Source organism: Yersinia canariae, from assembly GCF_009831415.1.
Classification (GTDB): Bacteria; Pseudomonadota; Gammaproteobacteria; order Enterobacterales; family Enterobacteriaceae; genus Yersinia; species Yersinia canariae.
Genome location: NZ_CP043727.1, coordinates 2,014,764 through 2,072,434, shown reverse-complemented (window position 1 = coordinate 2,072,434; position 57,671 = coordinate 2,014,764). Strand labels below are relative to the sequence as shown.

The window sequence follows — 57,671 nt, the reverse complement described above, 5'->3', positions numbered from 1 at the left end:
ATTCTTCAATCGTTGCAATAATAGTACCGTTGAAGATCTTGCCGAGAAATCAATGAGGTCGGACTTTAATTAACTCGCCACGATGAGTCATCAATAAATAAAAAACCCCGGTAATAGCCGGGGTTTATGATGATATTTTTTACTGCTTAGATACCATAAGCAAAGTTCAAGGTTACTGAACCATCAAGATCAATATTTACAGTAATAGGGCCTTTCATCGAGAAGGAAAATTGCCCCATGAATGTCGGATGTATTCTGCTCTGGATTTACTTGATTGGCATTATTGCCTCTACCTGCATCATCTTTCCCCTAACCCGCGACCAGAGTTGGGTCGTAAGGGCATTATCATCACTTCTTATCGGCATAACCTGGCCCTTGAGTCTGCCTGTCGCCTTACTGCTCTCTATGTTTTGATTAAAATACCGGCTAAAATATTTGCCTACGATGATCTGCACCGATAATGTCGGCATTCTCACTCGCGTATTGGGAGTAATAGCTGTCACCTGGCCAGTTTTGATATTCATCGCACAACATTACTGGAGATTAACAGCTATAGTGAATATGGGTCATAAAACAAATAGGAGGATGTATGTATCACTCTATTTTGGTACCTATAGACATCTCAGATCCTGAGTTTACCCAACAACTCATTTCGCATGTTGAAACGCAGGCGAATATAACTGATGTCGCTCACGTTCATTTTCTCACAGTCATTCCGGCGTTCCCCTATTACGCTTCTCTAGGTTTAGCCTACTCCGGTGAAGCTCCTAGCCAAGAGCAGATTAAAAACGAAGCGCTATCAAAATTTTCTGAAATTATTGATAAATTTGATATCCCTGAAGAGAGAATCAAAAAACACATTGTCTCCGGCTCGCCAAAAGACGAGATACTGAGACTAGCCGATTCCATCCGAGCCGACTTAATTGTCATTGCTTCACACCGACCCGATATTATGACTTATTTACTGGGTTCAACTGCAGCAGCAGTAGTCCGTCACGCAAAGTGCTCCGTTCTTGTCGTTCGTTAGGAATTCTGTGAGTAACTCACGTTAACCTGAATGATGGAACATAAATAGAAAGCCACTGGCCCAGTAAGCAAGTGGCTTTATTATGTATTATCTACAGTGCCTCATTAAGTCCCTTTCATGATGATGAGGACAAAGCTCTTAATTCCCCTCCGGTGAAAGAAAGGGGAGATATTTAAAGGCCTTTTGACCTTAAAAGCTCAATATGATTTACATACAGTGCAACGGGATCTATATCGCTACTCACCATCCCAGCAGTTTGATTAATTGCATCTACATGATCTAATTTATAATCCGAACGAATAACTTTACCTAAGTGCATGCTATATCGCCCGACCAGACCATCATTCTGGTCGCGTTCTTTAGTGAATAATAGGGATAATGCAACCAGAGAATGGTGCAATGGATCAAGGTTATTCAACCCTTCAGTGAGTGGGTTATAGCCCAGAACGCCTCCCCACGAATAATAGTAAACCCCATTGTCAAACTCTTTCCCCTCACCACCCCAAACTTCAGGTAATCCCTGAGGATATTGAACATTAAAATTAGCGACATTTTCCGTCGTCAGAGCATTGATAGACTCCATGAAATCCTGTGGCAAGAAAGGCTTACCACTCAGTAGAGAAATAAAGGCTCCAAATGTTGACATGATAATGTTAATAATCTGTTCAGGAAGGCGATCAGGAGTTAGCGCCGAGCGCACCAGATCAGCAATTTCCGAACCATGGTTTACTCCATTAACTGAGGTGACAGAAGCCACAAGCTCTGGGTGAGTTGCAGCAACATAACGGCAGGCCAATGGCCCCTGACTGTGACCAATAAGATTAACTTTTTTCGCGCCCGTTTTTACCATGACTTGTTTGACAAATTTAACTAGCTGCTCGCCACGGACTTCGTTACTGTTCGTCGCAGAAATTGTGGCGACAAATACTTCTGCGCCTGCTTTTTTCAGTGATTCCTCAACACCATAAAAATAAGGATAAATTCCGGCTATTTTATCAAATCCTAATAAGCCATGAACTAACACTACTGGGTATTTCAAAGTTGAATTGATAGTCATAATTAATAAACACCTTTTAATTGAACAAAAAAAAAGCCTAGAAATTAATCATAGGCTTCTGAGGAAGTCACACCGTCAGCGATATTTCGCGACTGTGCATACTTAGGTTTCTGTTTTCTTACGAGGTTACTTCACCAAGTCAATATCAGTGAAATAACCTATGACTTGCTATCTTATTTGCGTGAATACTGACTCCTCTCCACCGGGCAATCAATAATGGGGTTTAGATGCAATATTGCTCATACCGGTATCTCTCATGTTATTCAATGAGATAACGCGCACCGAGAGCTGTGATTAAAATAAAGATGAACACATCGATTCAATAACGAATAAACCCCGCTAAGCGAGGTTTATTTCATTGGATAAGCGCTATTGCAAAACCGACTTTTATCACACTAATCCCTATTTTGCGGCCGCACCAACACTTTTTTATAAAAATTTGATTTTTCTTTTTCTGGATCCATGTCAAGGCGAATATCTATCATGGCAAGATAGCCCTCTGCCATTTGAAAATGTATCCTTATCACCTTTTCATTTTTCTCACGCTATTTACTCACTTAGCTCAGCCAAGGCTGTTTCCAGTGCCAAAATATCGTCAGAACTGATTAATGGTATCAATTTTTCTATTTCATCATCCGGTCGTTTATAAATCTGTAACCTTATAACTCTCGTGATGACTTCTTCAGAGAAACGATATTTTATCACCCGAGCCGGGTTGCCCCCAGCGACGGCATACGGAGGTATATCTTTTGTGACAACACTCCCCGCGGCAATAACTGCCCCCTCGCCGACGGTAATACCGGGCATAATCATACAACGCATACCCAACCAACAACCATCGTTCAGTACAGTATCCCCTCTGGATTGATAAGAGTTTTTCACTCTACTCATAAAAGGATAAAGACTAATAAAATCAATACAATGATTATGATTCCCACCCATTAATATCACAGCTTCTGCCCCAATACAGACATAATCGCCGATAATAAGTTGATCAATATGACCCAGCGGTTCCCATTGCTGGCTAACGTGGTCTCCATGGAGATAACGAACCACCGAATTTTCAAATCCGTCATCCCAACAGTCACTGTAGTAACTATGCTGACCGGTGATCAGAATATTCGGATTCTTCACAGTAAGATGGAGGTACTCCACCTGTGACCAGTGTTTATTTTTCATGACTTTTTCCTTCCAATTAAAGAAAGCCACGGAACGTTTTAATTTCGTGGCAGTGATTACACGTTCAGATAACCACTGCTTTTAGCTATTCGAGGATGGAGCATCAGCATTTTTGTGTTCCGCTTTATTGTTAATTTATACTATCAGAATTACTGTACTGACGAAATGTTCGGCGACTCCTCACTATTTTCGATATAAAGCGTACGGCTGGGGAAAGCAAGATCAGCACCATGCTTATGCACTATATCGATAAATTTCAAATAACAGGCTTGCTGAATAGATAACCATTCAGCCCAGACTTTCGTCTTAGTAAAGCAATAGACCATGATATTAAGGGAAGAATCGCCAAATCCATTGAAATACACCAATAAGGTCTGCTGGTGATCGATATCATCATTATTGGCTAAAAAATTGTGCATCTCATTCACAATAGTTCCGATTTTGTCCGCGTCCTCATAACGCAGCCCAATTGTGGTTTTTATTCTACGGTTTGTCATGCGACCCGGATTTTCAACACTAATATCTGTAAACATGGAGTTGGGAACATACAGTGGGCGGTTTTCAAATGTCATTATTTTTGTCAGCCGCCAACCTATTTCAACAACAACCCCTTCGATGTGGCGATCTGGCAAACGTATCCAGTCTCCGATATTAAAAGGGCGATCAAAATAAAGCATCACACCCGAAAAGAAATTACTCAAAATATCTTTTCCAGCCAGACCGACAGCAAGACCACCAATACCACCAAAAGTAACCAGCCCTGAAAAACTCATGCCAAGATGCTCACCATAAAGCAGAACCACCGCCACCACGAGCATGATTTTTAGCATGCGCGATATAATTTTAGCGCTAGTGATATCACTCCCTTTTGCCACCTGACGTTTTTCCAGCACATCAAATAACCTAAACATCTTCCGTATTAACATTAATAAAATTAATGACATACAGAAAAAGTTAACCGTCTTAGGAGTGACGAAGTTTACCTTTATATCTGCTAAGGTATTATTGATGATTCTCCCCACCACAATCACCATTACAGACCACAGCAGGAAGCTTACAAATTCTAAGATGAAACTGTAACGGGAACGGTGCCGCCTCATTCCCCATATCGAGACAATTAATAACGCAATGACACAGCTGATGACCAAAACCAGTCCGACAATGTTTTCCATAGTAAATTTAGCAACCATGCTTTATGTCCTCAAATATATCTCGTCACATTTGTCACTCTGTCGATTCTATAGTAATTATGTATTAAGACATAGGATGTAGGCAGTTTCCCCTACTAAGTTAGGGTTACGGATATATTGAAAATCGCGTGGTTAGCAATCAACCGCCAACGATGATTCTAAAACAGAGAGGCGTAGCAGATACCTGTTTTATTTCCGTCACGTCACTACAAGATAATTAGCTTAATATTTTTCCTATGCTGTAGGCGAAACCCGCTATGATTAAATTAGCCGCAACTCACTCAGTATCCTGATGTTTAATGTTAAAGCTCTGCCTTCGTTTGAATAGTATATGGAGCCTACATGGATATTGACCCCAAATTCCCACGGAAGATAAAAGCCCCTAGCAGCCTGGATGCCCTTATTCCAGTGGTCTCATTGATTTAAATAGCACAGAGAAGTTGGTGGCAAATAAATCAGAAAAAGCTGCGTTTTAACCCTGAATGGGAGAATGGACAAATTCTTATGTAATTCCTATTACCCTGACTATTGAGGTAATCATAGGTATTCCATACACCAAGCATGTATCATGAATCGATAGCGAACTGGGTCAGTAAAGTCATTTGAACATCTTCACTACCCGTTTATAGATAGCTCAAGGAGAGGGAATGAAGACTTATTTGGTGATCATCATTCTGATTGTTGCAACTATCCTGAGTGCTTTTTATATTGGGATATTAGCTGTGTGGTTTGTGCATTGGTGGAATAATGCAGAGATGTTTTAGCCTTATAAAATCAAGGACAAAGGATAAAAGTATCTCATCCGCACTATATTAATCACCGCGACAGATAAAGGAAGTCAAAAGGCACACTGGCAACATTTCTGCTGGCGATGAGCCACTGTTGGTTGAACCCAGCGTCATTGACATATAATTGTTGCTTGGATCAGTCGCGAGGATTCTTATGACTTTATGCGACATAACAAATTTGATTGCGGGCGCTTCAGAAATACTCTTCTAACAAACTTAGCTTTTTCCATCCATGTTGTCCCATACAGGCCAAAAATACACTGTTTCTACTATTTTCGTTAACATCCATGGTGTAACTTTCAATACCAAAGACTTTCTCGTATTTGTAGCCATTGCTATAGCAATCATCGTCTTTTTTATTACACTTTGAAAATGTTGGTTGTTGAACACTTCTCGTAGCTACCTCATTTCTGACTGGATATTGAGCTAACGCATCCATATGACAAAGTTTCTTTGCTTCTTGGAGAGTTAGCGTTGGATTATTTAATGGCTCCCATTTTGTGGCACAGCCAGATAATACCAATGTAGCAAAAATTGCTAATGAGTGATTTTTCATAAAAATACCTTAGTTGAAACTTGAATAATACAGACTAAATAGCACAGTATATTTCAGGGAGTAAAAGGCTTATTGATAGTTGGCTACACATTTAGCTAATGGGTGCTTTATAGACATCTTCTGCCAATGCAGGTAGATATACTTAAATATTAAAGATGTTGCGAGGCTGATTACTTTCATCATCGATCCTTCGAAGCAATATGTGCGATTCCTAGCTAAATAGTGCCCGATCAAATTTAAACAGCAGCTAAACAATAGTAATTCTCAATAATGAATTAGATTACATCATCATCGGTGATGATGCTTATAATTTCCTCTGCACTAATGCATTATTCTGTTTATCGAGACTGAACTTGTGGCTGTGCTAACCCGCATACTCAAAGACTCTCGGATACAGATTTTAATGATAAATATTAAGAATTAAGTCATCACATTTGAAATAGAATCATATATTGCAACATATTGCCATCACTTAAAGCAACCACAGCCACATAACATTAACACGCAAACAACAACCAGTAATATGCCTTAACTCAACCTTAAATTAATTATAAATAACAATAATTAGCCTGCTAATCTAGTTACAATTACAACAAATATAATCACTATGTAAAGTTAGGTATTCTCTATACCATTATGTATTGACATATTTTCTCTATCTTCTCAAAATTAAAACCGCATATGTAATGCAACTTATTAGGATAATATCATCTAAGTGACAAAGTTATTGTGCCTATTTATATTCTTTCAATCAGGAGCTTATAAATATGTATTCTTTAAGAACCACATATAACTCATTTAAACCATTATTATTATCGTTACTCATTAGTAATATACTCTGGCCCGGATATAGCATCGCTTCCGAGCGAGAAATATTTTATACGCCTACTTCTATGGGGCCGTCATCAATTAACCTCTCAGATGCTTTGGCGGAAGATAGTAATTATAATGCAATAGCCAATGTTAATAACCCAGGCAACCCCCTTGAAGTTTATCTCGGCCAAACAGAAACTAGCCAAAAAACATATGATATCGGGAACTACTCCATCGATATTCATGGGCAAGATACTACTGACGGCTCCAATTCGGCATTTTTTGGTTTAGCTGCCAATAAAGAAAACAACATTTCATTAAATAATTTTAGCTACACCAACAACTTAACAATTGGTGGCGAGAAATATCATCATAACAGTACGGCTCTAATGGTATCTAACGGCTCGAAAGTGGCCATTAATGGCAAGGTTTATATTAATTCACTGGTTGAATTAGATACTAATGGCTCTGGGACTGCATCAATCGCGAATAATGGCTTGTACGCAACCGGAGTCGGCTCACAAATTACTGCGAATGATGGCGATATATATATAAACACTTACGCTAAAAACTTTTTGGAGTTATTAGGAGAGAATACGTCTTATACTGAGGGAGGAGCAAAAAGTGATGCGGTTAGTGGTAAACGTGGCGGACAGGTAACTCTAAACGAAACAGGACGTTATCAAGTTAATATATTGGGTAACCTCGACTTAGGAAGTCAGTTTGGTACTGGGAGTCGTATCACCGCAGTATTAAACGGCAGTGATTCTTACTGGCATGGTACTGAAGCCAATACATATGATGAAGCCAATAATACCTGGGCAGGTACACTGGATGTAACTTTAATGAATAAAGCCCAATGGATACCTGATGCGGTTAATGCTGAAATCAGTGCCTTAACACTACAGGATAGCGGTACAGTAAATCTGCATGGCTTTAATCTGCATACGAATAAAAGCCAGAATGAGAGCATCAAGATTTATGACCTAAAAGGTAATAATGGTATTTTTCTGCTTGATGTGAACACCCGTAAAACAGATGACCAGCGCAAGAATGGCAGTGATTTTATTGAGGTAGTCAGCAGCAGTACCGGCGGCGCTCACTATATTGAAGCTTTAAATGTTAATAAATTTGCTGACCTGAGTGAAGATATTTGGGTGGCCGATGCAGCGAATAATATCAGTTTTAAAGCCTACGATCAGATCGATGCCAACAACGAATATGTTTATGACTATAAACCTATTCTTCGTTCGGATATTAGAGATGGTGACCCAGCCAGCCAGTATGGTACTAACTGGTATATAACCAGTGTTGAAAAAAAATTAAGCGCGGGTGGTGATACCGCCATGGCAAATGCCGGTGTTAATTACGCGACTGCCACTGCGCGTATTGAAATTGATAGCCTCAATAAGCGGTTGGGGGAATTAAGAAATGACCAGCAGGAAAATGGACTTTGGCTGCGTTATAAAGGCGGTGAAATGAAAAGTGATGAGGGGAGTTATTTTAAAAACCGATATAATTTTTATCAGTTAGGTTATGACAATAAAGATGAATATGAGAGTGGAATCTGGACAAAAGGTTTTGCTGCCCATTATCTGAATGGTAAATCAACCTTTGACCAAGGCTCTGGTGAAAATAAAAGCTACGGTGCGAGTATTTATGGCTCATGGAATCGACCAGAGAAGCAAGACTATGTTGATTTAGTATTAAAATATAGCCATTTGAAGAGTAACTTCGATTATCAGAATGTACTCGGCACTGTTGGCCATGGGGCAACAAGTCAGGGAGCCTGGAGTGCGAGTGTGGAATATGGTCGTGAGTTTTCACTCAGCAGTGGCAATTTCATCGAGCCGCAAGGGCAGTTGGTTTACACACATATTAATAAGGCCAATTACGCAACCAACAGTGGGTTGCAGGTAAATCAAGATGATATTAACAGTGTTATTGGTCGCGCTGGGGTGCGCGTCGGCCATCGATTTGAGGAAAATAGCAATAATGATATTTATCTAAAAGCTGATTTGCTGCACGAATTTGCCGGTGATCGTAATGTCACCGTTCGGGGTAAAGATACCGTTTTGGTGAATAACCAAGATGGGAAAGATAGCTGGATAACCTATGGTATTGGTACCAATATTCAGTTAACAGAAAATAAAGACTCTCATTTCTATCTCGATCTGGAAAAATCCTCTGGCGGAGATATCAACACTAACTGGCAGGTAAATGCTGGCTTGCGTTGGGAGTGGTAATTCCTCACAGACAAAACCGGGCAGCTAAGCTCGGTTTTGTCTTTTACGTTTCAGTCAAAACAGCATCATGCGATGCCGTGGAACGCCGCGACATTGATAATCCAAACACCTCCGCGCCGTTAGTCATTATCGTGTCTCGTGGTAAACCGCCTCAATATTGTATCCGTCAGGATCAAGGATAAACGCGGCGTAATATCCGGGGTGATACTGAGGCCTGTATCCCGGCTCACCATCATCTTTTCCACCGGCCCGCAGCGCGATACTGTAGAATTCGTCTACTTCCTCTTTGTTTTTTGCACTGAAGGCAAGATGCATCCGGGGCGTGGAGGGAGTGCCCTGAGTGATCCAAAACGCGCCTCCTGGATCTGCCCCTTCATCGGGTCGGGCAGGACCAAAACCTGCTGCCCTATCCGGGATTTCAAGCCGGACAATATGACCAAAGCTTGCCAGAACTTGCGTGTAAAACAGTTTACTGTCTTCAAGATTGGTGACACAGAATCCGGTGTGATCAATCATTCTTATACTCCTGTCAGCAAAGAAGAGTATGCAGTAAAACATTCAACCACCGGATGATGTTTGATTTGGCATAAGAACAGGTGATTATGTCAGCGCTATTTCTGTGTGACATTATTCACGCGGGTCCACTGCAATAGCTATTATGGGAGATTATGGTGTCAAAGATGATAGTGTCAAAACACTGATTTATATCTGTCTTGCTGGCAATGCCGTTAAAAACACGCTTAAAGAAACAAGTATCATTATTTGTTCGAAAATACCTACTCAGTTGATTAAGAGTATTTCAAGGAAACTATTTTTGCCATCAACAAGAAAGTTGGCTTTAGGTTCCTGACTAAACTCGGGGACAAGGTAGAAATTTAGTCCAAGTATCTGCATCTCAGACAAATTAAAAAGAAACCGAATATGATTTCCCCTTCAGATTTAAAAGAATTTTTACTTTAAAATCAAATAATTAAATCAATATCACGTCCAAAAACATCTTCCATTACCTTACTTCTCTAGCCTTTAAATTCATATAGTTAACAGCTAATTCGGAACCAATCGTAAAAATTTCGATACGTTTAATGCGTTCGGGTTATGTTTTGTAGCAAGGTACGATTAAGCCTGACTGTCAGCTATGAGCGGAGAGCGGAAGATTAGGATTCGGCTATTTTCTTGGCTTCCTTTTTCAGGAAGAATTACTATGTAGCATAACTTCTGTTATCCCAACCCTCCTCCGGATATATTGAGCATATGCGTAAATTACAGAAACTAATTGCAGCCGAATATACCAACCCTTCACCTCAATCCAATCTCCCTTCGACAGCGATACCTCGTATTGCATTAAAATGTCGAAATGATGAAGTTGCAGATGCACATATCCTCATAAAGCAGCTCAAAGCTGAGTTGGACACAGTTCCTGGTTGGGATGGAGATACACAGGATGACATCTGGAGGACCATCGAACTGTTCAGAGCAATCTTGGCGAAGGTAAGATAATAAATGATCTTGGCGACCGCCCCTTGCACGGAGATACCGCAAGGCTGTCAGGAAATTCACAGGACATTTCTGTCTAGAAGTAAGGGCTTTTCTGCTTTGCGTAGACATTGCCGTGCTCGAGGTGCGGGCGTTAGCAGCAGTTCTCATCACGGGTGCAGAATGATTAAAGTCGCAATGAGTTAATCAATGGGGAGAAGGTCACTGTCGTTCTGTCCGGGCAGCTTTTTTTGCCTGCAAATATACCTGATCATTGAAGCTGCTTGATTTCGTATTGTTTGGGGGCATACTCACGACATAAACTTCAGACTTTCGCTTGAACATTTCTATGTATGGCAATGTTCATCAACAAATGGAGGTGTTCATGGGCTGGGAACTTCATATCGTAAGAACAGAAAATTGGTTTGATAGCGCAAGTAATCCAATTAAAAGTGAACAATGGATTCAGCTTATTAATAATGATGAAGAATTATCAATAGATAAAAAGAATGGTGGTTTCTTTGCTATATGGAGTGGACATCCGTCACATGATGAATCCTGGCTTGGTTGGGATGATGGGCGAATTTATACCAAGCAACCCGACGAGGCCTTATATTGTAAGATGTTACAGATAGCGAACAAGCTTGATGCAGTTATTGTCGATGATGATGATCACAAATATTTATTACCGAGTGATCTGAAAAATCCATCTTGGGCTAACTCATCCACCAACACTAAAAAAAATTCATTGTGGCGCAAGTTAATTTCAAAACTATACCCAAGATGATTAAAGCATAAAATAAACAAGAGGACAAAATGAGTAAAATGCTTGCAATCCTAGTTGGTGCTTTGTTTTTCTCTGGAATAGCAAATGCAAATGATAATTACATTCCTATACTATATAACTTATCAACCATATTCGATTTCAATCCCGTAAAAGGTCCAATAAAATCACTAGATGAACATGTTGTAGCTAATGGAAAGGAAATTCAAGAGATCAAGCTTGAATTTGATAATGGTTTTTGCGTTGAGAATTTAACTATTAATAGGCCAACTGAGGGCTACTCTCTTCAGCTGAAATTAAATGGTGGTATTCTTGAGGGGCAAAAAAATGGGAAGCCATTTTTCATAGAATTGTCTAAGGACTGCAACCTTCATACAGTAAATGAAAATGGTGACAAGATGGAATACACACTAAATTCTAATGGGATGATAAAAGATACATTCTATTTAGGAGGTAAAATATCTGAACATTTTTATGATAAAGAATCAAATTTGGTTCGTTCAGTATTTCTATCTGAAGATAAAATACTTTCAAAAAACGAAGTTACCTATGCAGATAGTCATGAGCGGCCTCTAGACTATAAGATAACAAATTTCTCGGGTAACTCAGGTGGATTCATCGCCACAAATTCCTGTAAATACTCAGAACAGCTCGTACCGACGCTGTGCCAACTGACGGTGCAGAAGACCGATTCACCGCCTCCAAGACCAACAAAAATGACGGTGAGCACAAAAGTAGAATTTTATTAAGCGCAACTTTCACTCTTCCGTCGGAATCCACCCTTTTTCCGATGGAAGACAGCAGACCAGATGTGCAAATGATATAATTGCCCTCCAATAATTAATCAAGGGAGAAATTCTCGTTATAGCGTAATCATCACTAGAGTACAGTTTAGTCTGCATTGAAATTGGATATCATAACCGCCCACCGTTCCCGAAACAGGCCAAATATAAACACCATAATATGAGGATGGAATAGCACCATAATAATTAACTGAATTTACTTTCAGTGTACGATTAGCATCCAAATAAGGTTGATTATAAACAAACCCACCAAGCGCCCATTGGCCACTGCTATCCGTTCCAGCGTATCAATGAAAAGAAAGACGGCGAATAAGTGGCTTTACCACGGCTCTTACGTGCTAGGGTTTTGGCAACACCACTTACCGTGAGGTGCATCGTGAATGAATACAACTATCAGCAAATGGTTGAGCAATCGCTGGAACAATATGACAGTTTGCTAATATCGGATCCTGACGAACAAGAGGAGTTAGGCAAGCGGATTGAGTTTCTGCGCCATCATTCGAAAATACTCAATGCCTTTAAATCCGCTGTAAAGAATGGCTGTTTTATTGCAGGTGCAAGTAGCAATTATCTTGCGGCACTTACCGAAACAGCAGACATGGAACTCTACTTGGGTCATGTACAGGAGGAAATATTTCTCCGTGTTGCCAAAGCAGAAAGAGCCATGGAGTTAGATGCAACACAAAGCACCTTCATAGACTAAGAATAATAATCGCGATAATTATTTGATAGCCTTTTCAATAAAAATTGCTCTGCAATTAGCAAGGAATTCATTCTTTGTTGCTATTGGATCTGCTTTAATCTCAGCCCCCATTTCTGGGTTAGCCTTAGCCTGATTCAATATCGATCTTAAATAGTAATAAGCCGATTTATTAAATTCAGCATCAGCAGATTTTCCTATTTTTTTATTGAAATCATCCCAAACGCTAACACCTGCGGCGATAGCAAACTCGTCTGATTTTCCTTCACTGAAATAAGCTTTTAGTGTTTGAAAACCGGCAAGGCAGTTTGTATCTAATATCGTTAGAGTCTTGTACCAAGATGCCTCTGATTCTTTGCCTTCACATCCGGTCAGACGATACGCGATACACAAAAACAAGGGCAGGTCAGTATATCTTGAAGATATATAAAGTTTATTTGAACTGATGAAATTAGTGGTATTCCGGCTTCAGTCAGAAACCTTTTGGCCAATTGCTGAAAAATCATTTTCCAACTAAGTATTGCTAAATTAAGTTAGTAGCAACATAAAGCCTTGCGAATGTTGGGCATATACAGGAAACCCGATAGACAAGCATATAAAAGAGATAAAAACTCCATATTCAGTAGATGAATATTTCGCCACTTACATATTTCTACAACAAATGTCATGAAATAGAACCCAAAGTATCAACAAAGGTATTCACAAGAGTTATTGATTAATCGTTTAAATTAGTTGTGATACTTAAGAATGCCATGACACTCAAGTTTTCTAAGCGGATGTTATCTGATGTGGAGTATTTATGTTTATTAGTTAAGTGATTTTTCTCAGCTTTTAGTTAACGCTTTATCAATAAAATAGTGGTGATTAAATTTAAAACAAGGAGTAGTTTATGATAACAAAAGGTATTCTAGTGGCATTTGGGGTGTTTACCGTAACTTTACCTGCGCTCGCAGATAACAATCTTCATTTGGATTCGAAAAGTATTAAAACCAGCATTGGTTTCGGTCTTTTAGGTGGAGAGTCTAAAGAGTATGTCTACGACACTGATAATGGACAAAAAATAAGTGAATTAAATTGGAAGATTAAAAATACCGCTATCATTAAAGGGGATATATCTTGGGATGCCTTTAATTGGCTAACCTTAAATGCCAGAGGCTGGACATCCTTAGCATCCAGTTCTTCTGGGATGGATGACTATGACTGGTTAACTCCAGGGCAGAATAACTGGTCAGACTGGTCTACCCATCCTAATACACAACTGAATCATGCCAACGAGTTTGATGTAAATGTAAAAGGATGGATTCTTAATACACCTGAATATCGTATCGGAACAATATTCGGCTATCAAGAAACTAGATTTAGCTGGGCAGCATCCGGAGGTAGTTATAATTATAACAATGGCACTAATATTGGGGTATTCCCCCCTAATGCACCGGGTATAGGTTATAATCAACAGTTTAGTATGCCCTACGTAGGACTTGCCGGTATATATCGATATCAGAATTTTGAATTTAATGCATTATTGAAATTCAGTCCTTGGGTTACGGCAAAAGATAACGATGGACATTATATGCGAAATCTTACTTTCCGCGAAAAAACCAACAACTCACGGTATTATTCCGCCACTGTAGATGCAGGCTATTACGTAACACCTAACACTAAATTTTATACGGAATTAAGTCTTAGTAAGTATGAAGAAGGCAAAGGAGGTACCGAAATTATCAATAGGGCCACTGGAGAAAAGGCTTACTTAGGTGGTGATGCTGCCGGGATAGAAAACATGAATTACACTGTATCTGTCGGTATGCAATACCAATTTTAATTTAGAAAGCTAAACCATTCAGCTGGCTTTCTATCAACAAATAGCAGATTAAAACAATCACAATTAAAGAGTTTCTCAAACCTCGCTAGTACGGGGTTTTTTATTACCCATTAGCACGAGAATACCGCAAGTCATTATAATAATGTCCCATTACAGCAAATCAGATGAGCGATGAGACAGGGTATCCAATGGCTCAATAAATTCTGAGTCAGTATCACTAAAGGCTATTTTATTGAAACATTAAAGACAAAACCGGGCTTAATAGCCCGGCTTGTTTACTTCTGTTTTTTAGTCAATATTAGAAGCTGTATTTCACCCCTAACATCACTGCGGTATCGCTGTAGCCTTTGTTGCCCACTTGTTGGCCGACATTACCCCAGAGATTTACATTCTTATTGATCTGGCCTTCCACACCGAGTTTTAGTTCACCAATATTGGCAGCACCGGCTTGTTTCACCGTCATGCCATCCATGGTGGTGCCAAAGTCTTTGGTGTTATGGATCCAGTTGGCTTCCACAAACGGCTGGAATACCCGGTCTTTACCTTTATCCTGATCGGCGTAGCCGTTCATAAAGGCTTTCACTCCGAGGCGGGTCTGGATATTACCCTCACCTTCACCTGAGACACGCGTGCCATTGGCTTCTTTGTGATCATCAGCTTTGACGCCCATCCAGGTGACCTGCGCTTTCGGTTGGATAAAGTAACTGGCATTTTTCGCCGCATTTTCACCGACTTTAAAGGTATAGCCACTTTCAACTGAGGCGGTGACACCCTTGGATTTATACTTTTCAACTGCTAAATCCTGCCCATTGACGGTGTTATTAAACCAGCTATATTGCGCCCAGCTATCGACATACAGGCCAGTTTTATCCGCACTGTTGGCATACCAAGTGCCGTATACACCGGTGCTGTAACCGTCCACCGAGGCGCGGGCGCTGTAGCCCGACAGCCGTGATTCAGTGGTGCTTTTGCTGTTGCCGTAACCGGCCATCACACCCAGATGGAAACGATCTACACCATTGTGGCTCCACTGGGCAATATCACCCCCCAGTTGCATTACATAGCGGTTACTTTGGGTGTGTAATTGATCTTGCGTATCGCGAGAGCGGTTATGACCGCCTTCATTACGTAACCACAAACTGGTGACTTTGCGTTCGCCGGTCAGTGCATCAATATAGTGAGTTTCACCCAGACGGTCGTGCAGGCGGGTGACAAACATATTATTGGCAGCTGCGAGGTTAGCACTGTAACCACTGGCTTCCGGGCGCTCAATCATCACTGGCGAAGGTTCACCCGGAACACCGGGAATACCAGGCTCCGGCACACTTGTCGGGATCGAGCTTTGCAAATACCAGTTAGCTTCATTGCCGCCAATACCGCGCTCTAAGTAATAATCATAAGCCCCGGCGACAATGCGCCCGCTTTGAGTAAATTCACCCGCCGAATTACCGGCTACAGTAATCAGCTCAATGCCATTAAGAGTCTGTGCACCGCTACCGCCCAGATTGTTCACTTGTACATAGGTGTTGCCGGAGGTATTGCCGCCAATAATCAGTTTGTCTGTAACAGAGCCGTCATCTTCCAGTACCGAATTCATATTCAGCAGACCATTGTTACCAATATAATCGCCGATAATAGTTAAGGTGTTACCGCCAATACCGCCAAAATTCACAGCCCCACCATTATTTAGGGATTGGAGCGTCTGGTTGTAACCCTCTAAATCCAACGTACCGCCCGTATAGGTGGTGTAATCCGAAAGGGTACTGAATACATTGTCAGCACCGGCTTTAATACTGCCACCATTAACGATGGTGGCACCGCTATAGCTACTTGCAACAGACAATGTCAGAGCATGCGGGCCATTTTGTATCAGGCTACCGGTACTACCCAGATCGAAATTCAGCGAATAATCGGCACTGCGCTGGAAAATCAGCTCGCCTTCATTTTGCAGTGGCCCAGCACCCATAATGGTAGCCAGATCGTTAATTATTGTCTGACCGGTAATCTTGCCTCCGCTATATATATTTATATAGCCAAAACTATTTACCGTTGTGTTATGGGCTGTGCCACCACTGGAAATGGTTTGATTTCCATTACCATTTATAATGGTGTCATTAGCAACACCGTAGACTGATTGTCGCCCATTGTCATTTATCGTCGTGTTATTGGCCGTGCTATTACCGTAGACTAATTGATACCCACTGTCATTTATCGTGGCGTTGTTCGCTACTCCATCATTGTAGATAACCTGATACCCACTGTCATTTATCGTGGTGTTGTTCGCTATTCCGTTATTGTAGATAACCTGATACCCATCATCATTTATCGTTGTATCATTAGCCACACCATCGCTTCGGATAACTTGATACCCACGAGTATTAATCGTGGTGTTGTTCGCTGTCCCCCCATAGATATACTGATGCCCATCATTATTAACTGTGGTGCCGTTGGCTACCCCACTGACATTCTGAGTCCCACGATTATTAATCATAGTGTCATTGGATATTCCTCCCACGTTGACATTCTGCTCCCCATCATTATTAATCGTGGTGCCATTGGTTGCCCCTCCCTCGTTGACATTTTGCTTCCCAGGAGACGAAAACGTACCGTAAATAGTAGTTTCATTGGCAATACCGCCCATTCCTATATTTTGTACATCACCGATATCAAGAACTTCACCGGTAACTACGTTACCAATAACTTCAGGCGTAAATGCCGCGAATGCAGGGGTATGGCTCAACGCCGCACAAATAAGAATGGCTAATGCTGACACCTTGGTTTGAGGATGCTGATGTCTTGATTCCGCTCTGCGAACAAAAGTCACAGAGCGATTAGTGGGATTTTTGGGATTTATATTCATATCTAAAAGACCTTTTATAATAATGTTTGATTCAGATTTCACTGGTGAATTAAGATGAGTCGGCGGTAACTTCATAGTATTCCGTCGATAAATTAGTTCAGACGTAGTCCTGTGATGATGTTTTAATAAAAAACAAACTTAAAATTAACATATATTAAATAATTAAATTCAAAAACCGACATATATTCACCATCATTACTAACATGTAGGAAATTTATTATTAATGCACATTAAGTTAACCACTTCAGAGTGGATATAAGATGAGGCCATTTATTTGTAGGAAATATCCCAAGTTAAAGATGATTTATTATGAATACATTATTCATCATTGGGTTATGAGGGGCATTGGAAGGTAAATTATCTTTTGCTATACCCATTTAATGGACAATAAATTGCGCCCACCAGTCAGATCCGTAGTTCCACATTAATGAGTCATGAACATCAACAAACTCTAATTCAGAAACTGGAAATCCGAGGTAATTAGCTCGCGTTTTTATCTGTGTAAAACGACCGCACATGTGGCATTGCTACGCCCTTTCCTACTGAAGAAAGACCAATGACCAAACTACTGACATTAGAAGAATGGGCACAAGAAATCTACAAAAGTAAACAGCCAACGCCCCAAACACTCCAGTGCTGGGCAAGAGGCGGCAATATTTACCCTGCCCCTGAAAGCATGGGTGAGAAGTTGGGTTCAACACAGCATGGCACTGGCGCTTATTACTGGCCAGCGTCGGGATGATGTGCGGCAGTTGAGAAAAGGCGATGTACATGATGGGAAACTTTGGGTAATACAGGGTAAGACCGGTAATCAAATTGCTATATCACTCTCCCTGCGGCTGGAAATAATGAATACCACCGTTGGCGAGATTATAGAAAGGTGCATGAATGAAAGTAAAAGTGAATATCTAATAAGTTCGTCCAGTAAAAGTTCTGGCAGAAAACTCGGAGCCTTAAATGCAGACTCGCTCACCAAATCCTTTGTTAAAGCATTGAAGGCTACCGATCTGGTTTATGAAGTATCCCCTCCCAGCTTTCACGAGATCCGCAGTCTGGCATCGCGGCTTTATGAGGCAGAATACAGTAAGGAATTTGCTCAGAAACTACTCGGACATAAGTCAATGAAAATGACTAATGTGTACCTTGATTCACGTAAAAATGAGTGGATTCAGATTTAGGCCGAGTATGGGATTTCGGGGAAATTTCGGGGGATTTCGGGAGGGACAGAAAAAAACCACTAGAATCAATAATTTAAAAAGAGACCGAATACGATTCCTATATTCGGTCTAGGGAAATGGCTCTTGGGAGAGAGCCGTGCGCTAAAAGTTGGCATTAACGTAGGCTTACTCAGCCGTACCCTTTAAGAGTAGTCGAGTACATGTGTTTCGCCAGCTTAGCAACAGAAGTAATTAATAACGGTTGCAAACTAATTTAAATAAAAAAATCAGCCTACATGTCAAGAAAGGTAATTCTCTGTTAAATAGAAACTAATCTCTGCCATGGCAAATTGTCGAACTTACTTTTGGCATAAGGTCATAGCACGCTGTTGGAAAGGTTCCAAACTCATCTTTTGCCCAGTCTTCTCACTGTCATCCAATAATAAAATATCTAGCGGTTTCGCGAGAACGTGGCCTGCTTTCATCTGCTCAGTTGCAACATCATTGAGAGGATATTGCGCTAACGTGCTGGGATTTATCACAAACAAGGCACCACCTGAGCGGCATTCCAACATCACCTCCTCGCGGCTAAATGCCCATTGTTTACCAAATTCAAACTTGCTAACGGTAATTATCTTCCCGGCAGCAAAAGCATTTACAGATAGCATCAGTAACGATAACTTCAGCACAAAACCCTTCATTTTAATTATCCTCAATTAACTGATTGTTTTGATTTTCTCGTATACAAAGGAGTCGATGCAAGCTTTGTGCAATATCTACCAAATATAATTTGGCACTATAGCGGTGCCATCGTTGCAAAAATACTCACCAAAAGTAACACCACTGCGCCAAGAATAATTTCGGCGCAACTGTTTACAACCAACCAATAATGGGCTTTTACCGGTAACTTGCGCAGCATGGGAACAATCAGATAGCGGTTAATCACGGCGATAATAATCATAAACAACACCAATATTACTTTGCTGAGCAATAGCATCTGATAGGCAGACATCAGAGTTAAAGAGGTCTCCCGCAGTATAATAATGCTGTTAATAATGCCTGTGGCCAATACTAAGGCCACTGCCAGATGCCCCCAACTGGAAAACCGAATCAACGTTGTGATGGCTTCTCGTTTAACATCACGACTACGGGTATATGTCAGGCAAATGATCAATGCGGGCAAACATCCAACCCAATAACCTGCACTGAGTAGATGTATGATTTGATTGGTCTGATGAATCCATCCCAGCATGCCACCGTGCATTGCTGCATGCCCAGTAAATGCTAGACTGGCCAGTAATAGTGTTGAGCAACCGACCATTAGCCCATAGTAAAAACGAGTTGTGTTAAGTAATACAATCCACATGCATAAGATGGATAAGCCGAGATGCCATTGCCATATTTGGCCAAAGCGAGTGCTCAATACCGACCACCAGACGCTCAGTCTGTAGGTATCAGCCCAGCCATCGCCCATCATGCCTGCTTGGATAGCCAAAAGTGCGATAGCAGAGGCTAACCCTAGGAAAGTACTGAAAATAAGTAGCGGTGATAAGCGGCTTTTTAGTGTCGCGGAGAAACGATCTGGTGCTAATAAGGCGGTGAAGATACTGATGCCAAACATCAGCATCACCGCCAAAAAATGCAGAAAGCGACACAGAACGAATAGGGTCGCCAGAGACATATTATTTCACTGTGAAGCTGTATGTGCCTTTGGTTTTATGACCATCAACAGACACGACATGCCATGAAACATTATATTTCCCAGCTTTCAGTGCGTGATCGATCGGCAGAATGAGTTGTGTGTTATTTACCGGATCCAATTTTAGCTCGCCGGTTTTAACCACATTATTATCCGGGCCGGTCACTTTAACGCCACTGAAATTCAATTCAATCCCTTCAGAGAAGCCCAACGTCACTGCTTCTGGCGCTGAACCAATTGTGGTATCAGCGGCAGGAGACTCAATTTTCAAGTGAGCATGAGCCAGCGCCTGTTGGCTGGATAACCCGACAAATAACACAATGAGTGCCGAAAGCATGCGGCAAGAAGAACGTACTTTGCGAATAAACATAATATCCCTTAATCGATGGGGGAGAAGAATCAGTCTGCTACCAACCATATCCTATATTGGCAGCGCGAACCCCTATCACTTCCAGTCAATTGCACTACCTGTGAGGTAGGGCACAAAATAAAACGCCAAATTATGAGTGGCGATTGAAATATAACCAATTGTTGAGCGGCAATTAAGCTCACCCTACTCTTCTATCTTTAATCGCAAATGATAACGATTTGAATATGGCAAGTCGAGCAACCATAGCTAAACAATATGCTATTAGCACAAAACAATAAAATTAAGGGAAATAGTACGAATAAGCATGGCAGGGATACAGTAAAAAACCGCAGTTTCTGGCCCCACTAAGTGGTGGATAGAAACTGCGGTGATGATAAATCAAACCAAAAATTAGCCCTGAACGTGGCTTTGCGTTGCCATTGTTTTCAAGTCTTTATCGACGAAGAACAATGAATTGCCGCTGTTACCTACCAGCGCCAGTTTATCCAGAATAGATTTGAACAGTTTTTCTTCTTCATGCTGTTCAGCTACATACCACTGCAAGAAATTGAATGTAGAGTAATCGTGAGTGGTCATTGCAACATGGGCAAGTTCATTAATTTGGGTCGTGATTAATTGCTCGTGCTCATAGGTCAGTTTAAATACATCCGCCAGCGAAGCAAAATCTACCGGCGGCGCACTGATAGTGCCTAATACCGGCATAGAACCTGTGCCACTGAGATATTCAAACAAACGCTGCATATGTTGCATCTCTTCTTGAGAATGCTCTTTTAAAAATGCGGCGGCTCCTTCAAACCCTTTATCGCTGCACCAGGCACTCATCTGCAGATAAAGATTGGCAGAGTAAAATTCCAGATTCAGCTGCTCATTGAGCTTCTGTGCCATTTCTGTTTTCAACATAATAATTCCCTAATTTTTATAATGCAGGTAAGCAACGATTAACTTTGTGTATTATGCCAAGATAAAAACAAAATAAGAACACCCTATTCACATTAATATGTGATAAAAATAATAAATGATTTAATGCATTGATTATTAAAAGATTTATTTAATATTAAAACATTAAGTTAATTATTATAAGAATCATTCACATTACCGCAAGAATACTAAAAGGAATGATTATTATTTGAGGTTTGACCTAATAAATAATAACCATAAATTTACAAGGCTAATATTAACTCACGATAAACGATTTAATTTGACGTTCTTTAACCCCATTAGCTGCTTGCCAATATCTGCCAGCTGCATTACCTTTTGCGGCATAACCGCCCACGCGCCACGAAGGAGAAGACAATGGGATACAACCTGGCTGAGCTTTCTGACGAAGAAACAGCAAAAATGAATGTTGATTTGGCCGCCTCAGGTGTTGCATTTAAAGAGCGCTACAATATGCCAGTCATAGCTGAAATGGTTGCGCGAGAACAACCTGACGAGCTGCGGGAATACTTTTTGCAACGCCTGGCGCACTACCGTAGCGAATCCAATAAATTCTCGCGCTTGCCGTATGAGCCAAAAATGAAGTCATAAATAGATGCTCCCGCAAGAGATCTGCGGGAGTTTGTCAGCGGCAACGGCTAGAGTTTTCGAGCAAATTTGTCAGTTGCAAGAATCAGTTGGTGCAAGATACCCGGTTCGTCAAAAGAATGCCCGGCACCTTCGACAATATGCAATTCAGCTTCCGGCCAAGCGTTGGCTAAATCCCACGCATTCTGTGGCTGACAAGCCATATCATAACGCCCGTGAATAATCACCGCCGGGATATGGCGAATGCGCGTGACGTTGTCCAGCAGTTGGTTATCGCTGTCCAAAAAACCTAAGTGGGTGAAATAGTGATTTTCAATGCGGGCAAATGCCAAAGCGAAGTCATCTTCACCAAATGAGGCCGAACTCTTGGTTGGTAATAAAGTGACGGTTTCACCCTCCCACAGACTCCAAATCTTAGCGGCTTCCAATTGTACTGCCTTGTCAGGTGAGGTCAGCCGCTTTCGGTATGCAGCAGTGACATCGCCCTGCTCCTCTGGCGATAAAATGGATAGCACGCGCTGCCATTTATCTGGGAAGAAACGGGAAGCACCGTCCTGATAATACCAATCCAACTCTTTTTTACGCAGAGTGAATATCCCACGCAAAACCATCTCACTCACCCGTTCAGGGTGGGTTTCGCCATAAGCCAACGCAAGTGTTGAACCCCAAGAACCACCGAATATCAACCACTTATCAACACCTGCCATCTTACGCAGCCGTTCGATATCCTCGACTAAATGCCAAGTCGTATTATTATCCAGACTGGCATGAGGCTTTGAGCGCCCACATCCACGTTGATCAAACAGTAATACTTTGTATTTGGTTGGGTTGAAAAGTTGCCGATGATAAGGCGCGATCCCGCCCCCAGGGCCGCCATGAATAAATACCGCGGGTTTACCCTCAGGATTACCACAAATTTCCCAGTAAATTTGATGACCATCACCCGTGTCTAATAAGCCACTATCGTAAGGTTCATACGCTGGATAAAGCCCACGCAATTGTTCCATTATTTTTCCATGTTTGTTAAGACATTAACGTTATCAAAGCCTATACAGCCCGCAGGGTCAACGATAAAACATTACATTTACGCCAATCAGCTCATTAATTCCATCAACAGGCGATAAATACACCATAACTTAATTAAATTTCAGGTGTTGAACCTCGACATGATCTGCGATAAACAGGAATAAGAGAAGAATATATTTAATAATATTCTTACTAAACAATAGATTAATTATGTCAGTGCTTTCTTCTCTTGCAACTCACCCTGATAAGGTGGTTAATAGGTGGGCGTACCAACCTAACCGAAGGTAAAGAGAGGCAAGCCATGAGTAAGGGAATGGACAGCAAAAAGAACGCGAAGAAAAAGCCACTAAAAACACCAGCTGAGAAAAAAGCTGAGAAACGCGCTAAAAAGTCATCTTCCTCTAGCGCAGAATAACGGATTTTTCGTCTCGTCAGTCAACCCGCCACGATAGGCGGGTTTTTTGTTGCTAATATTTAAGCATTATGGGGGGAATGAGAATGTATTTTCGTGTCATCGATACTGAGACTTGTGGCTTAGAGGGCGGGATAGTCGAAATCGCATCCATCGATGTGGTTGATGGAGTATTGAGCAACCCGATGAGTGACCTGGTTAGCCCTGACCGGCCTATCAGTATTGATGCGATGGTGATTCACCATATCACTGAAGAAATGGTGGAAGGCAAACCGCGAATTGCCGTCGCAGTAAGAAAATATCAGGATAGCCCTTATTATGTTGCTCATAATGCCCCCTTTGACCGCGGTGTGTTACCCGAAATGGGCGGTCAATGGATTTGTACCTTAAAACTCGCCCGTATGCTTTATCCTGATATTAAGCACAGCAATCAATATCTTCGTTACGCTTTACGCCTGAATGTTTCAGTGCCAGAGGGCCTTTATCCGCATCGTGCTTTATATGATTGCTATGTCACCGCTGCTCTGTTGCAACGCATAATACGAGACACAGGTTGGAGTGCTGAACAAATGGCGGAAATAACCCAACAACCATTGCTGTTGCAAACATTTAAGTTCGGAAAATATCGGGGAAAAAGTATTGAACAGATAGCCCGACAAGATCCGGACTATCTGCGTTGGATGTTATCCTCAATCACTGACCTTACGCCAGACATGCGCCATACCCTGACTTATTATCTGGCGTAGCCTGTCTTATTGAATCAAGCCAAAGAAAGAATGAAAGCATATTCTAAGGCGATGTCTTCATAAGCTTTAAAGCGCCCTGATTTGCCACCATGGCCCGAATCCATATCGGTATAAAGCAATAATTGGTGGTCATCAGTCTTCATTTCCCGCAGTTTTGCGACCCATTTTGCAGGTTCCCAATATTGAACCTGCGAATCGTGTAACCCGGTGGTCACCAGCATGTGCGGGTAATCTTGCGCTTTGACTTGATCGTATGGGCTGTATTGCTTGATGTAATCGTAATAGGCTTTATCGTTCGGATTACCCCATTCATCATACTCACCAGTCGTTAGAGGGATGGATTCATCCAGCATTGTGGTGACCACATCAACAAATGGCACCTGCGCCACAACGCCTTTGTATAATTCAGGGGCCTGATTAATAACTGCGCCGACTAATAAGCCGCCTGCGCTCCCGCCCATAGCAAAAACACGATTAGCATCACCATAGCCCCTGGCGACTAATGTTTTAGTAACATCGATAAAATCATTGAATGTATTTAATTTATTGAGCAACTTGCCATCTTCATACCATTGCTGCCCTAATTCTCCCCCGCCGCGAATGTGCGCCAGTGCAAAGACAAAACCACGGTCCAACAGGCTTAAGCGGCTACCACTGAATGCCGGATCCATGCTGCTGCCATAAGAACCGTAGCCGTAGACCAACAGCGGGTTACCTCCTGAGACAAAGTGCTCACGGTGATAAACCAATGAAACCGGTACTTTGACTCCATCCGATGCTGTAACCCAAATCCGCTCACTGCGATACTTTTCTGGCGTGAAATTCTTCACTTCCTGCTGCTTGAGCAACTGACGGGCTCCGGTATCCATATTAAGTTCATACATGGAACTTGGTGTGGTCATGGAAGAATAGCCATAGCGCAACAGTTCAGTTTCCGGCTCAGGGTTATACGCCAGCCAGGTGACATAGGTAGGGTCATCAAAAGTAATCGATTTTTCTTCGCGAGTGGCCCAGTGAATTTGCCGCAAATGCGTCAGCCCTTCACTCCGTTCTTCCACCACCAGCCAATCGCGGAATAAGCTGAAACCTTCCAACATCACATCCGTTCTCGGCGCAATTAATGATACCCACTGAGATTCATCAGCGAAATCAGTTTGCGCTTTACCTGCTTCGGCTATTTTGTACAGGCCGAAATTTTTGCCATCTTTATTTGAGCGCAAGTAAAAATGCTGTTTATAGTGATCCAAACCGTATTCATGGTCTTTGCGGCGTGGCGCAAACATCAATGGGACCGGTTCGAGTTGATCGGCATCCAACAGTAAAATTTCAGATGTTGTGGTGCTGCTCAAATGGATAACAATAAAACGCTCAGACGTGGTTTTTTCCAAGCCGACATAGAAAGTGTCGTCAGTTTCCTGATAAATCAGTTGGTCTGATGCGGGGTCAGTTCCCACTACGTGGCGATAGACCTGATAAGGCAATAACGTTTTTTCATGTTTACGCACGTAATACAGCGTTTTTGAATCATTAGCCCACTCAAAGCTACCCGACGTATTACTGATCACTTCCTGCTGCCAAGTATCACTGTGTAAATGCTTGACGCGGATATCATATTGGCGTCGTGATAAGAAATCCTCAGCAACCGCTAACAGCTGATTATCTGGGCTAACATCCAAGCCCCCCAACGTGTAAAACTCACTGTCCGCAGCGCGTTGATTTCCATCCAGTAATGTTTCCCAACTGCTATCAGCCCAAACGGGCTGACGCACGTAAATGGCATACTCATTGCCCGGTTCAAAACGCGTTTGATAACGGTAGCCATTACGGGTATAGGGGACAGATTCTTCTTGCGGCGGAATGCGGGAAACCATTTCCTGATACAGCGTTTCACGTAGGGGTTGTTGCGGTTTCAAAACCGCCTCGGTGAAATCATTTTCAGCTTGCAGGTAGCTCAGAACATCAGCGTCAGTGCGCTCATCATCACGTAGCCAGTAATAATCATCTGTACGGACGTCGCCGTGCATCGCCATCGGATAAGGGCGTTTATCAGCCTTTGGAGGTATGGTCATTAGTTGAAGTATCCATCTGTGTTCGTTACCGCGAGAGTGACACGATTACTTGTTGATGCCAAGCAGTAGCACATGCCTTTAGTTTAGTCTAAGGGGGCTAATCCAATGATAAACAAGATGATAAACAGGGGCAGGTAATGTTAGCACCCGCACCTGTTTAGGGATGATTAATTTAATTCCAGCGGTACGGCGTCAGGTGCGCAAAGTATAGGTAATAGTGCCGGCTTTACAGTCGAGTACAACCTGGTAAGTTTTATCGCCTTTTCCGCCACGAGCAGTCAAAGGAACCTGCCAGATATCATCTTTGCCTGTAATATCTACTGCGCTAATCCACACCACCGGACTGTCCGTGCCCAACAATTTCTTATCTGCTTCCCAACGCGTTATACGGTTTTGTAGAAAATCCCGTTTAACTTGAGTCGCTACTTGAGACTGATTTAGCCCGGTACAAGTCGGGACTTTTGCTACCCGCGGTTCCTGAGCCTGTACGCTACTGATGACACCAGCCAATGCGGTGAAGACTATCAAGGCGAATCCTATCTTTCTCATTATTCCTCCAGATATTATTATTTCTATCTTAGGCTGGAACAATGATTGAAAGGTAGGTTACAGAGTGAATAGCGCTAAAGTGTTAAAGTATTCACGCTATTTAATTAACACCGAGTAAATTCAATCACGTAGAACTGTTCCAGCCCCGGATAGATATCCTTAATCACTTTTTTCAGTTCATCCAACGACATATTTTCTTGCTCCGCATGGCGTTCCGTCAGTGCATCCAATGTGATCGGAGTGACAGATTTGACCAAAATGTGGCAGAAAAATACGCCGTCTTCATAACGACATACGCGCAGGATTTCTTCTGGGCGAAAATCGGATTCACTGCTATCCCGGATGGTTATCGTTTTACGATCAGCCAGAATATCCGCCTCAAAACGGCGAAAGAAGGTGATTTCACGATTCATTTTAGATCCTTTTTTCACTTTCTGCCGAAACCGGACAGATTAAGCGGCTTGATTTTCTTCAGGTTTGGCTTTTTTCTCTGGCGCAATTTTTTCTACTTTCGCTTTTGGCTGCCCATCGGCGGATGCCGTCGGGTTAGCGCCACGCAGAATTTGCCCTAATGCGTCTTTGTTCTCTGCAAGGAAGAAGCTCAAGGCCTCGCGTTGCTCTTCTTCAAGTGTTAAAGGTGACTGTGACAACCACTCAGACAAATTGTCAGCCAAATCCAGCATTTTATCGTAGGCATCGGCTTCTTTTTTGGTTGTGAAAGTCATTTTTTCCTCACCCTGTCTTACCACGACGAATTTTATTTCAACGGCCATTGATACGCGTCCTCTTCACTTACAGATAACTGTACATAAACACAGTATAGTGTGATGTATTGGGGCGATGCAACTGTCATCGCCTTCCACTGTGATTATTTTAGTAAACGGGCTTTACAGTTTTTGCCTTTGATCTTGCCTTGCTGTAACTGTTGCAGTGCGCGTTTAGCACTCGCTTTGCGAATAGCGACATAAGCATGGACCGGGAACATATCGATTTTACCCACATCCGCGGCAGTCAGGCCGGCATCACCGGTTAAAGCACCCAGAATATCGCCGGGGCGGATTTTAGCTTTGCGCCCACCGTCAATGCACAACGTCACCATTTCGGGTTCTAACAGTGTGTTGGCGCTGCGGCTCACCTGCTCAGTGGGTGTCCATTTCAATTTCATTTGCAGATAATCTTCAATGGCGTGCGCGCGGGTCATTTCCTGCGGCGTGCACAGGCTCACGGCCAGACCGCTCATCCCCGCCCGCCCGGTACGGCCAATGCGGTGCACATGAACTTCAGGATCAAACGCCAATTCGAAATTGACCACCAGTTCCAAGTCTTTAATATCCAAACCACGGGCGGCAACATCCGTCGCGACTAATACCCGGCAACTGCGATTGGCAAAACGCACCAGAACCTGATCACGGTCGCGTTGCTCTAAATCCCCGTGCAAGGCCAACACGCTAATGCCACGGGATTCCAGTGCTTCATAGACACTCTGACAATCTTTTTTGGTGTTACAAAACACCACACAAGATGCGGGTTGATAGTGACTGAGAACCGAGATTAACAGCGGTAACCGTTTTTCGCGGGTGGTTTCGAAAAAGACTTGTTCAATAGCGGGGGCTTCGTCACCATCATCAACTTCAACATTGATGGGCTGGCGCTGAACCCGCGCACTGATTTGCTCAATACCGGCCGGATAAGTGGCCGAGAACAGCAATGTTTGGCGTTGCGGTGGGGTATATGAAATCACATCATCAATAGCATCGGTAAAGCCCATATCCAACATGCGATCGGCTTCGTCCAACACCAGAATTTTGAGATAGTCCAGCACCAACGTTTTCTTACGTAAATGCTCCTGAATACGGCCCGGCGTGCCGACAACAATATGGGGCGCATGCACCAGAGAGTCCAGCTGATGGCCCATTGGTTGGCCGCCGCATAAAGTCAGGATTTTAATGTTTTGAGTAAAACGAGCTAATCGGCGCAACTCTTTGCTTACCTGATCAGCCAGTTCTCGGGTTGGACACAGCACCAAGGCTTGGGTAACAAACTCACCCACAGCAATTTTGTCCAGCAAACCAATGCCGAATGCCGCAGTTTTACCACTGCCGGTTTTGGCTTTTGCCCGAACATCCTGCCCATTGAGGATTGCCGGCAGTGCTGCGGCCTGTACCGGTGTCATCTCGGTATAGCCAAGTTCATTAAGATTGGACAACTGCTCAGCTGGCAGTGTCAGGGAAGAAAAGGAAGTTGTGCTCACGGCAGTAACTCTTATAACTGGATGGAATGGCAGCGATGGCCTGAAGGCGAGCGCAAGATTTTGGCGCGATAATACCAGAGATAGGGCCATTGCCGGAACTATACCGCATCAATACTGAGAAAATGGCGTAATTCTCGGCTGAGGTGTCGATACGCAATCGTTTTCGTCGCCATTTTGCCGTATACTCATGCCCGTAAAATTCATCTCGCGTCAAATGACTGTGTCACTTTCCCACTGATGTAGGTACCTAACTATGCTGACTATTGGAACCGCTCTGCGCCCAAATGCCACCCGTGTCATGTTGCTTGGCTCTGGAGAGCTGGGCAAAGAAGTGGCGATTGAATGCCAAAGACTGGGGTTGGAGGTGATTGCTGTTGATCGCTACGCCGATGCACCCGCGATGCATGTTGCTCATCGTAGTCATGTCATTAACATGCTGGATGGCACCGCGCTCAAACAGTTAGTCGAACAGGAAAAACCACATTATATCGTGCCGGAAATTGAAGCTATCGCCACTGATATGCTGGTTGAGTTAGAAAATATGGGCCAAAAAGTTGTGCCCTGCGCAGAAGCGACTCGCTTGACCATGAACCGCGAAGGTATCCGCCGTTTGGCAGCCGAAACCCTACAATTGCCGACATCCAGCTACCGTTTTGCCGAGACCCATAGCGAATTTTGCCAGGCAGTCGGTGAAATTGGCTACCCGTGCATTGTAAAACCGGTGATGAGTTCTTCGGGCAAAGGCCAGAGCCTAATTCGCAATGAAGAACAACTCCAAACCGCGTGGGATTACGCACAGCAAGGCGGCCGTGCTGGCGGCGGAAAAGTGATTGTCGAAGGTTTGGTGCGCTTTGATTTTGAAATTACCTTGCTGACCATCAGTGCTGTCGATGGGATCCACTTCTGTGCGCCTATTGGTCACCGCCAGGAAGATGGCGATTACCGTGAATCTTGGCAGCCACAGGCGATGAGTGATATTGCAGTTGCGCGCGCCAAAGAAGTGGCTTCTCAAGTGGTAAAAGCACTGGGCGGCTATGGGTTATTTGGTGTGGAATTGTTTGTCTGCGGTGACGAGGTTATTTTCAGCGAAGTTTCACCACGGCCGCACGATACAGGCATGGTGACATTGATTTCGCAGAATATGTCTGAATTTGCCTTGCATGTCCGAGCATTTTTGGGCTTGCCGATTGGCACAATTCGTCAGTATGGTGCGGCCGCATCTGCGGTTATTTTGCCTGAATTGACCAGCCACAATATTGCTTACCATGGGTTGGAAACAGCATTGGTCGGTGACACTCAGATTCGCTTATTTGGTAAGCCCGATATTGCCGGTCAACGGCGGTTGGGCGTTGCGCTGGCGGTCGCGGATGACACTGACACGGCGATTGAGGTTGCAAAACGAGCCGCGAGCGCGGTTGTCGTGACAGGTCAGTAATCCGCACATATGTATAAACCCGCCATTTAGGCGGGTTTATTGGGATGGAATAGCCCGATGCCGGGGCTTACCCCTCGTACGGGTCTTCTATTTCGTCCGCATCCTGCTCATTATCGCGACGATAATCAGACTCATCATGTTCATCAAAGTCAGTATCTTCAAAGATAGCCATGGCTTGTGGATCATTCTCGTGCCGCTCACGAATCTCTGCGGCCACGATGGCAATCGCCTCGCCACTGCTCATGCCTTCCGACATGAATTGATGAATACGTTCAACAGCTTCTTGCTGTTCCTCATGAGAAAGTGAAGGCATACCCGCTAACATTAATTTATCTCCTACATATAATTGATTCAGTATACCTGTTTCTTGTTATTTAAAGTGAATTGCTGTCTACGGTGAATTGACAGCTCTTCACGAATGCCCCAAATGCTGGGTAATTTGTGCTAATCTTCCCGCCTGTTGGTGGCGAAAATATCATTACGCCGTCTAATATGGCCGGACGAAAGAAAAGAATAGTAACTCATGAGTGTGAAACCCCTGACCTTCAAAACCTTACCTTATCAGCCAGATGCCCTGCTCCAGCAATTTGCACCACTTGCTCATCAAGCTTGGGCCATGCTGCTGCATTCCGGATTTGCTGAACACGCCCATAACCGTTTTGATATTCTGGTTGCCGACCCACGAATTACCCTCACCACGCGGGGCGAGCAAACGGAGATTACCTGTGCGCAAGGCCAAGAGTTCTCCCGTGAAGATCCTTTCTCCTTATTACAGCAACAATTGGACAAATTTTCGCCCCCCATATCACCCCACCCTGATCTGCCGTTTTTGGGCGGCGCATTGGGGTTATTTGGCTACGATTTGGGCCGCCGGGTTGAAACATTACCCGTGCTGGCTGAGCAAGATATTACCTTGCCGGATATGGCCGTCGGGCTGTATGACTGGGCTTTGATTAGCGATCATCATTTGCAAAAACTGACATTGGTGTGTCACGGTGATGCTGAACAGCGCTTGCAGTGGTTGCTGCAACAAAGAAACCCCGAAGCCCCTTTGCCATTTAAACTTACTAGTCAGTGGCAAGCCAATATGTCACGAGAGCAATATGGCGAAAAATTCCGTCAAATTCAGGAATACCAGCACAGCGGCGACTGCTATCAAATTAATTTGGCCCAGAGATTCAGTGCTGAATATCAGGGCGATGAATGGCAAGCTTTTCTGTCACTAAGCCGCAGTAATCGCGCGCCTTTTTCCGCCTTTATTCGCTTAGCGCAAAACGCAATCCTGAGTGTCTCACCGGAACGCTTTTTATGGTTAGAAAACCGCCAAATACAAACTCGCCCCATTAAAGGCACTTTGCCGCGACTCGATGACCCTGAGCAGGATAGTCAGCAAGCGGAGCGGTTGGCCAATTCGGCTAAAGATCGTGCTGAAAACCTGATGATAGTTGATCTGCTGCGCAATGATATTGGCCGGGTAGCGCAGCCGGGAAGTGTGCGGGTACCCGAGTTATTTGTCGTCGAGCCATTCCCTGCCGTACATCATCTGGTCAGCACCATTACTGCAACGCTGCCCGTGGAATCGCCGCCAACCGCATTATTGCGCGCTTGTTTCCCCGGGGGTTCTATCACCGGAGCGCCGAAAATTCGGGCCATGGAGATAATTGAACAATTGGAGCCGCAACGCCGCAATGCCTATTGCGGTAACATTGGCTATATTAGTTGCTGCGGCACGATGGACACCAACATTACCATCCGCACCCTGCTGACTGAAAACGGTAAGATATATTGTTCTGCCGGAGGCGGCATTGTGGCTGACAGTCAGGAACAGGCTGAATATCAGGAAACATTTGATAAAATTGCCCGAATATTACCGCTACTGGAAAATAGTTAATTAATGAGTGAGTGGATTCTGTGAGTGATGTGTTTGTGAGTCAATCAAGCCGGACTTTGTCGGAATTTATTAGCCGATTCCAGCTACAACAGCCGCAACCTGGCAGTTTTTCTGCCAATAGTCGCCATGCCGCCGTGTTAATTCCTATTGTTTGTCGGCCTGAACCCACATTGTTATTGACTCGGCGCTCGGATCATTTACGCAAACATGCTGGTCAGGTCGCCTTTCCCGGCGGCAAAGCTGACCCACAGGATTTTTCACTGATTGATACCGCGCTACGTGAGGCGGAGGAAGAAGTGGCAATCCCCACATCTGTTGTGCATGTATTAGGGCAACTGGCCCCACTCGACAGCTCCAGTGGTTATCAGGTCACTCCTATTGTCGGCTTGGTGCCCGCTAATATTGCTTTTCAGGGGAATGAAGAGGAAGTCGCCGGGCTATTTGAAATTCCCTTATACGAGGCGCTCAGACTGTCGCGCTACTACTCGCTAGATATTCATCGTGGCGGAGTCAATCACCGGGTCTATTTGTCATGGTATGAAAGCCAATTTATTTGGGGTCTAACAGCGGCGATTATTCGCCGTCTGGCGCAGCAGGTCAGCGTTTGACCCCAATAGGCATATGAATAGCACGGGTATTGAGTGACAAGTATCACAGCATGACGGCTAAAAAAGCGGAATTACAGCATAAAGCGATCCCTATCACCTCATCACATCGATTTTTACTCTATTTTCTTTGCACAACCATTTTAAAAAAACTGTAAACTGCTCTATCAGCGTTATGAAATATCTGTAAAATATCATTCATCACTATAAACCACTAAAAATGTAAGGTTAAAAGCAGGTAGTGATAGCGATTAATAAGTCGCGAGATGCCATTGTTGCGGTATCACATTGATACAGCCAATACCAGTAAGACCCAAATTAGCAGGGCCCTGTGATAGCAATACTCAATACAAAGTAACCTGCTGCTATCCACAGAGTTCTTATACGTAATACAAGTATTCTCGGCCACATTCATATGCGCGGAGAATAACAAAAAGCTTTGTTAAGGAGTTTCAGTGTGATTAGCGTTTTTGATATGTTTAAGATTGGCATCGGCCCATCCAGCTCCCATACCGTTGGGCCAATGAAAGCTGGCAAAGAATTTGCTGATTTATTGGTCACGCAAGGGTTAATGCCATCTGTTACACGTGTGGCCGTCGATGTTTATGGCTCACTGTCCCTGACCGGAAAAGGTCACCACACCGATATCGCTATTATTATGGGGTTGGCTGGCAATATGCCAGACACCGTGGATATCGATAGCATTCCAGGGTTTATTCGTGATGTAGAATTACGCCAAAAACTGATGCTGGCCAATGGCTTGCATGAAGTGGATTTCCCGCGTGAAGGTGGAATGGTCTTTCGCAGTGATAACCTGCCATTGCATGAAAACGCCATGCAGATTCACGCCTTTGCCAGTGATGAAAAGGTATTGAGCAAAACCTATTACTCAATCGGCGGCGGGTTTATTGTTGATGAAGAGCATTTCGGCAAAGCCGCGGTAAATGCCGTTAGCGTCCCTTATCCATTCCATTCAGCTGAAGAAATCCTGGCAAACTGCGAACAAACTGGTATGTCTATCTCCGGTATGGTGATGCAGAATGAGCTGGCGATGCACAGCAAAGAAGAGATTGAATCCTACTTTACGGCGATTTGGCAAACCATGCGCGCCTGTATTGATCGCGGCCTAAACACTGAAGGCGTCTTGCCCGGCCCACTGCGTGTACCACGCCGTGCCTCAGCGTTGCGCCGTTTGTTAGTTTCTTCGGATAAACTGTCCAGCGATCCAATGAATGTTATTGATTGGGTCAATATGTTCGCGCTGGCAGTTAACGAAGAAAATGCGGCCGGTGGCCGTGTGGTGACCGCCCCCACTAACGGGGCCTGTGGTATCGTCCCGGCGGTACTGGCTTATTACGACCACTTTATCGAACCTGTTACTCCTGAAATCTTTATCCGCTACTTCCTGTCATCAGGGGCGGTCGGGATTCTGTATAAGATGAATGCGTCTATTTCTGGCGCTGAAGTCGGCTGTCAGGGTGAAGTGGGCGTTGCCTGTTCAATGGCCGCGGCGGGTCTGGCTGAATTACTGGGGGCTAGCCCGGTGCAAGTGTGCATCGCCGCAGAAATTGGCATGGAACATAATCTGGGGCTGACATGTGACCCGGTTGCAGGTCAGGTTCAAGTACCGTGCATTGAACGTAATGCTATTGCGTCAGTGAAAGCGATTAACTCAGCACGTATGGCCATGCGCCGCACCAGCGAACCACGCGTTTCACTGGATAAAGTTATCGAAACTATGTTTGAAACCGGTAAAGATATGAATGCCAAATACCGCGAAACCTCACGTGGTGGGTTAGCAATTAAAGTGCAGTGTAATTAATTTATTGTATTGAAAACCATGTGCATCAAAGGGAGCCAGCGCTCCCCTTGATGCAACGTAAAAGATTAATAATGACTTCATATCTGGCAACCATCACACGCGGGGTTGCAACATACATCACAACACCAATAATCATCGCTTTCATAAGATGATGAGCACGCCTTTTTATTGACCTCAGCGGCAATGGCCATTGGTATAAATAATGTTTCATCAGGATGCATTGACGCCGTATTTTGGCCTAATGTACAAAATGAAAACAGCATAAACACAAGAACAAAAAATATCTTTTTCATAGAACCTCCATTACTGGCGGGCAGAATGATACAAAAATATAGGCTGTGCGGTATCCAATATACAGAAAATAAATTTTGACGCTTCAAAACAGATAAAACCCAATATCTGAAACTGCTGTTCAGACCTGCCGAAATTCCGTTTAAATACTGATAAACCGCGACAAACATTAATTTACTTAAGTCAATTTAAGCATAGCCCATATTTATCCAGTTAGAGTCATTATTTAAAATAATTATTTTTCCTTTCATTAAAATATAAATACGTCATAACTTATTGATTTAAAGTAAGTTGTTAGTTTTTATTCTCATAGGGAATCAACTTAATTTCATTATTATTACTTTCTCAACTATATATTACAAATCAATTTAACCATTAATTATAAAAAATTATTTTTTTGCAAAAATTAATATGATAAATAAGAAAAATACAATATTTTTATATATTAGTCATTATGGAATAAAATTGGATGAATTAAAAAGTACTGCAATAGTCATTAAAAAATGCGGGTCACCTTAAGATGACCCGCATTAGCCGAAACTTTGTTAGTTGTTAGAGTGTTACTCTTCCAACTCGTTACTCAACTTAGTGATGCGCACTAACTCAATACGGTAATCTGACACTTCGATAATCTCGAAGCGTAAACTATGCAATTCAATCACATCACCCGCTGTTGGCATATGGCCTGAATGAGAAAGCAGCATACCCGCTAATGAAGCATAGTCTGCCGTCGGGCTGACCAACTCCTGACAATCCAGCGCCTGCTCCAGAGAGTGCAAATCAGCCCCCCCTTTCACCAACCAACCATCACCATCAGTAATAATATCTGGCGTTTCATCTTCATCAGGGAACTCACCGGCGATGGCCTCCAGCACGTCAAGCGGTGTCACCAAGCCTTGCACCACACCAAACTCGTCATTAACCACCACTAAGCGGCCTTTCGCTTTACGCAAGACCCCCAATAGATTAATCACGTCCATGGTATCAGGCACGACTATAGGTGGTGTCGCGGCGGCAAACTCACAGATGGAGTCTCCGCGCTCAATCGCCACTAACAGATCTTTGGCGCGAACCACGCCAATTATCTCATCTAATGAATCACGGCACACCGGGAACAAGCTGTGTGGCGTGTCCAACAGTTGCTCACGAATTTCTTCTTGTGAGCGATGACAATCTACCCAAGAGATTTCCGTGCGAGGAGTCATCACACTGCGCAATGAACGGGATGCCAATGTCAGCACGCCGCTTATCATATAGCGCTCTTCTTCAGCAAAAGCCTCCGGCGGTGATGTCAACTGCGGTGAGCCATTTTGTGACTCCGGCTGCTGGCGACCGCCCATAAGACGAATGATAGCTTCGGCCGTGCGCTGGCGTCGCGGCAAGCGAGATTCATGCTTAATAAAGTTGCGACGGGCAATCTGGTTAAATAGCTCTATCAGGATAGAGAATCCGATGGCGGCATACAGATAGCCTTTCGGAATATGGAAACCAAAACCTTCAGCAATCAAGCTCAAGCCAATCATCAGCAAGAAACTCAAACACAGCACCACAACAGTCGGGTGCGCGTTAACAAAGTTCGTCAATGTTTTCGATGCCAACAGCATCACGCCCATAGCTATCACAACCGCGGTCATCATGATGGCCAAATCATTGACCATCCCCACGGCAGTAATTACTGCATCGAGGGAGAACACGGCATCTAATACCACTATCTGTGCAACCACCGCCCAGAAGCTGGCGTAACCTCGGCTTGCACTGTCATCGTGCTGGTTTCCCTCTAGCCGTTCATGTAACTCTGTGGTGGCTTTAAACAGTAGGAACAGCCCCCCCACCAGCAAAATCAGATCTCGCCCGGAGAAACTAAAGCTGCCGACACTAAACAGAGGTGTTGTCAGCGTGACCATCCAGGAAATCACCGACAGCAGCCCCAAACGCATAATCAATGCCAGAGATAACCCGATGATTCGAGCTTTATCTCTTTGTTTAGGCGGCAGTTTGTCGGCCAGGATGGCGATGAATACCAGGTTATCAATACCCAGAACAATTTCCAGTACTACCAACGTCAATAACCCTGCCCAAATTGAGGGGTCCATTAGAAATTCCATGTCAGACTCCGATAATAAGAACACGATTTAGATGATGAGCGGCCTGCAACAGACATAGCAAAATGCCGTGATACGGCTGTCAGTATAGATACGCAGAAAGATCGGGTGAAATTATACGCAGCAACTGTGCGTGATTGGATAACCAGATGTAAACCCACTGGTGAGGTATTAACACTAGAGAAACAGTAACTTCGGTGACAGTCCATAGGGAGAGCTGAGGCCCTTAACTCCTGACAATTAATAGAGCCGCTAACTTTATCAGGAATTTTTTTACCCGCATAGTCAGATTTATTACCCTGCTTACGATAAGCCGCTATTTCGTCAAAATAAATGCCTCAATAACAGCATGCTTATTTTCATGACTAAAATTTGTTTCCTGCCCAAAGTGGGTCATCAGCCAACTTTCATACAAATAGCACAAATATTAAACACAACAATCATAACGTGATGAGTGAGTTAGGGGGTAAACTCATCAGCACAACTCATATAAGTGTCGATTTATTATCCAAGTAAGCAAAATCATTCATAACTTGTCCCAATAAATGAGCAGCGTCACATAATTTATTTTTTCACTGACTAAAATAAATCACATCCAGCACATTTGGGTATGTACCTGAATCGATTCATTGTCGATACGAATAAATCGTCAGCAGTGCGCTGATATTGTGACTATCATAATAGATTCAATGTGTACTGAAATGTTTTGGGTGATTACTGGTTTTTCTGTTACGTGCGAGAACTCAATTCTGAGTTAACAGAGGGGGTAGCGAGTGAGTATAGCTATTATCATTGGCACACATGGGGCTGCGGCAGAACAACTGCTGAAAACAGCTGAAATGATTTTAGGTGAGCAAAGTAATGTCGCTTATATCGATTTCGTCCCAGGTGAAAATGCCGAAACGTTGATTGAGAAATACAACGGTAAATTGACCGGATTAGATACCAGTAAAGGTGTTTTATTCCTGGTTGATACCTGGGGTGGTAGCCCGTTTAACGCCGCCAGTCGAATTGCTATCGATAAAGAGAACTATGAGGTCGTCACCGGGGTTAACATTCCGATGTTGGCTGAAACCTTTATGGCTCGTGATGATAATCCATCATTTGCTGAACTGGTTGCAGTCGCGGTAGAAACTGGTCGTGAGGGCGTAAAAGCACTGAAAGCGCCTGAAGTTAAGAGTGATAAGCCCGAGACGCAACAAACAATTTCTGCGCCAAAAGCCAAGGCTCCGGCCGTCGCTTTAGGCCCGAATGATCACATGAAGATCGGGCTGGCGCGCATCGATGACCGCTTAATCCATGGTCAGGTCGCAACTCGCTGGACCAAAGAAACTAACGTAAGCCGCATTATTGTTGTCAGCGACGAAGTTGCTGCTGACAAAATGCGTAGCACCTTGCTCAAACAAGTTGCACCTCCGGGTGTCACTGCGCACGTAGTTGATGTTGAGAAAGCTATCCGCGTTTACAACAATCCGAAATATGCCAAAGACAGGGTTATGCTGTTATTTACTAACCCAACTGACGTTGTGCGTATGGTTGAGGGTGGCGTAGATATTAAGTCAGTCAATATCGGTGGTATGGCATTCCGTCAGGGTAAAACCCAAGTGAATAATGCCGTTTCCGTTGATGAAAAAGATATTGAAGCCTTTAATAAATTAAATGCTCGCGGTATTGAACTGGAAGTTCGGAAAGTGTCTTCGGATAGCCGGCTCAAAATGATGGATTTAATTAACAAACTTAATAAATAGCTTTACTAAAAACTACGTAGCAAGGTTATGCCCTGTCCTGTTTTGGGATTCGGTTATTTTTACTCAGCTTTTTTGGTCATAGGAGAAGTACAATGGAGATCACAACTCTTCAGATTGTGCTGATTTTCATAGTTGCATGTATCGCCGGGATGGGCTCCATTCTGGATGAGTTCCAATTTCACCGTCCCCTCGTCGCCTGTACCCTAGTAGGTCTGGTTTTAGGTGATATGAAAACCGGTATTATTATCGGTGGTACCTTGGAAATGATCGCGCTCGGCTGGATGAACATCGGGGCTGCAGTAGCACCTGATGCCGCGCTGGCGTCAATTATTTCGACCATTCTGGTCATTGCTGGTGGTCAAGATATCGGTGCGGGTATCGCACTGGCTATCCCGTTAGCAGCAGCTGGTCAGGTATTAACCATTATTGTCCGTACTATTACCGTGGCCTTCCAGCACGCCGCAGATGGTGCTGCCGAACGAGGCAGTCTACGAGCGATTACCTGGATCCACATTTCTGCCCTGTTCTTGCAGGCGATGCGTATTGCTATCCCTGCCCTGATCGTTGCCCTGTCTGTTGGGACATCTGAAGTTCAGATGCTGCTCAGCTCGATTCCTGATGTGGTTACCAGTGGCTTGAATATCGCCGGTGGTATGATAGTCGTAGTAGGTTACGCCATGGTTATCAACATGATGCGTGCCGGCTACCTGATGCCATTCTTCTATTTAGGTTTCGTGACCGCCGCATTCACCAACTTCAACCTGGTGGCTCTGGGTGTTATTGGCGTAGTTATGGCGCTGCTGTATATCCAGCTCAGCCCGAAATACAACAAATCTCAGGTTGTACAGTCTGGCCCGTCCAATAACGATCTTGATAACGAATTAGACTAGGAAAAGGTGAGAGAAATGGTTGATACAACGACTGTTGATAAAACAACTACTGGTGAAAAGAAACTCACGCCCGCCGATATCCGCGGGGTGTTTATCCGCTCTAACCTCTTCCAAGGGTCGTGGAACTTCGAACGTATGCAGGCGCTGGGTTTCTGCTTCTCAATGGTACCGGCAATTCGTCGCCTTTATCCAGAGAACTCGGAAGAGCGTAAGCAGGCAATCAAACGCCATTTGGAATTCTTCAACACCCAACCTTTCGTTGCAGCCCCGATTCTGGGTGTAACGCTGGCGATGGAAGAACAGAAAGCCAATGGTGCTGAGATTGACGATGCGGCAATTAACGGTATCAAAGTTGGTCTGATGGGGCCGCTGGCCGGTGTCGGTGACCCAATATTCTGGGGTACTGTGCGCCCGGTATTGGCAGCACTCGGCGCGGGTATCGCGATGAGCGGCAGTTTGCTCGGCCCGTTACTGTTCTTTGTTCTGTTTAACCTGGTACGTTTGCTGACCCGTTATTATGGTGTTGCTTACGGCTATTCAAAAGGCGTCAATATCGTCAGCGATATGGACGGTGGCCTGCTGCAAAAACTGACGGAAGGGGCGTCTATCCTCGGCCTGTTTGTTATGGGGGCCTTGGTTAACAAATGGACGCACGTCAACATACCGGTTGTGGTGTCCAAAATAACCAACCAGAACGGTGAAACCACGGTGACCACGGTGCAAACCATTCTGGATCAGTTGATGCCGGGTTTGGTACCATTACTGCTAACTTTCGGCTGTATGTGGCTGTTACGCCGTAAAGTTAACGCACTGTGGATTATTATGGGCTTCTTCGCCATCGGTATCTTCGGCTACTGGATTGGCTTCCTGGCACCATAATTTTCTGATTAGATTTGGCAAAAACCGGGGGTTTACTCCCGGTTTTTTATTTGGGAGTGTTTGCATGTCGGTTACTGATCTCGTTTTGATTGTTTTTATTGCCCTATTACTCGCTTATGCCATCTATGATGAATTCATCATGAATATGATGAAAGGCAAAACTCGGCTACAAATTCATCTCAAACGTAAAAACAAAATCGATTGTGCAATTTTTGTCGGTCTAATTGCTATTCTTGTTTACAATAATGTGATGGCGAATGGTGAACCCTTAACCACATATTTATTAGTGGGTTTAGCGCTAATTGCGTTTTATATCTCTTATATTCGCTGGCCAAAATTGTTGTTTAAAAATACAGGTTTCTTCTACGCTAATGCTTTTATTGAATATCACCGAATAAAAGGCATGAATTTATCGGAAGATGGGATCCTAGTGATTGATTTAGAGCAGCGCAGATTACTCATCCAAGTTCGGCAATTAGATGACTTAGAAAAAATTTATAATTTTTTCGTTGAAAATCAGTCATAAAGAAACAGAACGGGGAAATGAATCTATTGATTTTTCAGTTAATTGATTAATTTCCCGACACCTTTCAAACCCCTTCGCTGTTTATTTCCACACCATTACTGATGCTTATATCGGCTATTTTTAGCCATACTTTCGATAATGAAAATCATTATCAATAGCATTGGTTCGCCATATTATTTTGGGGGTTGTCTGTCTTGGAATATATATGTTAAGGTTGCGCCGTTCATGGGGAGTAGCCGGTTTCTATTCGTTATATTGAATTGATATATCGATATATAGAAACGCCCGTATCAACATACTCGTTTCGCTGTTAGAAACGTGGTGCGGGCAGCCAGGTAAGGTTGGCGAGACCATAGACACGTAGCTCCGTCGTTAGGTTGGGGGTGGGTTACGTGTATATGGAGCCGCCCGGCCGAGACTATTTCTATGAATCTATCTGCAACACTCATTCTTGCTTTTGCTATGTCTATGGATGCTTTTGCTGCGTCTATTGGTAAAGGCGCCAGTCTACATAAGCCCCGTTTTAGAGAAGCTATCCGCACCGGTCTTATCTTTGGTGTGATAGAAGCTATTACCCCGTTGATTGGATGGTGCATTGGCCTGTTTGCCAGTCAATATATCTTGGAATGGGATCACTGGATTGCCTTTAGCCTGCTGTTCATTCTGGGTTGCCGGATGATTTTTGAAGGCGCAAAACAGCAAGTCGAAGAAACAGAAAAAATGCGCAGTCACAGTTTTTGGGTTTTAGTGATGACAGCCATAGCCACCAGCCTTGATGCCATGGCAATTGGTGTCGGTCTGGCGTTCTTGCAAGTAAACATTGTTCACACCGCCATGGCCATTGGGTTGGCCACCATGATAATGGCGACGCTGGGTATGCTAATTGGCCGCTATATTGGCCCACTGCTGGGTAAACGTGCTGAAATAATGGGCGGTATTGTGTTGATAGGTATCGGTTTTAATATCCTTTACGAGCACATCTATCGCCTCGCCTAACCTGATAACCATATCGTTAGTGCTTTTATTCTCGCCGTAAAATAAAGCGGTATGAAGAGCAAAAAAGAAACCCCGCATTCGAGATGAATAGCGGGGTTTTTTTATTCTATCGGTTATCGGCAAATATCAATTCAGTATTAGAAATCCATTGAGACTGATAATTTCAGTGCTCGTGGGTCGCCCTGATAGATGTAAGTGCCAGAATCTTCAACCGATTCCCAGTAGCGTTCGTTGGTCACGTTCTCAACATTCGCGCGCCAGGTCAGATTCGTGTCTTTCATTGGCATGGTATAACGCACGCCCAGATCCAGACGCGTCCAAGGTTTCAATTTCAATGTATTAGCTTCGTTGGCATATTGAGAACCGGAGCGCACCACCGTGCCGGTTGCGGTCAGGCCTTCAACCACAGGAATATCATATTCGCCGCCAAACACTAACTGATAGTTAGCAACACCCACGGCATCATTGCCGTTATTGGCGCTGTCAGCCGCTTTGGTCAGTTTAGGATCCAACCAGGTCGCGCTCGCCAACAGACGGGTACCAAATACCGGCTCACCGAATACGTTTAGCTCAACACCACGGTTGCGCTGTTCACCATAGAAACCATAGGCGTTAGTCGCTGGATCAACCATGCCCGTTGGTCGGGTGATTTCAAACAGAGACAACGTACCACCGTAGCGCTGGTTATCAAACTTCACGCCGATTTCATTCTGTTTTGAATGAATAATGCCCGGGATCTGGCCGGCGTTAACCACTGGTTTACCATTAAATTGATAAGGTGCAGACTTGCCCGGCCCTAACGCTTCAATGTGGTTAGCATACAGGGAGACTTTCTCCCACGGCTTCACCATGATGCCGTAAATCGGTGTCACTTTCATCGCATCCAGTGAACCGGCGCTATTTGGCACCCCACTGTCGAAGTTACGAATAGTGACTTCCTGACGGCGCACACCCAGCATCAATGACACTTTGTCATCCATCATTGATAAGGTATCTGATAATGAAAGACCAGAAGCACGGACCTGACTATTTAACTGAGGATCCTGACTGGTACTCCCCATCGTCGTTGGAGGGAAGTTAATCACGCCAGGGTTATAGATATTGGTATCTGCGGGATTCGACATATTCCAAGCTGATTTAGCCGTACGATAGTTAGCCGCATACCCCAGATTGACTTTATGGGTGATTGGGCCTGTATCAAAGTGGCCACGAATGCCACCTAAACCGGCAACAGAATCAGCCACATACGGCACATACAAGCGAGAAATAGTCGCATCGCCATTATTAGCACTGGTCAGTGTCGGTGAACCATATTGACCGGTTTCTTCGTTACGACTGGCACCGACGGAGCCATAAACAGTCCAGTTCTGGCTAACATCATATTCACTGCGCAGCATACCGAAGGTGGTTTCCATATCGGTATATACCCACGACTGCCCATAGTTTAGGGTTGAAGATGGGGGCTCAGGAATGACGGTTGCACCGCCGATCGCAACATCTGTGCGCATATGATGAATAGTTTGCTTCTGGTAGCCCACGTCTAGTGATGTACGGGCGCGATCACCACGGTAATCCAATCCTGTTGAGACTGCGGTCGTGCGCTCTTTCTGATCATGAATAGCTGACTCACCTTCACGGTGCAGGACATTCACTCGCACGCCGAACTGATCATCATCACCATAACGGCGACCGACATCCAGCGCCCCACCCACTTGAGAAGATGAACCATAATCTACCGTGACGCGAGTCAGCGGAGTATCACCCGCACGTTTAGGTTCGAGGTTAATCATCCCACCAACACCGCTGCCACTCGGCGAAATGCCGTTAATGAAGGCATTGGCACCTTTAAAGACCTCGACTCGCTCAACCATGCTGGTTGACACTATCTGGCGCGGTAAAACACCAAACAGGCCACCAAATGAGATATCGTCACCATCAAGGTTGTAGCCGCGAATACGATAGTTCTGTGATGGGTTACCGTAACCGCGAACGTTTTGCACGGAAGCATCATTTTTGACGACATCAGCAATCGAGTTAGCTTGCTGGTCTTCAATCATTTTGGAGGTATAGCTGATAACGTTAAATGGCACGTTACGCGCATCTTGCTGCCCAAGGAAACCGATACGGCCGCCATTAGCCACCTGACCATCCAAATAGGTCGGAATTAAATCATTGCCACCGGCACGGAAAGTATCCTGTGTTCCGACAACGGTAATGGTATCGGTTTTTTTGCTCTCATCCGCTTTCGCAGCGTCAGTTGCGGTGCTGGTTTTTTTGACGTTTTCAACCGCAGTCCCTGCCGTTGCTGCAGCCCATGAAGATGCTGACAATGTGCCCAATGCGGCGCCGATCATGACGCACAAAAGACGCGGCGCGAGTCGTTTCTGATGCACGCGTGTGGAAATGGTTTCATTCATCGTGTTGATGCCCCTGATTTTTGCAAAATAGCCACTAATGAGAATGCTTATTATAAGGATTCAGGATTATCCTGATAACACCTATTGATGCAAGCATTTCTGCACGTCCAGGGGATTATTTTTGATGTCGTAAATAAATTAGGTAGATTATGTGATAAACATGATCGCGGGCGGTAACTACTATTGTCTGGAGAGATGAATATGAAACTAAAGTAAAATTATTCTGAAGTTTCATTTAAATAATGTGTGATTAATTCCACTTTCCCTACTTAAGTCATTTATTTATACATTTCTCACACTGATTTACCCATATTATTAATAAGGTTAAGTGTTATTTCTTATCTCTTACTCATTCCTTCACCTCTCGCCCGAAGCCCCACCAACAGCGGCTTTGCTCCAATAAACATTGCCGCTATTAGGTTGCTGAATTCCTTTTATTTATTGTGAATAATAAAAATCTGATTATCTAAATTTTAATGTTAGCGATAGACTAGTACATAACATTTATCGCGATAACAGATTAAACCTTCTGGGTGAAACGCTGCGCCGCGACAGGCTACTGAATAAAAATTCAAGGAATACAGGAATGGCTTTGCATCCGGCATCATTTGACGATCACATCTTTCGGCTATTAATTGAAGCCGTAGATGACTACGCCATATATATCATTGATGCCCAAGGACATATCCTCACCTGGAATAATGGTGCCGAACGCAATACGGGGTATAGTGCCGAAGAAGTCATTGGTCAATCTTTCGAACTGTTTTATACCCCGGAAGACTTGGCCACTGAGTTACCCACCAAAGGTCTGCGCCACGCGAATCAGTTTGGTCATTATGAGAATCAGGGTTGGCGAGTTCGTAAAAATGGTAAACGTTTTTGGGGCAACCTCACCCTCAGTGCATTGCACGACTCAGACAATAATTTGCAAGGTTTTGTGCATGTTACCCGTGATTTGACAGATAAATGGCAGCGTGAAAATGCTTTGCGTAAAAGTGAAGAACAGTTTCGTCACCTGATCAGTGAAGTCGAAGATTACGCCATCTACATGATAGACACCCATGGCCGTATTCTGACCTGGAACAAAGGTGGGGAGCGCAATGAAGGCTATACCAGTGATGAAATCATTGGCGAACATTTTGCCCTACTGTTCACGCCAGAGGACATCTCGGCTGGCCTGCCAGAGAAATCACTGGCAAAAGCTGTTGCCGAGGGTAATTTCCAAACTGAAGGCTGGCATGTGCGTAAAAATGGTATCCGTTACTGGGCCAGCGTCGCTATTAACCCCATGCATGATGATAGTGGGAAGCTATTGGGATTTACCAAAATTGTCCGTGACTTAACTGAACGACGCCAGCGCGAAGAAGCATTACGCATCAGTGAAGAACGTTTTCGCCTAATGGTTGATACCGTTGAAGATTATGCCATTTTGATGCTTGACCCATGGGGCCGGGTCACCACCTGGAACCATGGCGCAGAACGTAATATTGGTTATGCCAGCAATGAAATCATCGGCCAGCATTTCGGTTGTTTCTTTTTACCTGAGGATATCGCCGCCGGCTTACCCGAGAAATTACTGAAAACCTCAGCTTCAGCCAGTCGGGTAGAAAGTGAGGGGTGGCTGGTTCGCAAAGATATGACTCGTTATTGGGCCGTCACCATTATCACTGTTATTCATGATAACAATGGCAAACTGCTGGGATATGCAAAAATAATCCGTGATATGAGTGAGCGAAAACAACGCGAAGATGCACTCCGTGCCAGCGAGATTGCCCGCTATGAAGAACGGGAGCAACTGCATCGGGTATTGTCATCCATTCAGGAGGGAATTATCTCTCTTGATACCGAAGGCCGTGTTGTATTAATGAATCCCAAAGCTGAAGAGATGACCGGGCGGAGCCAGAATGAGTCCTGCGGCCTACCCATAGAAGAAATCTTTATTTTGTGGTCTCCATTACAAGATAAAAATCAATTAGTTGCTATTAATCAGTGTTTGTCCGAAGGGCGTCATACCTTATTGCCAGAGGGCTGCCAACTGTTGTCGAGCCAAGGAGAACGCCAGGAAATTCGGTGTTCCGCCTCACCTATTCGCGATCGTGATAATTTGCTCATTGGTGCTGTGGTGGTATTCCAAGATGTCACCCGCGCCCGTCATGAGCAGCGAGAGCTGCAATATCAGGCCAATCACGACATGCTAACCGGTTTGATTAATCGACGGAGATTGGAAGAACGGCTAAATCAGTCCATCAGCCAACTGGGTAAAGATGAGCAGCATATCCTTTGTTATGTCGATTTAGACTACTTCAAGGATGTGAATGACAGTGCGGGTCACGAAGCTGGCGATATGGTGCTCAGAATGGTGGCTCAAACAATGCAACAAGCAGTCCGTGAAAATGACATCGTGGCGCGTTTAGGCGGTGATGAGTTCGCTATCGTGCTATTTAATTGCCAGAGTAAACCTGCAACTGAAGTGTTGGAAAAAGTGGTCGCCGACATAGCATCTATTCAGTTCCATTGGCACGGTCAATCCTATTCCTTTACCGCAAGTCTCGGGGCCGTGTCATTGACTCGACAAACTGAAAGCGCGGCACAAGCCATGCGCCAGGCCGATATTGCCTGTTATGCAGCAAAACATGCTGGCCGCAACCGCTTATCTCTCGCCCTGTAACCTTTCTCTCTCATTTCGCAGGTGGCTATTGCTGTCATCTGCCCCTTAATCACACAATTTATACAAGGTTATTTTGACGGTATGTCCAGCAATTAGACTCCGGTCAAAATATCGATTCCAGCAGTGTGATATATAAATACCATCACCTAATTGATTGGAAAAGATCTATGCCGTACTTTACGGTCAGTGTCGTTTTGCATAACGCAGTGGAAGGCGATTACGATACCCTTAATAAAAAAATGATCGATGCAGGATTTACTCGCCTTATCGGCAGGGAGAAAATTTATAAATTACCTGAAGGAGAGTTCAATTACGGCAGTGGCGCATTGAACAAGCAAGAAGTTGCTGATTTAGCACTGAAAGTTGCTGAGCAGATACGGTTTATCCCCTCTATTTTGGTGACCGAATCGGGTGGGCGAACTTGGCGAAACTTAGATCTAAAATAATTATCTTTATTATAAAAATAACATTCTAATAATTTGACTTAAGTTAATTATCAATCTCGCACCAGGGATTAGTACACCTTCTAATTAAGATGATAATATTCCCGTTTAAGGGAGTTATCCGCTCGCCATTTATTTGAACATTATTAAATAACGAGCAGCCTCTTATATTTCTATCACGTCACTGTTTAACTCGGCACTTTCAAGTTCTTCTTTGCGACGATGTACTGCGATAACAAAATCTGTTTCACAGGAAAAAGACTGCCGGGCGGCAAGTTCTTGCCCGATTTCAATGGATGCGCGCCAGGCAAAAGGCGTCATTTGCAATAAATTAAAGCTCTGCTTACCGGTTAACTTCATTTCGTAAGCCAATTTTTCACTGCTAACCAAATCAAACCCGTCCAGATGCTCTGGTGTATCGTCGTGAAGTTGTACTTGGGCGTAAATCAGCGCTTTTAATTGATAGAGATGACGAGGCCCCGGAGCCACAGTGACGACAACCCCACCGGGTTTCACCGTTCGCGCCAACTCTGCGGCCTTGCAGGGGGCATAAATACGCAATACAGCATCAAGGGATTGGCTGGCAAAAGGCAACCGGTGGCTGGATGCCACGCAAAAACTCACCTGCGGATAGCGCTTTGCGCCGTATCTTACGGCCACTTTGGCAACATCTAATCCGAAAATAGACATTTGGCGCTGCCGATTTAACCGGTCAGTTACCGCAGCAGTGTAATAGCCCTCGCCGCAGCCGATATCCAGCAACATGGCGGCATCGAGGAGTAGCGCTTTATCCAGAATTTCACAAACCCGCTGCTGTAAGGGTTGATAATAACCTGCATCCAGAAAAGCCCGCCGAGCCTGCATCATCTCTGGACTATCCCCTGGCTGTTTCGACCCTTTATGCTGCACCGGCATTAAATTGACGTAACCCTCTTTGGCGCAATCAAACTGGTGGTTATTGCTGCAACGCCACTGGTGCTGGCTTTGCTGCAAGACCTGATGACAAAGGGGGCACTGATAAGACATGGTTGAATCCCAGATAACTGATTAATAACCGCCAGAAATGCCGGCAGACGCGGCGTTAGTCTAAAGAAGCCCTTGTGCTGTTGCAAGCCACGGTTTACCCCTGAATCAACAGAAAATTAGCTATGCCGAATCACATTGACAGCAATAGCGTCTGGCTCCACATTCATGGTTCGCAATATTTGCCCCATAATATCGCTAAATACCGGTGCTGAAACTGCGCCACCATAGTATTTCCCACCTTGAGGGTTGTTAATCACCACCACTAAGGCAAAGCGAGGTTGGCTGGCGGGAGCAACACCGGCAGTATAAGCTACATATTTATCAATATATTGGCCATTGGGCCCAATCTTCTTGGCCGTCCCGGTTTTAACCGCCACCCGATAGCCCCGCACGGCTGCTTTCACCCCACCTCCGCCGGGCAATGCCACACTTTCCATCATATGTTCCACTTGGTGCACAAGCACTTCAGGGAACACCTGCTGGCCCAATACCGGCGGATCAACCTTCGTTATAGACAATGGCCGATAAATACCGAAGCTCCCGATGGTGGCATAGACTCGGGCCAGTTGCAGTGGTGTCACCATCAGGCCATAACCGAACGAAAAAGTCGCACGGTCTAAATCACTCCAGCGCTGCCGATGGGGCATCAGGCCGCTGCTTTCTCCTGTCAGCCCTAACTGAGTCGATTGGCCCAAGCCAAATTCTGTGTAGGTTTGCATCAATGCAGAGGCCGGCATCGCCAGCGCCAGTCGCGATACCCCAACATCACTGGACTTTTGCAGCACACCAGTCAGTGACAGCGCAGGATACAGCGCCACATCTTTAATGAGGTGCCCGCTCAATATATAGGGATGAGTGTCCAGCACCGCATCTGGCTTGACCAACTGACGCTGTAGCGCTGTCATCACCACCATCGGTTTTACTGTTGAGCCCGGTTCAAAAATATCGCTGATAGCCCGATTACGAAAATTCTCTTCTGGGGTGTCAGCCCGATTATTCGGATTAAAGGTTGGATAGTTGGCCATCGCCAGCACTTCGCCGGTGTTAATATCAATCACCACAGCTGAGCCGGAGTCCGCCTTGTTGAACATCACGGCATGACTCAATGCATGAGAGGCTTCCGCCTGTAGCCGCTCATCAATACTGAGTTGAACATTTTGCCCCGGATGACTATCCGTCGAGGAGATATCTTCAACAACTCGGCCGAAGCGATCTTTACGCACGACTCGACTGCCGGCGGTGCCGCTGAGGAGTGCATTAAAACTTTTTTCGACTCCCTCAATACCCTGATCATCAATATTGGTAAACCCCACCAGATTCGCGGCAATATCCCCCGAAGGATAAAAGCGCCGTGATTCCTCTTTTATAGCAATACCGGGCAATTTCAGCCGTTGGATATATTCAGCGACATCCGGTTCGACTTGCCGGGCGAGATAGATAAAGCGGGCGTTGGGGTTTTGATGAATACGGCTGTTGAGTTGGTCGAGTGGCATATTGAGCTCCTGCGCCAATGCCTGCCAGCGTTTAGAAACAGTGACGCCGCCTTTCTCCAACACGGTTGCGGGGTCAGCCCAGATGGCTTCAACCGGCACACTGACGGCCAGAGGGTGCCCATTTCTATCTGTAATCATACCGCGCGTATTCGGTGTCGCCACCACCCGCACTGAGCGCATGTCTTCTTCTTTTACCAAGGGCTCAGGTTCAATAATTTGCAACCACGCCACCCTGGCTATCAGCCCCAAAAATGACAGTAGAATGCAGCTGCACAGCAAGCCAAAGCGCCAACGAATAAAGTGAGTAGAATCATTTTTTGATTTAGAAATCACGGAGATCAATCCTGAATGGCCACTTGAGTTAGTGCAGCCATTAAACCCTATCCCCTGCATCATAGGGGCCAAAACAGTGCTACAAGATGCGTTATTTTGCAACAATTCGCTAACGGTGATTTAAAAGAAAAGGTGGCTGGTCAATAAGTTAAAAAACGGCTTACACTGAACAGCGTTCATTTTCTTTATTAGGTAAGCCCAATGACTGACTTTTCACCACAACTCAGCCCAATCACCTCTATTCGCCATGGTTTTGGCAATAAATCTGCCCTAATGCCTGACTGCCTCCAACCTTATCAAGCATCACAAGCCAATAAAAAACAGGTTCATGGCACCACGATTATTGATGTGACAAAGCCCGGGCAAGAGTGCGGTGATGCCGATGGCCTCTATACCACTCAATCTGGCATTCTATTAACCGTTCTGACGGCGGATTGCCTGCCGGTGATTTTCAGTCAACGGCAAGGAAAAGGGATTGCGGTGGTCCATGCTGGCTGGCGCGGTTTATTAGACGGTATTATCTTAAAGATGGTTGAACGCATAGCCCGCGATGATGATCCCGCCAATTGGATCGCCGCCATCGGTCCAGCCGCCCGCTCCTGCTGTTATGAAGTTAATGAAGAACTGGTGGAACGATTTGTTAACGAATTACCATTGGCCGAAAATATTATTTCGCCCCGTTTTCGCCACCTTAACTTAGCGGCTATCGCTGAACACCAGTTGCGCGGCGCGGGAATTCATCAAGTTGATAGAGTCGGCAGTTGTACAATATGTACCCTCGCCGCTCATGGTGGGAGTGATGAGAAACAGCACTTCAAATACACCAGCTTTCGCAGAACCAGCCAACAACAGGCTATTGACCCTACCCACCCAAGCATTAAAGGCCGTAATCAATATTCGGGATTAATTATCTTACCTTAGCTAGCGGCAGGCGTTGGCATCAGCCCTGAAACGAAAAAACCCGCACAAAGGCGGGTTTTTAACAGCAAAAGAGCTGATTAGATTGCAGTAACGTTTACTGCAGACGGACCTTTCTGACCGTCTTGGATTTCGAACTCTACGTTCTGGCCTTCAGCCAGGGTTTTGAAGCCATTACCCTGGATTGCAGAGAAGTGTACAAACACATCTTTGCTGCCGTCAGCTGGAGTGATGAAACCGAAACCTTTAGACTCGTTGAACCACTTAACTTGACCTTTGATCTTTGCCATCTTGAGTATTTCCTTTGGATTGTTTAACTCGCCCGTAGGCGTTTACATAGACAAACTAGAGTCGTTACTGCTTGAGGCACTAAGATAAGGATCGGCAGAGAAGCGGTATTCAACGCTAACGTCTTTACTCAGAACTTCTTTACTGAAAATGCCACACATATACAGAACTGTACCTCGTTTTACCCATATGCGTTATCACATACTCTGAATTCGATGGCAAGCCATTTTTAATGAAGGGTGAACCTGTCGCACATATTTGAAACGGTTGTTCATAAAGAATGCGTAAATATGCCAAAATTTGTTGAAGGTCATCGTATTTTCTGCTCTATTTTTTTATACTGTTCTGTCGCGCTTTTTTACTGGGTTTTAACATTTAAGCCAACTCTTTTTATAATTTTTCTTACGTCCATTTTGCCTGGTTTCCATCTCTAACAAAGAGACAAAAGTGGTATTAGTATAAAATTTATTAGTATTATATATATAATAATTGAATATATCTCATCCTCAGCTTTTCTGCGCTTCTCCCCTTCAACATGGCACGCCAGTCCCTCGTGTCGTGAGACTAACTCCTTACTTAACCTAAGATTATTTGCGAAAAATCATCCTAGAGAAAAATACATAAATATCTTATTTTGCGATCTAATAAGGTGTGAACAGACGTTCGGTAGAACAAACGGAAAAAAACCATTTTTTGGTGGGAGAAAGTCATTCTGAATATCTCTCTTGAAGACTAAGAAATAACCACATTAATCCGATCGCTTGTCGCCATATAAGGGAAATAAGTTATTAACAGGAAATTAAGCGCACCATGAAAGTGCAATCACACTTTATTTAAGCTGTATAAATATACTAAAAATCACATCATTTTAGTCAGTTTCTTTCAATGAAATGTCTCTGAATCTACTGGCAAATTGTGCTATAAAAAATAAATTAAGACATTTCTTGATGTTCGTAAATTAATTTCTCACTACTCTGGCACGCAGTTTAAAATTCTATATTACCTCCTCGTTATAGAATCGTTTAAGTTTGAGGCTATAACCTTTAACTCATTTAAATAATGTATTATTAGTCATTACTTTTGATAGGTATAAAGATTATCTGGTGCAAGGAAATCTTATTTCACCTTATCAGCATCAGAGAGCTATACCATGAATTATAAACATATTGTTACCGCGTGTTTTTTCTGTAGCCTATGGCTTGGCCAGGCTGGCGCGGTTCTGGCTGAGAGTAAATCTCCACCCGCCAATACTTCATCCGAACAATCGAATGTGTCGCCAGCAGATAACAGCAATCTGTGGCAACGCTTGATGCGCAATATCTCACTTGCGTGGGATTCACCCAATCAAGAGCTGTATATCCCGCTAAATACGTGGCACAACCGCTGGACCTATGATGACGACAAGATTGAGTCATACAATGAGCGCCCTTGGGGCATCGGCTACGGCAAGTATCGCTATGATGAGGATAACAACTGGCATGCCGTCTATGCGATGGCCTTTATGGACTCACACAATGAAGTCGAGCCAATTATAGGTTATGGCTATCAAAAAATGTGGATTCCGGGAGAGATGGATGGCTGGCGTTTTGGGGTCGGCTTTACGGCAAGCATTACCGCTCGCCATGAGTATCATTACATTCCAATTCCATTGCCTTTGCCGCTAATTTCTATTGAATATAATAAGTTTGCTCTACAAACCACCTATATTCCCGGCACTTATAATAACGGAAATGTATTGTTTACGTGGATGCGCTGGCAATTCTAATTGAATATATTATTGACTGCATTTAACCATATTTTTAAAGTGGTTATATTGTGTTATTAAGAATTAGTCTCAATTAAAAGTCGTCATTTCAGGAAGAGACGATAGCTCTCGCCTATTATAATGCTGCAATTATCTATCTTATTTATTGCTGACAATGCAAACGATAGATAACTCTTTATGAGTAATACAATAGAACAAAATAGCCGGGTTTAACTGTCACAGCCCGGCTATTTTAGCGCTATTTCACAACCTAATCAGGCTGCGCCAGAACCTTTCACTTTTAATTGGCTATTTTTACCTTTGCGCCGAGTCAACATGAATCCGCACCATAATAGTGCAATCCATGCTGGCATCATCAGCACCGAAATTTTAATTCCGTCGGTAAGATACATAATGACCAGAATTAGCATCAGGAAGACCAGACACAGATAATTACCGTAGGGATACCATAATGCTTTGAAACGCGGTACCACTCCCTCGCGTTCTTTCGCTGCTCGGAATTTCAAATGGGCCAGGCAAATCATGACCCAATTGATGACTAATGTTGATACCACCAGCGCCATCAATAATTCAAATGCCTTACCGGGCATAACATAGTTGATGACCACGCCAGCAGAAGTCGCCAATGCAGAAAGTGCGATTGACAGAATGGGTACCCCACGCTTATTAACTTTGGTCAATAACTTGGGCGCATTCCCCTGTGATGCCAGGCCAAACAACATGCGGCTATTGCAGTAAACGCCACTGTTGTAAACCGATAATGCCGCGGTCAAAACCACCACATTAAGGATTGTCGCCACCAGATTACTGTCCAAAGCATGGAAAATCATCACAAAAGGACTACCACCTTCCACGACTTTGCCCCATGGATAAAGGGATAAAAGCACCGCTAATGAGCCAATATAAAAGATAAGAATACGGTAGACCACTTGATTGGTCGCTTTAGGAATGCTGTGGTGTGGATCTTCGGCTTCTGCGGCAGTGATACCGACCATTTCCAGGCCACCGAAAGAAAACATAATAACAGCCATGGCCATCACCAATCCGCTAAAGCCATGGGGCATAAAGCCCCCCTGCGCCCAGAGGTTAGTGACGGAAGCATTTGGCCCACCTGAACCTGATGCCAGCAAGTATGCGCCAAACACTATCATACCAATGATGGCGGCAACTTTGATGATAGCGAACCAAAATTCAGTTTCGCCATACATGCGGACATTAATAAGATTGATGGCATTGATTAAAACAAAGAATATTGCAGCTGAAACCCATGTTGGAATTTCCGGCCACCAATATTGAATATAGATGCCTACCGCGGTTAATTCGGCCATACCGACCAGAATAAACATCGCCCAGTAGTTCCAACCCGACAAGAACCCCGCGAAATCGCCCCAATATTTGTAGGCAAAGTGGCTGAATGAACCGGCGACAGGCTCCTCGACCACCATTTCACCTAACTGGCGCATGATAAGGAATGCAATAAAACCGCCAATAGCATAGCCCAATATCACCGAAGGGCCAGCCATCTTAATGGTCTGCGCTATCCCCAGAAATAACCCTGTACCGATCGCTCCACCTAGAGCAATCAGCTGAATATGTCGGTTTTTTAAACCGCGTGTTAGTGTCGAATCCTGCAACTGCTGTTCCATCCTGTCCTCTGCCGCACTCTTACACTCTGACGGGGTAAAAAGCGCCTCTCGTAAATGAATCTGCGGCGGTTTTTTAACACTTAAACCTGATTGCAGCAAGGATTAAGGCCATTAGTGAGCAACTGGACAGAAATCAATCGGCCTATATTATATATACCGAGATTTTATTGACCTGACCTCTTGATAAACCTCAGGGATGCAACGCAGAAATACTGCATAACTTGCTTAAATTTCGGGCACCAATCATTAGTGTGGCCACATAAGACTGACGCCGGGTGACCACCTCAACCGCGACACGATTATTCTTGTAACGGATAAGATAAGTTGAAGGCCAGCCCTGACGCCGCTCGCCATAGGACTTTTGATGGTGGTCAATAGCGGCATGAGCAATGACCAGATGTGATAAGTTTGAATCACCTTTAATGATACGTTTCATCATCAGCTCCACGAAAGCAATTAAAGAATGTCTTGCCGTTTGCCATTCCCGCGATTCAATCAAAGCGGGATATCCACTTTTGCTGAAAATTATCGTGATGTGTTATCAAACTTCCTGACTAAGCAAATAGCAGATCATTGCCGCTCGCAGCGGGCTTTGGCTATAAGCTTGCCATTCCCCTTGCGGGTTAGTAATTTTGGCATTCCACTGATTGTTATCATTAATTTCGGGTGAGTAGAGGCCAATTTTATTGGCATAAATGATAGGCCATGCATCGGAAGGGTTTTTGCAGTAATCCTTACCTTTAATACCACCATACGGATACCATTTATCTGGATTTTCACCGGTAAGTAACGCAATGCTTCTGTTCACTTCGCTGTCACTTTCTTCATACCATTTAATCATCTGAATCACCATTCTCCTGAAAAGTTCAGGCTACATTACGGCGAAATTAAGACAAATTTATGACAATCAGCACGGTTTATATTTAGCCCAAAAACCGCGTCACCCCGTTTGCATCAGAAGAAAAAATAAAATATATAGAGGAATATAAGAGGAAAGAGAAAGAAGGCGCAGTAGCTTGTCGGCGTGAGTATCACTCTGACACTGCCAAACAGCAGCGCCAGAGTCGGATGAGTTTATCTCTCCGGAATAACACCTTTGAAATCGAGGGGAGAAACAATATCACTGTCACTTTCGAAATCACTGGCACCCGTTGCATTTGCCAGTAATGCCTTAAGTAATTCTGTTTGCTGTTTCTGCTGTTCGGCGATGTCTTGTAACAAGCGGATTTGCTCATTTGCGCGTACGCTGGCACGGCTCAAAAAGAACCAAACTATCAAGAAAAAAATGACGGTAAACAGCGATAAAGCAATTGGGACAATACCCATTGCGCCCATATTTGTATCTAACATTGACTACCCTACTATTACCTTCGTGGCGAAGGTACTATCTTATCACTCTCATCGAGGCAAAGGTCAATCGGCACAGACAATTAACACTTAACAACAATAACTGACAGTAATAGTTTTTATTGGTTATTATAAATGCGGATAATAGGTTATCCTTACCATGGAATAATTGTCGTAATGGTACAAATACCCGCAGAGAAAGTTCCCCCTTGGTCACAATAGCTATCAAGGGCTAACAGATAAAACAAGCAACAGACGGCGATGATCGCTACCGCTGCAACAAGTTTCTTAATGTTCAAATCACGCACCTTATTCAACATTTTTTTTAAATTATACTGCACTAAACATTAACCATTTATAGCCAAGATGTAATTACTAATGTTTGTTATCTCGTTAGAACGCAATTTTACTGGCTACTTTACAGTTTTACTCTATAAATCAATAGGGTTTAGGATTATTACTATTAACCAACTTATTATTACAAGTTAAACTGTTAAATATATCCACTATATAATAAGTGAAACTAATAACGGGAAGTGACCATATGAGCTTATTCAGACTTTTCTTAGTGGCGGCAATCATATACTTAGGCCTGCTTTTTTCGGGCTATGGTGTACTGATTGGCAGTGAAAAGAACGCCGCGGGTATCGGTTTACAATGTAAATATCTGACAGCCAGAAGCATTTCAACCGCTCAATTTATAAACGGGGAGAATGGTATTATTGGCGTCAGCAACTGCCCATTAGTCAAAAAAATTGGCAATAATGTCTTTGAATGACCCGCGGCGGGAATGAACTAGCCGGCAGCCGGCCCTGCTCATCCCCTGCGGTTGGTCTGTGCTAAATGTACAGACCAAAACTCAACCGCTTATTGGTTATTTTGGCGTAAATTTCATATCAATCAAAGCGATAGCTTTCTCAATCGCGCGCTTGGTCACCGGGTCTGCTCCCGCAGGATGCGAGGAGAAATCAATGGCTTTAAGTTGATGAGACATTTTATCCCGCACTTCAGTCGGCGCAATGATATCAATCACATCAAGAA

57 protein-coding genes and 1 riboswitch (2 of these 58 cut by a window edge) are annotated in these 57,671 nt (G+C 44.1%); of the genes, 26 read left to right on the top strand and 31 right to left on the bottom strand.

Annotated features, from left to right (window positions below):
- The 3 genes from ampC to uspF all read left to right on the top strand — a co-directional run.
- Window positions 1-21, top strand: partial view of a class C beta-lactamase gene (ampC, locus tag F0T03_RS09580; RefSeq protein WP_159678063.1) — the end only. It extends 1,143 nt beyond the left edge of the window; 21 of the gene's 1,164 nt are visible here — the last part of the coding sequence; the start codon falls outside the window, past its left edge; it ends in the stop codon at window positions 19-21.
- A 216-nt stretch (window positions 22-237) separates the two neighbouring features.
- Window positions 238-414, top strand: a complete 177-nt coding sequence (locus F0T03_RS09575; RefSeq protein ID WP_145555504.1) for a GhoT/OrtT family toxin — start codon at window positions 238-240, stop codon at window positions 412-414.
- Between the two features lie 175 nt (window positions 415-589).
- Window positions 590-1,027 carry a universal stress protein UspF gene (gene uspF, locus F0T03_RS09570; protein WP_145555503.1) on the top strand — a complete coding sequence of 146 codons (438 nt, stop codon included), beginning with the start codon at window positions 590-592 and terminating at the stop codon, window positions 1,025-1,027.
- Window positions 1,028-1,199: 172 nt separating this feature from the next.
- On the opposite strand, the gene F0T03_RS09565 is transcribed toward uspF, so the two are convergent.
- The 4 genes from F0T03_RS09565 to F0T03_RS09550 form a co-directional block, all read right to left on the bottom strand.
- On the bottom strand, window positions 1,200-2,084 hold the full coding sequence (locus F0T03_RS09565; protein WP_159678061.1) for an esterase/lipase family protein: 885 nt from the start codon (window positions 2,082-2,084) through the stop codon (window positions 1,200-1,202).
- A 549-nt stretch (window positions 2,085-2,633) separates the two neighbouring features.
- Window positions 2,634-3,263 carry a CatB-related O-acetyltransferase gene (locus tag F0T03_RS09560; protein ID WP_159678058.1) on the bottom strand — a complete coding sequence of 210 codons (630 nt, stop codon included), beginning with the start codon at window positions 3,261-3,263 and terminating at the stop codon, window positions 2,634-2,636.
- Window positions 3,264-3,412: 149 nt separating this feature from the next.
- Window positions 3,413-4,453 carry a mechanosensitive ion channel family protein gene (locus F0T03_RS09555; protein WP_159678056.1) on the bottom strand — a complete coding sequence of 347 codons (1,041 nt, stop codon included), beginning with the start codon at window positions 4,451-4,453 and terminating at the stop codon, window positions 3,413-3,415.
- A gap of 981 nt (window positions 4,454-5,434) precedes the next feature.
- Window positions 5,435-5,797, bottom strand: a complete 363-nt coding sequence (locus tag F0T03_RS09550; protein WP_145555499.1) for a hypothetical protein — start codon at window positions 5,795-5,797, stop codon at window positions 5,435-5,437.
- 767 nt (window positions 5,798-6,564) lie between these two features.
- Here F0T03_RS09550 and F0T03_RS09545 point away from each other — a divergent pair.
- Window positions 6,565-8,856, top strand: coding sequence for an autotransporter family protein (locus F0T03_RS09545; RefSeq protein ID WP_159678053.1), 2,292 nt, complete (start codon window positions 6,565-6,567; stop codon window positions 8,854-8,856).
- 126 nt (window positions 8,857-8,982) lie between these two features.
- Here the strand turns inward: F0T03_RS09545 and F0T03_RS09540 are convergent, their stop codons facing one another.
- The gene (locus F0T03_RS09540; RefSeq protein WP_159678051.1) at window positions 8,983-9,372 is read right to left on the bottom strand and encodes a VOC family protein; all 390 of its coding nucleotides are present in this window, start codon (window positions 9,370-9,372) and stop codon (window positions 8,983-8,985) included.
- Window positions 9,373-10,714: 1,342 nt separating this feature from the next.
- Between F0T03_RS09540 and F0T03_RS09535 the strand changes: the two genes are divergently transcribed.
- From F0T03_RS09535 to F0T03_RS09525, 3 genes are all read left to right on the top strand, one after another.
- Window positions 10,715-11,116, top strand: a complete 402-nt coding sequence (locus tag F0T03_RS09535) for a hypothetical protein (protein WP_145555496.1) — start codon at window positions 10,715-10,717, stop codon at window positions 11,114-11,116.
- A gap of 29 nt (window positions 11,117-11,145) precedes the next feature.
- Complete coding sequence (locus tag F0T03_RS09530; protein WP_159678048.1) at window positions 11,146-11,862, top strand: YnfC family lipoprotein; 717 nt, start codon at window positions 11,146-11,148, stop codon at window positions 11,860-11,862.
- A gap of 430 nt (window positions 11,863-12,292) precedes the next feature.
- Complete coding sequence (locus F0T03_RS09525) at window positions 12,293-12,619, top strand: hypothetical protein (protein ID WP_159678045.1); 327 nt, start codon at window positions 12,293-12,295, stop codon at window positions 12,617-12,619.
- Between the two features lie 18 nt (window positions 12,620-12,637).
- Here the strand turns inward: F0T03_RS09525 and F0T03_RS09520 are convergent, their stop codons facing one another.
- Window positions 12,638-13,015, bottom strand: coding sequence for a hypothetical protein (locus F0T03_RS09520; protein ID WP_145555494.1), 378 nt, complete (start codon window positions 13,013-13,015; stop codon window positions 12,638-12,640).
- A 493-nt stretch (window positions 13,016-13,508) separates the two neighbouring features.
- On the opposite strand from F0T03_RS09520, the gene F0T03_RS09515 reads away from it, so the two are divergent.
- Window positions 13,509-14,438 carry an omptin family outer membrane protease gene (locus F0T03_RS09515; RefSeq protein WP_374757591.1) on the top strand — a complete coding sequence of 310 codons (930 nt, stop codon included), beginning with the start codon at window positions 13,509-13,511 and terminating at the stop codon, window positions 14,436-14,438.
- 298 nt (window positions 14,439-14,736) lie between these two features.
- Here F0T03_RS09515 and F0T03_RS09510 read toward each other — a convergent pair whose 3' ends face one another.
- Window positions 14,737-17,298, bottom strand: a complete 2,562-nt coding sequence (locus tag F0T03_RS09510) for an autotransporter outer membrane beta-barrel domain-containing protein (RefSeq protein ID WP_159678043.1) — start codon at window positions 17,296-17,298, stop codon at window positions 14,737-14,739.
- A gap of 556 nt (window positions 17,299-17,854) precedes the next feature.
- Between F0T03_RS09510 and F0T03_RS21840 the strand changes: the two genes are divergently transcribed.
- Both F0T03_RS21840 and F0T03_RS09500 read left to right on the top strand, forming a co-directional pair.
- Window positions 17,855-18,040, top strand: coding sequence for an excisionase (locus F0T03_RS21840; protein WP_159678040.1), 186 nt, complete (start codon window positions 17,855-17,857; stop codon window positions 18,038-18,040).
- Window positions 18,003-18,476, top strand: a complete 474-nt coding sequence (locus tag F0T03_RS09500; protein WP_159678037.1) for a tyrosine-type recombinase/integrase — start codon at window positions 18,003-18,005, stop codon at window positions 18,474-18,476. The genes F0T03_RS21840 and F0T03_RS09500 overlap by 38 nt, the downstream gene beginning before the upstream one ends.
- Before the next feature lie 338 nt (window positions 18,477-18,814).
- On the opposite strand, the gene F0T03_RS09495 is transcribed toward F0T03_RS09500, so the two are convergent.
- The 4 genes from F0T03_RS09495 to ftnA form a co-directional block, all read right to left on the bottom strand.
- The gene (locus F0T03_RS09495) at window positions 18,815-19,156 is read right to left on the bottom strand and encodes a YebY family protein (protein WP_162526926.1); all 342 of its coding nucleotides are present in this window, start codon (window positions 19,154-19,156) and stop codon (window positions 18,815-18,817) included.
- Between the two features lie 95 nt (window positions 19,157-19,251).
- On the bottom strand, window positions 19,252-20,136 hold the full coding sequence (copD, locus tag F0T03_RS09490; protein ID WP_159678034.1) for a copper homeostasis membrane protein CopD: 885 nt from the start codon (window positions 20,134-20,136) through the stop codon (window positions 19,252-19,254).
- Window position 20,137: 1 nt separating this feature from the next.
- Window positions 20,138-20,524: a CopC domain-containing protein YobA gene (yobA, locus tag F0T03_RS09485; RefSeq protein ID WP_159678032.1), complete on the bottom strand. Its 387-nt coding sequence runs from the start codon at window positions 20,522-20,524 to the stop codon at window positions 20,138-20,140.
- A gap of 390 nt (window positions 20,525-20,914) precedes the next feature.
- A complete protein-coding gene (ftnA, locus tag F0T03_RS09480) occupies window positions 20,915-21,424 on the bottom strand; it encodes a non-heme ferritin (protein ID WP_145556386.1) in 510 nt (169 codons plus the stop codon).
- Window positions 21,425-21,817: 393 nt separating this feature from the next.
- On the opposite strand from ftnA, the gene F0T03_RS09475 reads away from it, so the two are divergent.
- Window positions 21,818-22,051: a DNA polymerase III subunit theta gene (locus tag F0T03_RS09475; protein ID WP_145555379.1), complete on the top strand. Its 234-nt coding sequence runs from the start codon at window positions 21,818-21,820 to the stop codon at window positions 22,049-22,051.
- A 47-nt stretch (window positions 22,052-22,098) separates the two neighbouring features.
- On the opposite strand, the gene pip is transcribed toward F0T03_RS09475, so the two are convergent.
- The gene (gene pip / locus F0T03_RS09470; protein WP_159678030.1) at window positions 22,099-23,055 is read right to left on the bottom strand and encodes a prolyl aminopeptidase; all 957 of its coding nucleotides are present in this window, start codon (window positions 23,053-23,055) and stop codon (window positions 22,099-22,101) included.
- Window positions 23,056-23,572: 517 nt separating this feature from the next.
- Here pip and exoX point away from each other — a divergent pair.
- Entirely contained in the window at window positions 23,573-24,232 is a 660-nt protein-coding gene (exoX, locus tag F0T03_RS09465) for an exodeoxyribonuclease X (protein ID WP_145555377.1), read from the top strand.
- A gap of 14 nt (window positions 24,233-24,246) precedes the next feature.
- On the opposite strand, the gene F0T03_RS09460 is transcribed toward exoX, so the two are convergent.
- From F0T03_RS09460 to dbpA, 5 genes are all read right to left on the bottom strand, one after another.
- Window positions 24,247-26,301 carry a S9 family peptidase gene (locus tag F0T03_RS09460; protein WP_159678028.1) on the bottom strand — a complete coding sequence of 685 codons (2,055 nt, stop codon included), beginning with the start codon at window positions 26,299-26,301 and terminating at the stop codon, window positions 24,247-24,249.
- A gap of 192 nt (window positions 26,302-26,493) precedes the next feature.
- Window positions 26,494-26,850 carry a protein YebF gene (gene yebF / locus F0T03_RS09455; protein WP_162526925.1) on the bottom strand — a complete coding sequence of 119 codons (357 nt, stop codon included), beginning with the start codon at window positions 26,848-26,850 and terminating at the stop codon, window positions 26,494-26,496.
- Window positions 26,851-26,954: 104 nt separating this feature from the next.
- Complete coding sequence (yqfB, locus tag F0T03_RS09450) at window positions 26,955-27,263, bottom strand: N(4)-acetylcytidine aminohydrolase (RefSeq protein ID WP_145555374.1); 309 nt, start codon at window positions 27,261-27,263, stop codon at window positions 26,955-26,957.
- A 39-nt stretch (window positions 27,264-27,302) separates the two neighbouring features.
- Window positions 27,303-27,623 carry a YebG family protein gene (locus F0T03_RS09445; RefSeq protein WP_145555373.1) on the bottom strand — a complete coding sequence of 107 codons (321 nt, stop codon included), beginning with the start codon at window positions 27,621-27,623 and terminating at the stop codon, window positions 27,303-27,305.
- A 95-nt stretch (window positions 27,624-27,718) separates the two neighbouring features.
- On the bottom strand, window positions 27,719-29,101 hold the full coding sequence (dbpA, locus tag F0T03_RS09440) for an ATP-dependent RNA helicase DbpA (protein ID WP_159678026.1): 1,383 nt from the start codon (window positions 29,099-29,101) through the stop codon (window positions 27,719-27,721).
- A gap of 253 nt (window positions 29,102-29,354) precedes the next feature.
- On the opposite strand from dbpA, the gene purT reads away from it, so the two are divergent.
- Window positions 29,355-30,536: a formate-dependent phosphoribosylglycinamide formyltransferase gene (purT, locus tag F0T03_RS09435; protein WP_145555371.1), complete on the top strand. Its 1,182-nt coding sequence runs from the start codon at window positions 29,355-29,357 to the stop codon at window positions 30,534-30,536.
- A gap of 67 nt (window positions 30,537-30,603) precedes the next feature.
- On the opposite strand, the gene F0T03_RS09430 is transcribed toward purT, so the two are convergent.
- Window positions 30,604-30,861, bottom strand: coding sequence for a YoaH family protein (locus F0T03_RS09430; RefSeq protein ID WP_145555370.1), 258 nt, complete (start codon window positions 30,859-30,861; stop codon window positions 30,604-30,606).
- A gap of 198 nt (window positions 30,862-31,059) precedes the next feature.
- Between F0T03_RS09430 and pabB the strand changes: the two genes are divergently transcribed.
- The 3 genes from pabB to F0T03_RS09415 all read left to right on the top strand — a co-directional run bounded on the left by pabB (window position 31,060) and on the right by F0T03_RS09415 (window position 34,854).
- The gene (gene pabB, locus F0T03_RS09425) at window positions 31,060-32,427 is read left to right on the top strand and encodes an aminodeoxychorismate synthase component 1 (protein ID WP_159678024.1); all 1,368 of its coding nucleotides are present in this window, start codon (window positions 31,060-31,062) and stop codon (window positions 32,425-32,427) included.
- 20 nt (window positions 32,428-32,447) lie between these two features.
- On the top strand, window positions 32,448-33,035 hold the full coding sequence (locus tag F0T03_RS09420) for a CoA pyrophosphatase (protein WP_159678022.1): 588 nt from the start codon (window positions 32,448-32,450) through the stop codon (window positions 33,033-33,035).
- A 454-nt stretch (window positions 33,036-33,489) separates the two neighbouring features.
- Window positions 33,490-34,854, top strand: a complete 1,365-nt coding sequence (locus F0T03_RS09415; protein WP_159678020.1) for an L-serine ammonia-lyase — start codon at window positions 33,490-33,492, stop codon at window positions 34,852-34,854.
- 77 nt (window positions 34,855-34,931) lie between these two features.
- Here F0T03_RS09415 and F0T03_RS09410 read toward each other — a convergent pair whose 3' ends face one another.
- Window positions 34,932-35,147, bottom strand: a complete 216-nt coding sequence (locus F0T03_RS09410) for an ST-I family heat-stable enterotoxin (protein ID WP_159678018.1) — start codon at window positions 35,145-35,147, stop codon at window positions 34,932-34,934.
- 558 nt (window positions 35,148-35,705) lie between these two features.
- Entirely contained in the window at window positions 35,706-37,250 is a 1,545-nt protein-coding gene (locus tag F0T03_RS09405) for a TerC family protein (RefSeq protein WP_145553063.1), read from the bottom strand.
- Window positions 37,251-38,020: 770 nt separating this feature from the next.
- Here F0T03_RS09405 and manX point away from each other — a divergent pair.
- The 5 genes from manX (at window position 38,021) to mntP (ending at window position 42,286) form a co-directional block, all read left to right on the top strand.
- Window positions 38,021-38,995 (top strand): PTS mannose transporter subunit IIAB, encoded by a 975-nt coding sequence (manX, locus tag F0T03_RS09400; RefSeq protein ID WP_159678016.1) that lies wholly within the window; start codon window positions 38,021-38,023, stop codon window positions 38,993-38,995.
- A 92-nt stretch (window positions 38,996-39,087) separates the two neighbouring features.
- Window positions 39,088-39,885, top strand: coding sequence for a PTS mannose/fructose/sorbose transporter subunit IIC (locus F0T03_RS09395; RefSeq protein WP_004701713.1), 798 nt, complete (start codon window positions 39,088-39,090; stop codon window positions 39,883-39,885).
- Window positions 39,886-39,900: 15 nt separating this feature from the next.
- The gene (locus tag F0T03_RS09390) at window positions 39,901-40,764 is read left to right on the top strand and encodes a PTS mannose transporter subunit IID (RefSeq protein WP_145553067.1); all 864 of its coding nucleotides are present in this window, start codon (window positions 39,901-39,903) and stop codon (window positions 40,762-40,764) included.
- Between the two features lie 64 nt (window positions 40,765-40,828).
- Entirely contained in the window at window positions 40,829-41,290 is a 462-nt protein-coding gene (locus F0T03_RS09385; protein WP_159678014.1) for a DUF986 family protein, read from the top strand.
- Window positions 41,291-41,505: 215 nt separating this feature from the next.
- Window positions 41,506-41,706: riboswitch (yybP-ykoY riboswitch) on the top strand.
- A 10-nt stretch (window positions 41,707-41,716) separates the two neighbouring features.
- Window positions 41,717-42,286 (top strand): manganese efflux pump MntP, encoded by a 570-nt coding sequence (mntP, locus tag F0T03_RS09380; protein WP_145554707.1) that lies wholly within the window; start codon window positions 41,717-41,719, stop codon window positions 42,284-42,286.
- A 137-nt stretch (window positions 42,287-42,423) separates the two neighbouring features.
- Here mntP and F0T03_RS09375 read toward each other — a convergent pair whose 3' ends face one another.
- Window positions 42,424-44,703, bottom strand: a complete 2,280-nt coding sequence (locus F0T03_RS09375) for a TonB-dependent receptor (protein WP_159678012.1) — start codon at window positions 44,701-44,703, stop codon at window positions 42,424-42,426.
- 586 nt (window positions 44,704-45,289) lie between these two features.
- On the opposite strand from F0T03_RS09375, the gene F0T03_RS09370 reads away from it, so the two are divergent.
- Complete coding sequence (locus F0T03_RS09370; protein ID WP_145554705.1) at window positions 45,290-47,371, top strand: PAS domain S-box protein; 2,082 nt, start codon at window positions 45,290-45,292, stop codon at window positions 47,369-47,371.
- Between the two features lie 167 nt (window positions 47,372-47,538).
- Window positions 47,539-47,817 (top strand): hypothetical protein, encoded by a 279-nt coding sequence (locus F0T03_RS09365; protein WP_145554704.1) that lies wholly within the window; start codon window positions 47,539-47,541, stop codon window positions 47,815-47,817.
- Window positions 47,818-47,979: 162 nt separating this feature from the next.
- Here the strand turns inward: F0T03_RS09365 and rlmA are convergent, their stop codons facing one another.
- Both rlmA and ftsI read right to left on the bottom strand, forming a co-directional pair.
- Window positions 47,980-48,840: a 23S rRNA (guanine(745)-N(1))-methyltransferase gene (gene rlmA, locus F0T03_RS09360; RefSeq protein ID WP_159678010.1), complete on the bottom strand. Its 861-nt coding sequence runs from the start codon at window positions 48,838-48,840 to the stop codon at window positions 47,980-47,982.
- A gap of 116 nt (window positions 48,841-48,956) precedes the next feature.
- A complete protein-coding gene (gene ftsI / locus F0T03_RS09355) occupies window positions 48,957-50,666 on the bottom strand; it encodes a peptidoglycan glycosyltransferase FtsI (RefSeq protein ID WP_159678008.1) in 1,710 nt (569 codons plus the stop codon).
- A gap of 201 nt (window positions 50,667-50,867) precedes the next feature.
- On the opposite strand from ftsI, the gene pgeF reads away from it, so the two are divergent.
- Window positions 50,868-51,587, top strand: coding sequence for a peptidoglycan editing factor PgeF (pgeF, locus tag F0T03_RS09350; protein ID WP_145554701.1), 720 nt, complete (start codon window positions 50,868-50,870; stop codon window positions 51,585-51,587).
- Window positions 51,588-51,664: 77 nt separating this feature from the next.
- Here pgeF and cspE read toward each other — a convergent pair whose 3' ends face one another.
- The gene (cspE, locus tag F0T03_RS09345; protein ID WP_002221949.1) at window positions 51,665-51,874 is read right to left on the bottom strand and encodes a transcription antiterminator/RNA stability regulator CspE; all 210 of its coding nucleotides are present in this window, start codon (window positions 51,872-51,874) and stop codon (window positions 51,665-51,667) included.
- Between the two features lie 42 nt (window positions 51,875-51,916).
- Window positions 51,917-52,033, bottom strand: a complete 117-nt coding sequence (locus F0T03_RS09340; RefSeq protein ID WP_002211058.1) for a DUF2627 domain-containing protein — start codon at window positions 52,031-52,033, stop codon at window positions 51,917-51,919.
- 989 nt (window positions 52,034-53,022) lie between these two features.
- Between F0T03_RS09340 and pagP the strand changes: the two genes are divergently transcribed.
- Window positions 53,023-53,637, top strand: coding sequence for a lipid IV(A) palmitoyltransferase PagP (gene pagP, locus F0T03_RS09335; protein WP_159678006.1), 615 nt, complete (start codon window positions 53,023-53,025; stop codon window positions 53,635-53,637).
- A 254-nt stretch (window positions 53,638-53,891) separates the two neighbouring features.
- Here the strand turns inward: pagP and F0T03_RS09330 are convergent, their stop codons facing one another.
- From F0T03_RS09330 to mgrB, 5 genes are all read right to left on the bottom strand, one after another.
- Window positions 53,892-55,283 carry an amino acid permease gene (locus F0T03_RS09330; RefSeq protein ID WP_159678004.1) on the bottom strand — a complete coding sequence of 464 codons (1,392 nt, stop codon included), beginning with the start codon at window positions 55,281-55,283 and terminating at the stop codon, window positions 53,892-53,894.
- 190 nt (window positions 55,284-55,473) lie between these two features.
- Complete coding sequence (locus F0T03_RS09325) at window positions 55,474-55,719, bottom strand: DUF4060 family protein (protein WP_162527027.1); 246 nt, start codon at window positions 55,717-55,719, stop codon at window positions 55,474-55,476.
- 105 nt (window positions 55,720-55,824) lie between these two features.
- Window positions 55,825-56,124, bottom strand: a complete 300-nt coding sequence (locus F0T03_RS09320; RefSeq protein WP_145554622.1) for a phage protein NinX family protein — start codon at window positions 56,122-56,124, stop codon at window positions 55,825-55,827.
- A gap of 233 nt (window positions 56,125-56,357) precedes the next feature.
- Complete coding sequence (locus F0T03_RS09315; RefSeq protein WP_145554623.1) at window positions 56,358-56,633, bottom strand: YebO family protein; 276 nt, start codon at window positions 56,631-56,633, stop codon at window positions 56,358-56,360.
- Window positions 56,634-56,785: 152 nt separating this feature from the next.
- Window positions 56,786-56,929 carry a PhoP/PhoQ regulatory lipoprotein MgrB gene (gene mgrB / locus F0T03_RS09310; RefSeq protein WP_145554624.1) on the bottom strand — a complete coding sequence of 48 codons (144 nt, stop codon included), beginning with the start codon at window positions 56,927-56,929 and terminating at the stop codon, window positions 56,786-56,788.
- Window positions 56,930-57,174: 245 nt separating this feature from the next.
- Between mgrB and F0T03_RS09305 the strand changes: the two genes are divergently transcribed.
- On the top strand, window positions 57,175-57,408 hold the full coding sequence (locus tag F0T03_RS09305; RefSeq protein WP_145554625.1) for a YobH family protein: 234 nt from the start codon (window positions 57,175-57,177) through the stop codon (window positions 57,406-57,408).
- Window positions 57,409-57,504: 96 nt separating this feature from the next.
- On the opposite strand, the gene F0T03_RS09300 is transcribed toward F0T03_RS09305, so the two are convergent.
- On the bottom strand, window positions 57,505-57,671 hold the 3' portion of the coding sequence (locus F0T03_RS09300; RefSeq protein WP_159678002.1) for a DUF2766 family protein. It continues 73 nt past the right edge of the window; 167 of the gene's 240 nt are visible here — the last part of the coding sequence; the start codon falls outside the window, past its right edge; its stop codon occupies window positions 57,505-57,507.

Coding starts and splice junctions, on each gene's coding strand:
- F0T03_RS09575 (WP_145555504.1), top strand. CDS start 238: ATGAATGTCGGATGTATTCTGCTCTGGATTTACTTGATTGGCATTATT.
- uspF (WP_145555503.1), top strand. CDS start 590: ATGTATCACTCTATTTTGGTACCTATAGACATCTCAGATCCTGAGTTT.
- F0T03_RS09565 (WP_159678061.1), bottom strand. CDS start 2,084: ATGACTATCAATTCAACTTTGAAATACCCAGTAGTGTTAGTTCATGGC.
- F0T03_RS09560 (WP_159678058.1), bottom strand. CDS start 3,263: ATGAAAAATAAACACTGGTCACAGGTGGAGTACCTCCATCTTACTGTG.
- F0T03_RS09555 (WP_159678056.1), bottom strand. CDS start 4,453: ATGGTTGCTAAATTTACTATGGAAAACATTGTCGGACTGGTTTTGGTC.
- F0T03_RS09550 (WP_145555499.1), bottom strand. CDS start 5,797: ATGAAAAATCACTCATTAGCAATTTTTGCTACATTGGTATTATCTGGC.
- F0T03_RS09545 (WP_159678053.1), top strand. CDS start 6,565: ATGTATTCTTTAAGAACCACATATAACTCATTTAAACCATTATTATTA.
- F0T03_RS09540 (WP_159678051.1), bottom strand. CDS start 9,372: ATGATTGATCACACCGGATTCTGTGTCACCAATCTTGAAGACAGTAAA.
- F0T03_RS09535 (WP_145555496.1), top strand. CDS start 10,715: ATGGGCTGGGAACTTCATATCGTAAGAACAGAAAATTGGTTTGATAGC.
- F0T03_RS09530 (WP_159678048.1), top strand. CDS start 11,146: ATGAGTAAAATGCTTGCAATCCTAGTTGGTGCTTTGTTTTTCTCTGGA.
- F0T03_RS09510 (WP_159678043.1), bottom strand. CDS start 17,298: ATGAATATAAATCCCAAAAATCCCACTAATCGCTCTGTGACTTTTGTT.
- F0T03_RS21840 (WP_159678040.1), top strand. CDS start 17,855: ATGACCAAACTACTGACATTAGAAGAATGGGCACAAGAAATCTACAAA.
- F0T03_RS09500 (WP_159678037.1), top strand. CDS start 18,003: ATGGCACTGGCGCTTATTACTGGCCAGCGTCGGGATGATGTGCGGCAG.
- F0T03_RS09495 (WP_162526926.1), bottom strand. CDS start 19,156: ATGAAGGGTTTTGTGCTGAAGTTATCGTTACTGATGCTATCTGTAAAT.
- copD (WP_159678034.1), bottom strand. CDS start 20,136: ATGTCTCTGGCGACCCTATTCGTTCTGTGTCGCTTTCTGCATTTTTTG.
- yobA (WP_159678032.1), bottom strand. CDS start 20,524: ATGTTTATTCGCAAAGTACGTTCTTCTTGCCGCATGCTTTCGGCACTC.
- ftnA (WP_145556386.1), bottom strand. CDS start 21,424: ATGTTGAAAACAGAAATGGCACAGAAGCTCAATGAGCAGCTGAATCTG.
- F0T03_RS09475 (WP_145555379.1), top strand. CDS start 21,818: ATGGGATACAACCTGGCTGAGCTTTCTGACGAAGAAACAGCAAAAATG.
- pip (WP_159678030.1), bottom strand. CDS start 23,055: ATGGAACAATTGCGTGGGCTTTATCCAGCGTATGAACCTTACGATAGT.
- exoX (WP_145555377.1), top strand. CDS start 23,573: ATGTATTTTCGTGTCATCGATACTGAGACTTGTGGCTTAGAGGGCGGG.
- F0T03_RS09460 (WP_159678028.1), bottom strand. CDS start 26,301: ATGACCATACCTCCAAAGGCTGATAAACGCCCTTATCCGATGGCGATG.
- yebF (WP_162526925.1), bottom strand. CDS start 26,850: ATGAGAAAGATAGGATTCGCCTTGATAGTCTTCACCGCATTGGCTGGT.
- yqfB (WP_145555374.1), bottom strand. CDS start 27,263: ATGAATCGTGAAATCACCTTCTTTCGCCGTTTTGAGGCGGATATTCTG.
- F0T03_RS09445 (WP_145555373.1), bottom strand. CDS start 27,623: ATGGCCGTTGAAATAAAATTCGTCGTGGTAAGACAGGGTGAGGAAAAA.
- purT (WP_145555371.1), top strand. CDS start 29,355: ATGCTGACTATTGGAACCGCTCTGCGCCCAAATGCCACCCGTGTCATG.
- F0T03_RS09430 (WP_145555370.1), bottom strand. CDS start 30,861: ATGTTAGCGGGTATGCCTTCACTTTCTCATGAGGAACAGCAAGAAGCT.
- pabB (WP_159678024.1), top strand. CDS start 31,060: ATGAGTGTGAAACCCCTGACCTTCAAAACCTTACCTTATCAGCCAGAT.
- F0T03_RS09410 (WP_159678018.1), bottom strand. CDS start 35,147: ATGAAAAAGATATTTTTTGTTCTTGTGTTTATGCTGTTTTCATTTTGT.
- F0T03_RS09405 (WP_145553063.1), bottom strand. CDS start 37,250: ATGGAATTTCTAATGGACCCCTCAATTTGGGCAGGGTTATTGACGTTG.
- F0T03_RS09395 (WP_004701713.1), top strand. CDS start 39,088: ATGGAGATCACAACTCTTCAGATTGTGCTGATTTTCATAGTTGCATGT.
- F0T03_RS09390 (WP_145553067.1), top strand. CDS start 39,901: ATGGTTGATACAACGACTGTTGATAAAACAACTACTGGTGAAAAGAAA.
- F0T03_RS09385 (WP_159678014.1), top strand. CDS start 40,829: ATGTCGGTTACTGATCTCGTTTTGATTGTTTTTATTGCCCTATTACTC.
- mntP (WP_145554707.1), top strand. CDS start 41,717: ATGAATCTATCTGCAACACTCATTCTTGCTTTTGCTATGTCTATGGAT.
- F0T03_RS09375 (WP_159678012.1), bottom strand. CDS start 44,703: ATGAATGAAACCATTTCCACACGCGTGCATCAGAAACGACTCGCGCCG.
- F0T03_RS09370 (WP_145554705.1), top strand. CDS start 45,290: ATGGCTTTGCATCCGGCATCATTTGACGATCACATCTTTCGGCTATTA.
- F0T03_RS09365 (WP_145554704.1), top strand. CDS start 47,539: ATGCCGTACTTTACGGTCAGTGTCGTTTTGCATAACGCAGTGGAAGGC.
- rlmA (WP_159678010.1), bottom strand. CDS start 48,840: ATGTCTTATCAGTGCCCCCTTTGTCATCAGGTCTTGCAGCAAAGCCAG.
- pgeF (WP_145554701.1), top strand. CDS start 50,868: ATGACTGACTTTTCACCACAACTCAGCCCAATCACCTCTATTCGCCAT.
- cspE (WP_002221949.1), bottom strand. CDS start 51,874: ATGGCAAAGATCAAAGGTCAAGTTAAGTGGTTCAACGAGTCTAAAGGT.
- F0T03_RS09340 (WP_002211058.1), bottom strand. CDS start 52,033: ATGTGTGGCATTTTCAGTAAAGAAGTTCTGAGTAAAGACGTTAGCGTT.
- pagP (WP_159678006.1), top strand. CDS start 53,023: ATGAATTATAAACATATTGTTACCGCGTGTTTTTTCTGTAGCCTATGG.
- F0T03_RS09330 (WP_159678004.1), bottom strand. CDS start 55,283: ATGGAACAGCAGTTGCAGGATTCGACACTAACACGCGGTTTAAAAAAC.
- F0T03_RS09325 (WP_162527027.1), bottom strand. CDS start 55,719: ATGAAACGTATCATTAAAGGTGATTCAAACTTATCACATCTGGTCATT.
- F0T03_RS09320 (WP_145554622.1), bottom strand. CDS start 56,124: ATGATTAAATGGTATGAAGAAAGTGACAGCGAAGTGAACAGAAGCATT.
- F0T03_RS09315 (WP_145554623.1), bottom strand. CDS start 56,633: ATGTTAGATACAAATATGGGCGCAATGGGTATTGTCCCAATTGCTTTA.
- F0T03_RS09305 (WP_145554625.1), top strand. CDS start 57,175: ATGAGCTTATTCAGACTTTTCTTAGTGGCGGCAATCATATACTTAGGC.